Consider the following 57,671-nt stretch of genomic DNA (forward strand, 5'->3'; position numbering starts at 1 on the left):
CCGTTCAAGCTGTAGATGTCGTTTACCTGGCCCGCCGTCCGGACAGCCGTAAGCCGGACAGGTTCATCAGAAGAATCTCAACGCCTTAAGGAAAAGCAAGGTGCGAAAAATGAAAATAAAAGAGTCCTGTATATGCCTGACGCTCACAACGCTATATGCAGCAAACCCCGTCCACGCCGCCGACGATAGAATCCACATCAATGGCTTCGGCAGTATCGTCGCCGCCACGACATTCGATGATGAAAAACCCTATTTTCTCTACGACGACGATCTCAACTTCAAGAATGAGTCCCTGTTGGGATTACAGGTGCGCGGAGATATGGGGGACAATCTCTCCGCCACAGCCCAGATTATCGCCCGGGGATCAGAAGATCATAACGCCGAGTTCGAGTGGGCCTATGTCACCTATGCTATCGATAACACTTGGACAGCCAAGGTGGGACGCTTCAGAACCCCCTTCTTTGAATACAGCGATACTATAGACGTAGGCTACGCTTATCACTGGGTCAGACCTCCGCAGTCGGTATACGTTCCTTTGTTCAATAACCTGGATGGCTTGAACGTCACCTACGCATCACAAATACGCGAGTTCGATTCAACTTTGAACTTCTTCTATGGCTCCGTGCGGGAAGACATTCCTATCGGGCAAGTGGACTTAAAATTCGTCTACGGCGGCTCCTGGCGGATCGGCATAGACTGGATCAGCATGCGTTTCTCCTACTTCCGCTCTAAGCTTTCCATTCCCGCCATTGTTCCGGGCTTGGACACCATCCTTCCTCCTGACGGACCTGGCGCGCCGCCTCCCGGCCCCACTGTCTCCGAGGAAGCAGCTGACGCCATCCGCGCCAATGACGACCGTGGAACCTTCGGTAGCGTTTCATTGAAAGTTGAATACGACAACTTCTTCGCGGTAGCGGAAGTGACCAAATCGGAAATTGAAGACAGCATCTTTCCTGACCCGCTCGGCTATTACCTCTCAGTCGGGTACACCATTGACAAATTCACTCCACACATCACTTACGAAGTTTTCGACACCAGCCCCAAAAGAGAGATTCTTGACGAGGTTCCAGAGTCCGATCCCGTTTATACCACGCTGGAAGGTATGATAGAGAGCACCCATCAGGACAATAAAGTCATCACCGTCGGCGTGCGCTATGACTTCCATCACAGTGCCTCCTTAAAGTTCGACTTCAGCAAACTAAACTATGACGAGGACGGCCCTAATCGTATCAACACCAAAATATTCAGCACTGCGATCAGTTTCGTCTTTTAAGGAGCGCCGGCATGTTAAGAATCATCACTATCGTGTTTGCTCTCATCTACCCATTGCTGCAGGCGCAGGCGGTTGAGGCTGAAGTCGCCATCATTGTAAATCCCAAGGCGAATCTTGATTTGAGCAACGAAGACATTCAAAAGCTTTTCCTGGCGAAGCAGGCTTTTTTACCCAACGGAGAGAAAGCGACTATTGTAGCCATAGACAGCTCCTCTGAACTGTTTGAAGAATTTTGCGCCAAAGTCGTCAACAAGGGGTCACGCCAATTCCTCTCCTATTGGTCAAGGCTGGTCTTTACTGGCAAAGCCGCGCCCATGGTGACGGCCCCCAGTAATCAGGACATCAAAGAACTCGTCGCGAAGAATTCCAATTACATCGGATTTATATCCGCTGCTGAGTTGGATGATACGGTGAAGGCTGTGAAAACATACTAAGGCCTGTAAAAATAGACCTTCCTCATAAGAAGGTGAACCCTACTATTAATCAGGCAGACAAATAGCTTCCTTCTATTTGTCTGCCTGATTAATAGTCCATCTCTAGAAGTGCGCGACCCTGTAAATAGTTTTGTTTTGGGGACCCCTTCTCAATTTATCAGTATACCGTTCCTTTTAATTTCTTCTTTGACTTGGCGGTCTTCCAGCTCAGGAAGGTATGTCTCCAAAGGGCGGTCAAAATCTCTATCGCCCCCAACTTCTATAGCTTCTTCATCTGGACCAAGATAAGAAGTCGTGTCGAACAGCTCAGATCCAGTCAGCTCACAAACTGCCCCTGCGGGAGAGGAGCTTCTAAAACGCTCAACAAGTAAATGCATATACTTCATTGGCAAGTAATATCTGTTATCGCCAATGAAGCAGACTGGGCCGGTATATTCGGAGCCATCTTCGCCGGTTTTCTTCCCAAGACAAATGCACTCTTTCGTTATTTGGTTAAACAGGTAATACAGTTCACTCATATCAACTACCTTTTCCCATCCGGATTGAAGATCGGCTGTCGAGGCAATAATTCGTTTCCTTTGTCGTCATAAATAACAATATCGGTATTCTTATATACCTCCAGTTTTTGAACATTTTCTGGTGTGGGGTCATTAAGAATAGTCTGCCTATTTCCCCAAAATTTTCCCATCCAGCGACCAGCATCTGTGCCTTCAGGAACCTGAACAAATACCAAGCATCCCTCAGCTTGATTCTGTGCGGCATGAGAAATTTCCTTGTCAAAACCACGTGCAGAGGCAGTGCATTTATTCTCGATTTTAAAAATCTGCCCATCTGGACCTTTCGTGACCAAATCAGCTCCTTTGCCTCCGGGCCCTGCGACAGCTTCTGGAACAAAGCCTTCTGGCACAAACCTATCCAATATTATCCTGGCGTTTGTTTCAGTTAACGGAAACTTTTTATTACTGTCCTCAATTAAACCGCTAATGACCTGACTATAGCCGCTTTCATTTGAAACACTTCCAGAGCCTGCGTTATGAGCTTCAACACTTCTTGTTTCACTATGCTGGCTCGTCCTCAGCGCATCTCCTGAAGCGCCGGCTGCTTGGGAGTTGACGACAGGAGCTTCGGGTGCAACGGATTTTGGGCTTGATCCAGCCAGGGGAGAAGTCCTTCCAGAGACAGATTTATTAACATCCTGGCGCTCATAGGCTGAGATCTGATGCCCTCGATTAGCATTGATTTCCATGACCAGGCAAACCTACACATTCATATATATTTGCATAGGCGGGGCCTCACGCGACCGGCTCAGGCCACCTTCTCCGGCACCGGTTTGGCCGCGCTTAACTGTTTGGATACGCTCTCTCGCCAACGCTGCATCCGCCAGAAACTGGTTAAGCAGTTCCTCCAGCTTGATCGCATGCAGGTTTTCAATTTCATGCCGGTAGTGAAGGTATACAAATCGGCCGCCAGGTTTTATCGAGACGCTTCCCAAGAGGCACTCAGGTCCCGGAAAGTTCAGGGTCTGGCAAAGTTCGTATAAAGCAAGTAAATCATCGTTCCGCTCCGGCGCCTCGTCCAACTCCGCCAGGAACAGCAACCAGGGACTGGCCTGAGGCCACTCTATCCGCCATTTAATTCCGGCCTGAGTCTGGGCGCCACAGACACCCTGGGCGTCCAGTTGCAGCCAGCTAAGGCCATTGCGCTCCCCGACATAGCGAAGCTTTTCATTGATATCTTCAAGCATGCGCACCCTCCCGCACAGTGTCCCCATGATGAACGCGGGATGGCTGATGCGAGCCATCCCTGCGCCAATCTCATGAGTAACCCGCGCCGGACAATAGTTTCAATCCGGGTCAGCGTGCTGCTTGCGATACTTAAGGGGGGATTCGTTAAAGTATTTGGCGAAGACCTCGTAAAAGCGCGTGACGGAGGAGAATCCACTGGCGAAAGCGATTTCAATCACCTGATCCTGAGAGTACAGCAACAACCGGCGGGCATGATTCACCCGCAAATCAGTCAGATACTCCAGTACGGACATTCCCACTGCTTTCTTAAACACGCTCATGGCGAAATTTTTGTGCAGTCCGACTCCGTCCGCCACATCAGCGATCGTTATAGGCGTTCGATAGTTGCCGTTAATAAAATCCACCATGCAATGCGCGTGGTGCAAATGCCGGCTACGGTATTCTCCACAGCCTGCGCCCTGCCCGGATTTACATGGGTTGCGCATGATCATACGACGTAGAAACAGAGTGATCTCATCCAGCACCAAGTCCTGTAATGGTCCATCCATGCAGCGCAGTTCCTGCGCCCAACGTTCTACTGTATCGAGGGACAGCAAACCTGTTGCGTTGGAACGATAGGGCGTACCGCGAATCAACAAATGTTTGAACATTTCATTCGCGCACATGTCCGTGAGCAGGAATAAAGGCAAACGCAACTGCAGCGCCACTGCGCTCTCATCCGCCGAAACCACCTGATGTCGGTGTAGTGCGGAGAAACAGATGACGTCACCGCTTTCCAGCTCGTACAACTGATCAAGGTAGCTCAGTCTCAAGGCGCCGGAGAGCAGAATATTGATTTCAAGGTGACAGTGTTGATGTGAGCCTTCCATGATCTCGGGCTCACCAAAGTGAAAGCTGACCACCCCAGAGGCGTCAGTATGGGTATTGGCGTCATGCCTATCGTGAATAGAAGGACTTTTCATTGCTTTCCCCGTGTTATTTTTATTCAGGAATAAGCGAGATTACTCAGCAGTGTCAGATGAATAGCAAATATATTCCATTAAGTTAACAATTGGAATAAATTTTCCAAAAAATCGAATCTCACCCAACTATTTTTATCTACCTGAATATCTCTTACTTACGGCGTTCCAGCTTGGGGGCATTTTTAGCTTTTGTTGTTTTTTTACTTCATTTTTGCAACTCCACATTCTAACGCCAGCATGAACAAAAAAACAACAAAGCATCTTATTTTTAACCAATATCTGGCTTAACGCTTTAAGAAAAACACAAAAAAGCCGCTTATCTCAGTTCGAGAGAAAGCGGCCTTGGTAGTGAAAAAAATCAAAAAAGAAAGAAAAACTACTTAAATTTCTGACCGCCTCGTCAGATTGACGAGGCTCGCAGCACGCGCAATGTTTCCAGGCAGGCGTTCAATGAGTGGTAGTCACACTTTGCGCCAGCCTCACTCTTCTTATCAGTGACTTTAGAGTTATCCGCATTGAGGATTCGATACCAGGCGCCATGGTCATGGTCGACAAAATGCGCCCAGGAATATTCCCAAAGACGTTCATACCAGCGCCAGTAGCCTTCGTCTCCTGTCGTCTCGCCCAGCAACGCCGCCGCCGCGAAACTCTCCGCTTGCACCCAGAAATATTTATCGTCATCGCAAATACTCTGGTCTGGAGCAAAACCGTAAAACAATCCGCCGTGACGATCATCCCAGGCGGCTTCCATCGCCCGATCAAACAGCTCCCGCGCCTTGCCGATCAGCCAGGGTAAATCGGTGTGACGGGCGAGCATCAGCAACAGTTTGGTCCATTCCGTTTGATGACCAGGCTGGAATCCCCAGGGCTTATAGAGGTTCTTTGGGTCGTCTTTGTTGTAGTCCCAATCGATATCCAGGTCCTGGGTAAAGTGTTCCCACACCAACCCGTCAGACTTTCCTCCAAGCTCCAACACGACCTTTTCCGCAAGCGCTAGGGCGCGCGACAGAAAACGTGAGTCCAATGTGGCTTCATAAGCGGCGATCATCGCTTCGCAGGCATGCATATTGGCGTTCTGCCCGCGATAGTCCGACACCTGACTCCAGTCCGCGCTGATTTCATCCGCATAGAGCCCTTGTTGCGGCTGCCAGAAGTGCTTCTCCATAAGCTCCCAGGCCGCATACAGGTCCTCGCGCGCAGACTCTTCTCCGGCGCTGACCGCCGAAGCGAACGCCAGAATCAGAAAGGCGTAACCATAACAATATTGCCGCTGGTCTGCGGGTTGGTAATCATTGAAAGTCCACACATAACCGGGCGCATCCGTTCGCTTGTGCGCATCACGCAGATAGGCCAGTCCGCGCCCGGCCCATTCCAGCCATTGCGCCCGCTCTTCTTCGTTGCGAGCCTGCAAAAACTGGTGCGCCTGATAAAAGTTGAACGTCATCCGGCAACTGCTGACCAGATGCTTGTCTCCCGCCGCAAACACGCGTCCGTCGTCATAATAGTTTTGAAAATAGCCGCCCCGTTCGTCACGGCCTGCACGTAAATAGAAGTCCAGTATCTCGCGACTATGCGCCGTTAAAAAATCCCTGTTCTTAAAGTTCATTCACCCAGCTCCCAAAAACGACCGACTTCAGACCAGTCAGGCAACGCAGGAAAAGCCCCTTGTCGACTCACGGTTAATGCGCCGCACTGAGAAGCGAAACGCACCAGTGCTGCGACCTGGGATTGTGAATTGAGCAACGCCGTCTGGTCACCGTATTTCGATAACCCAAACAGTATGGCGCCCATAAACGAATCCCCCGCCGCCGTGGTGTCCACCGCCTTCACAGGCGGCGTCGCTTCTTCTCCAGAAAACGCGAGGGAAATATAACGTATAGGCTTACCGCCGTCCGTCACCAGAATCAGTTTCACGCCTTGCTGCAGCCATTGCTGACAAAGGGTATCAGAGTCGCCGTCGGCGGCGAGATACTCCAATTCATCCAGAGACAGCTTCAACAAATGCGATGCGGCCGCGAGGCGGGTGATCACTTCTTTATCCGCTTTTCCCGTCGCCCACAGGTTATGGCGCAGATTCACGTCAAAGCTGATGACGCAGCCGGCGTCTTTAGCCCGGCTTAGCGCCGTCTCGGTTACGGCGGCTATAGCCGGCGTCGTGAGCGTGTTAGAACAGTAATGAAAGACAGAAGCGCCCGCGAACCAGGCCGGAGCGACCTGCTCCGCCAGCAAAACCATATCCGCGGAGCCATCGCGGTAAAAAGAAAATGTACGCTCACCCGAATCGTCCAGCATCACGAACGCCAGGGCGGTTTTCGCCGTGGGGTGAAACAGCAGCTGGCTGGTGTCCACGCCATACGCCTGCAGGGCATGAGCCTGGAAACGCCCGAACTCGTCATCGCCTACCTGCCCCGCAAACCGGGCGTCGCCTCCCAGCTTGGCGATAGCCACCGCCACATTGGCTGGGGCGCCGCCTGGAAACTGCTTGAACTTGCGCAGACGCAGAGGGGCTTCCTCATCCTGCCCAATATTCAGAAAATCAATGAGGGCTTCACCAAAACAAACGACAGTGCTCATATTTTTTAGTCCGCTTACTTAATCCGGGGCCAATTATTATAGGTCGAAGTCGGCGCTACGTTTATCGCCGAAAAGCCCTGGTTATACACATCTTCGTTTCAGTCGTCTCCTACCAAAGCGCAACTTTTCCGATACTTTTGCGGCGACTCGCCAAAGTATTTCGCGAACACTTCGTAAAACCGCGTCACGGAGGAAAATCCACTGGCGTAGGCGATCTGAGTCACCTGCTCCCCCGTGTATTGCAACATACGTCGCGCATGATGCACCCGCAGCGCGGTCAGATACTCAAGAATCGACATTCCCAGGGTTTTCTTGAACAGCGTCATAGCGAAGTTCTTGTGCAATCCCACGTGATCCGCCACATCGCATACGCTGATAGACGCATGATAATTGTCATTGATGAATTGCAGCATCACAGGAATATGCTGACTGACTTTGAGCCCCGAGACGCCTGGAATCTGTTGATCAGGCGGAGTAAAACAAGCGTCCTTGAACAAGCGCCGCAACAGAAGAGTGATTTCATCCAGAATCAGGTCGTCCAGAGCGGGATCGCGCAACCGCAGCTCCGCCACCCATCGCGCCAACATAGTATCGTCCACCAATCCCGCACAACGCGCGCGACAGGGAGCGCCGTGAAACAATTGTTGCTTCACGCCACAGGAAAGTTGCAGGTTGAACAAGGCGAAAAGAGGCAGTCTGAAGCTGTACGCCACGGCGTCATCGCTAACAGCGCCAAACTGATGGAAATGCAACGCGGAATAACACAAAAGTTCTCCGGCGGACAAAATCATCGTCTGTTGACCATACAGCATTTCAACCTTGCCGCGGGTCAGAATAAGAATCTCCAAATGGCAGTGCTGATGCGCAGTCGCCATGGCTTCCGGCTGGTGGCGCTCGCCTTCCAGCTCAAATCCGTACGGATGGCTTTCTCGGCCATAGGATTGACCAATCATCGCTTCACCCCCTAATTATTTTTATTCAGGTAAAGGCATGCCCGGGACGCAGTCGCTAAGGCAAAGCCTCAGCGAGCGCCAGGAGCTTGATATTTTATTAGTGAACGCAAAAACGCCCGGGGCTGATTCCCAGCAGAAACTCCGGGCTATAAGCTCTAGCCGATGCGGGCCTGACTCTCGATATCGAAGAAAACAGCTTTGGACAGATCGAGCATGAGGTTCATCTTTTCACCCAGCTTGCCCGCGCTGTCAGGCGCCACACGACAGCTCACTTCCGTGCCGTTCAGATGAATGTGCATGACGGTGTCCGGTCCGGTAGGCTCGACCATATCGATCTCAGCTTCCAGCACCATGACATCGGCTCTCTCTACTTCATGCGGATTCACCTGAGTCACCCTTTCAGGACGCAGACCCAGAGTCACCTGCTTGCCGACGTAGTTAGTCAGGCTGGCGCCACGCTCGCCCAGGGGCAGGCTGTAGGTACGGCCATCGCGGGTAGTGACTTTCGCCACCAGGCCGCCGCCTTCATTTTGGATCTGCACTGGAATGAAGTTCATCGCCGGTGAGCCCATGAAACCAGCCACGAAGATGTTGGCGGGTTCGTCATAAATCTCCTGCGGCGTGCCGAACTGCTGCACGATACCGTCTTTCATGACCGCGATGCGATCCGCCAAGGTCATCGCTTCGATCTGATCGTGGGTCACGTAAACAATGGTGGTGCCCAGATTCTGGTGCAGCTTCTTAATTTCCGTCCGCATTTCCACCCGCAACTTGGCGTCCAGGTTACTCAACGGCTCGTCGAACAGGTAAATTTTGGGTTTGCGCGCCAGCGCCCGGCCCATCGCCACACGCTGACGCTGACCACCGGAAAGCTGGGAAGGCTTCCGATCCAGCAAGTGCTCGATCTGCAGCATCTTCGCTACCCGCTCGACTTCCTGCATACGTTCTTCTTTAGGCACCTTACGCATTTCCAGACCGAAGGCGATGTTGTCGCGCACGTTCATGCTCGGGTACAACGCATAGCTTTGGAATACCATGGCGATGTCGCGATCTTTCGGGCTGCGCCCGGAAACATCTTCGCCGCCGATGCAAATTGCGCCGTCAGTAATTTCCTCCAGCCCCGCAATACTATTCATCAGGGTGGATTTACCGCAGCCGGATGGACCAACCAGGATCAAAAACTCACCGTTTTCTATGCTGATGTTAATGCCTTTCAGGACTTCCGTTTTTCCGCCGTAGGTCTTACGAACGTTTTGAATTTCTAATGCAGCCATTTAAGTTAACCTCGAAACTGTCTGTGTTCTTGTGTGAAAGGCGGCGGCGCGCCTAGCCTTTCACAGACCCGGCGGTCAGTCCTCTGACGAAGTATTTGCCGGCCAGTACATAAACCAATAGTGTGGGCAGACCCGCGATAATCGCCGCAGCCATGTGCACGTTGTACTCCTTCACACCGGTAGAGGTGTTGACCAGATTATTCAACGCGACAGTAATCGGCTGAGTATCGCCGCTGCCGTAGACAACGCCGAACAGGAAGTCGTTCCAGATTTGCGTGGTCTGCCAAATGATCGTCACAACGATTATCGGGCCGGAGATAGGCAACAAAATACGCCAGAAGATCGTAAAGAAACCTGCGCCATCCAGTTGCGCGGCTTTCACCAGCTCCCCTGGAATATTTATGTAGAAGTTGCGGAAAAACAGGGTTGTAAACGCCATGCCGTAGACGATATGGACGAAAACCAAGCCGGTCGTAGAGTTCGCGAGACCAAGCAATCCCAACGTCTGCGCCATGGGCAGCAGCACAACCTGAAAGGGAATAAAGCATCCGAACAGCAACAGACCGAACAGCAGTTCACTGCCACGAAACTTCCACTTGGTGAAAACATAGCCGTTCAACGCACCAAGAAAAGTGGAGATCAACACCGCCGGTACGACGATCTGAACCGAGTTCCAGAAGTAGCTTTCCACCCCTTCGCAGCGGATGCCGGTACATGCTCCGCTCCAGGCTTTGGACCATGCGTCGAGGACAAACTCCTTCGGCAGAGAAATCAGGTTGCCGCTGCGGATATCGTCCATGGTCTTGAACGAAGTCAGCACCATGACCAGCAGAGGCAACAGGTAGAACAACGCTGCGGTAAGCAGCAGCGCATAGATCACGCCGCGATGAATACGGCTCCAATTAAAGGAGGATGGCGCAGTTTGACTAGCCATTGCGGGACCCTCTCAATTCGGAATACAGGTAAGGAATCAGGATGGCCAATACGCCGCCCAACATCAGCATCGCACTCGCGGACCCCAAGCCAATCTGGCTGCGAGTGAAGGAATGCGCATACATAAAGGTCGCCGGCAAGTCGGTGGAATAGCCGGGGCCGCCGCCAGTCATGGCCGCAACCAGATCGAAACTCTTGATAGCGATGTGGGACAAAATGATGAACGCACTGAAAAATACCGGACGCAGACTCGGCAGAATAATACGGCGATATATCTTCGGCATGCTTGCGCCATCAATCTGCGCCGCCTGAATAATCGAGCTGTCGATACCACGCAAACCCGCCAGGAACATCGCCATAACGAAACCTGAGGACTGCCATACGGCGGCGATCACCAAGGTGTAGATCGCCATATCCGGGTCCACGATCCAGTCAAAGGTGAAGCTTTCAAAGCCCATGTCGCGCACCACCTTCTCCAGCCCCAACCCGGGGTTCAGCATCCATTTCCAGGCGGTGCCGGTAACGATGAAAGACAAGGCCATGGGATACAGGTAGATGGTTCTGATAGCGCCTTCCTGACGGATCTTCTGATCCAGCAGTATCGCTAAAAACACACCTAAAGCGAGGCAGACCAGGATGAACAATCCGCCAAACACCCCCAGATTGGTGCAAGCCACCAACCAGCGGTCGTTCTCAAACAGCTTTTCGTATTGAAGCAGCCCGACAAAATCATACGATGGCAGGAAGCGCGAATTGGTCATAGACAGGACCGCCGTCCAGATGATGTAGCCGTAAATAAAGACCAGCATCATGACGAACGTCGGAGCCAGCACCATTTTTGGCAGCCAGCGCTCCAACCAGGCCAGACCGCCTTTCGCTTTTGCAGTTGCTTCGGGACGATCGTGTGCGCCCATGGATATCGCCCTCATGGTTCCCCTCGTTAAAGGCAAGTTTAGGATAGAGATAGGGGTTGCGCGCGCAAACAGGTTAGTTCACGCGCGCCAAGCCGATTACATTGCTGCTTTTACAGCCTGAGCCAGCTTGTTGACCGCCTCTTTAGCGGACTGACTGTCGTCATTGAAGAAGTTGGTGACGACGTCATAGATAGCGCCCTGGATATAGGACGTGGTGGACATGCCATGCGCCATACTGGGCACTAGATCGCCAGTGGAAGCGGCGGCGTTGAAGGCGTCCATAGAAGCCTCCGCACAGCTGTCGAACTTGTCGCGAGCCATGCCGCTGCGTACAGGGATAGAGCCTTTGTTCAGGTTAAAGGTTTCCTGAAAGGTCGGCTCCATGATCAGACGCGCCATCGCATCCTGCGCTTTGACATTGGCGTCACTGTTCAGTTTGAACATAGCGAAGCTGTCGATGTTAAAAGTGAACTGGCCGGAAGTGCCGGGAGCAGGCAAACACATGTAATCTACGCCAGGCTTCTTGCCTGCTGCAGTAAACTCGCCTTTGGCCCAGTCGCCCATCACCTGCATCGCGGCTTTGCCGTTGATGACCATGGAGGTGGCGATGTTCCAGTCGCGACCGGCTGCATCTTTGTCGATGTATTTACGCATGCTCTTGAAGGTTTCGAAGATCTTAACCATCTTCTCGCTCTTCAAGGTATCTGCATCGTGCTTAACAAAGGCTTTGTTGTAGAACTCACTGCCGCCCATGCCCAAAGCAATGGCTTCGAACAGAGTGGCGTCCTGCCATGCCTGACCGCCGTGCGCCAGCGGAATGAAGCCCGCTTTTTGGATAGCGTCAGCCGCTGCAGGGAATTCTTCCCAAGTGGTTGGGATGCCTACGCCCGCTTTACGGAAAACGTCTGGGTTGGCCCACAGCCAGTTCACCCTGTGCACGTTAACCGGAACAGCAACGTAGTGGTTTTCGTATTTCATGACGTTGGAGACGACTTCTGGGAGCAGTTTGTCCCAGTTACCGGTCTTGGCGACGGAGTCCAGGTTCGCCAGCAGGCCGAGGTTCGCCCACTCCTGAATGTCCAGACCTTTGATCTGGGCTGCTGCAGGTGGGTTTCCAGATACGGCTCGTGATTTCAGAACGGTCATGGCGCTTTCCCCGCCACCCCCGGCAACCGCAAAGTCTTTCCAGGTGTGCCCTTCTTTCTCCAACAATCCTTTCAATACTGCGACAGACGCCGCTTCACCGCCGGAGGTCCACCAGTGGAGAACCTCAACTTCGCCCGCCTGTGCTGAAGTTGCCGCTGCGATGCCAGAAAGAACGATAGGAGCAAGAGCTTTTTTAATTCGTTTCATGACCAAACCTACTGTTTATTGTTGTTTAAATAAAAGGTTCGCCATTCCCGATTGAACAATCCCGATGGGATAATTAGGAAGGCTGAAAACCTCTGATTACGCTCAAAGGTTCACTGAGTATAGGGGGGGAAATACTGGAGCGGGGTAAGATAGAGCAACCTAATGTAACAAAACCTTAAAAACCTTGCAGCTTCCCAACAGCCACAATTAAGCAGTGCTTGGCAGGCAACGGGCCAGACTCAGACTTCCTGATACTGCCTTGGCAGCCAGACTTCCACGACAAAGCCGCCCTGCTCATGGTTTCTGACCTTCAACCTGCCGCCATGGGCATGGATAATATTGCGGGCGATGCTCAGACCAAGACCTGATCCGCCGGTGTTACGATTGCGGGACTTTTCTAACCTTACGTAAGGTTCGAAGATGCGATCCTGCTCCATTTCAGGCACACCCGGACCGAAATCCCGCACTGCGACATGTACGCCTTCCTGCACATCTTCCAGAAACACTTCCGCCTGATGCCCATAAAACAGCGCATTATCAATGATGTTGCTGAAGGCTCGCTTGAGCGCCAGCGGCTTGCCCCAGAACGGCTGCTCCAGCAAGCCGGACAACGTTACTTTCTTGCGCTGCAGATCAGCGCCTTCACAGATTTGCTGTAGTAAATAGTGGAGATCAATATTAACGGGGTTCTCATGCACCGTAGTGTCTTTGACGCACTGCAATGCGCCGTGCACCATGTGATCCAGGTCTTCCAGATCCTGTATGAATTTGCCCCGTTGGGCGTCGTCATCCAGCATTTCCGCGCGCAAACGCAGACGGGTGATCGGCGTTTTCAGATCGTGGGAGATAGCGGAAAACAGCGTTTCCCGATCCTGAATATAACGTTGAATGCGCTCCTGCATGGAGTTGAAGGTGCGCGCCGCCGCTACCACTTCTGTACTGCCCTCTTCCGGCAGCGGGGGACGCTCGATGTCCTTGCCCAACTCATCCGCAGCCCGCGACAGCAATTTCAACGGACGGGTCAGCCAACGCACCACCACAAACAGCGACAACACCACCAGAATCACCGTGATGCCCATGAACCATAGGCGCTCAGCAGGAAGATAGTCGCCTTCGATAAGACCATCCGGGGTAGGCAGCAATGTCGCCAGATACAACCATTCATCTTTTTCCAAACCTATCTGCACCACTAAGATCGGCGTTTTCTGGGGGTGCAACAGCAGACTGTGATGTCCCCATCCCGGCGGTAGATCCAGCAGCCGGATGTCGTTGTTAAAAACACGCAGCGACTCAGCGAAAGAAAACTCGGAAATGATCTCCACCTGACGGCCCAGCTCCCGCTGCAGCACGGAGTCCACCTCCTCCAGCACCCAGCGCTTCAAGTCAGTATCCGGCGTCGGACTGATATTGATGAGTTCGCTGTTAAAGGTGACGAAAAAGCGCGAGCCGCCCATGCGCCGCAACTGATCCAGTACGATATGACGGTATTCCACCGGTAAGGATTTAAAGAAGCGAACAGTAGAGGCGATACTGAACGCCAGGTGATTGGACATGCTCAGCACGTTTTCCTGATTACGGGTTTTAATCTGCGCCACCCAGATCAGGCTGGACAGGGCTTGCGCCGCCAGTACGGCGATAACCAGGACAATCACCATGCGCGATAATAAAGACCTTGGGACCAGACGCGTCAGCCCCCGACGGGCGCCTCGCTTAATCCCCATATTCGCGCTCAACCGGAACCGCTAAGACATAGCCGGAGCCGCGCACGGTTTTGATCAAGGTGGGATTCTTGGCGTCGTCGCCCAAACGCTGGCGTAATCGACTCATATGTACGTCGATGCTACGGTCCAGCGGAGAACATTCGCGCCCGTGCAACACGTCGGATATTTCATCCCGGCTTAACACTTCATTGCCCTTTTCCAGAAACAGACACAATAAAGTGTAGTCGGCGCCGCTAATGGCGCTCTTATCGCCGTTAGGCTGCACCAGCATGCGGGACGTGGTGTCCAGAACCAGATTGCCGAAACGATAGATCTTAGGTTGCCCGGAAGGCGCGCTCTGTTTGGGCTGCACCCGGCGCAGAATCGCCTTCATCCGCGCCAGTAACTCGCGAGGATTGAAGGGTTTGGCGATATAATCGTCAGCCCCCATTTCCAGACCGACGATACGATCCGTGTCATCCGCATTCGCGGTCAACATAATGATGGGAACAGTGGACGACTTGCGCAGACGCTGGCAGATAGTGAAACCATCGTCGCCAGGCAGCATGATGTCCAGAATAATCAGATCCGGCGTCACACCCTCCAGCAGTTTGAACAGCGTTTCGCCATCCTCAGCCGGAGATACGTCAAAACCATTTTTGGAAAGATACTGGCTCAGCAATTGCCGAATTTCCAAATCGTCGTCCACAACGACTATATGCTTGTTTTTGTGGGTCATCGCTGCTTAAAACTTAACCTCGTAAACTGTGCGCGATCATAACACAAAATTATCTCCGTCCCAGTTGTGATTGTACTTCTGTCGCATGCTTCGGTTGCGGACAGTCATTACTCACTTTTTGGCCATAATCTGTATAATTCGCGCACTTTTCGTCAAACCAGCCCTTTGCGGAGCTTCCATGTACGTGTTTCTGGATTTCTTTGGTATTGCTGTATTCGCCATCTCCGGCGCGCTTGTCGCCGGACATAAGAAACTGGACGTTTTCGGCGTGCTTGTGGTCGCCCTGGTAACCTGTCTCGGCGGCGGCACCCTGCGCGATCTGGTGTTGAACGCTCACCCCGTCGTGTGGATAGCCAACACCACCTATCTGGGCGTGGGCATTATCTCCGCCCTCGCCACTTTCGTGCTGGTCCGGCTCAAACGCACCCCCTTGCACATGTTGGAAGTCTGCGACGCCATAGGTCTGGCCTTTTTTACTATCGCCGGTACGCAAAAAGCGCAGGCGCTGGGCCACAGCTTTGAGATTTGTTTGCTGATGGGCATCATGACCGGGGTCGCCGGCGGCGTCCTACGGGATATTATATGCAATGAGATCCCACTGATTTTTCATCGCGAGATTTACGCGACCCCGGCGATCGCCGGATCTTTTCTATATCTGACACTGAGTTATTTCAATATTGATACAGACGTCGCCGCCTTGTCAGGCATGGCGGTCACTCTGGCGTCCCGTCTTGCAGGGGTGTACTTCAATATCAGTTTGCCCGCATTTCTCTTTTCTGAAGATGGAAAGGAAAGTCCCAAGCCGGACTAGATGGGCCGCTTTAGCTGTGAGAAAGGCTTGAATCCGCCGCTTCAGCGTACGATTATGCCTTTCTGACCGCCAGCGCATTAACTATCCAAGGAGTATGCCCATGCATGAGTACTGGACCGAGTTTCTTACAGTCGCCCTCGCCCACCTTCTCGCCGTCGCCAGCCCCGGACCGGATTTCGCCGTGGTAATGCGCCAGAGTCTGTGCCGCGGACTGAAGCCCGCGTTGTGGACCAGTACAGGCATTGGAGCAGGCATACTTCTGCACATCACCTATTCATTATTAGGTATTGGACTACTGATATCGCAGTCCGTCGTCGCATTCAACGTATTAAAGTGGATCGGGGCCGCCTATCTAATCTGGGTAGGATTTCAGTGCCTGCGCGCCAAACCCCAGCCTCTTTCTGACGAGCCTCTGCAACAAACGTTGCCTAAAGAGACCGCCTGGCAGGCGTTTCGTCTGGGCTTTCTGACCAATGTGCTTAACCCCAAAGCCACTCTGTTCTTTGTCGCCCTGTTCTCGGTCCTGATCAGCCCTGAAACGCCCAAATGGATACAAGGCGTCTACGGCGGCTGGATGTTCATAGCGACCACTCTGTGGTTCTGCGGATTCAGCTTTTTCCTCTCGGGAGAGCGCGTACGCCGCGTTTTCCAACGTTTCTCACATTGGATCGAGCGGGTAATGGGAGTAGTGTTATTCGGCTTGGCCGCCCGGCTGTTCGCGGCGACACGAGATTAAGAAGTTCGGCTAAACAATACAGGGGCCGCAGTGAAGGAATGTGAGAGGCGAGCGGGATATCTCGCCCCTCTCGTTTCAGCTCTCGCATTGAGAGCCGAATCGAACACAGAATTTTCCGGCTATTACTTCGCAGGCAGCTGTTCGTACAAATCGGACAACAAACGCTCCGTTTCCCCCCAGCCTATGCATCCATCAGTAATCGAAACGCCGTATTGCAACGGTCTGTCTGGATGCACCTTCTGATTGCCTTCCTGCAGATAACTTTCCAGCATGACGCCCATGATCGTGGAGCTGCCTGTTTTAAGCTGACGCACCACTTCATTCAGCACTTTGGATTGATTGCGGAAGTCCTTTCGGCTGTTATCGTGGCTGCAGTCGACCATCAGGCGCACTGGCAGGCCGTGTTTTTCCAGCGCTTCGCTGTATTCTCTAACGCTGCCTTCATCGTAATTGGGGTTGCCTCTACCACCGCGTAGCACTAAGTGAACGTGAGGGTTGCCGAGGGTTTTGCGCATTTGGGGACGTCCGCAGGTGGACAAGGTGGGGTAACAGTGAGGGGAGCGGCTGGACTGCATGGCTTGTATCGCCACTTCCACTCCGCCGTCCGTCCCGTTCTTGAATCCGACTGCGGAGGTCAGGCCGCTGGCCATCTCTCTGTGCAATTGACTCTCTGTGGTGCGAGCGCCAATCGCCGTCCAGGACACCAAGTCCTGCAGGTAGTCCGAGACTATAGGACTCAACGCTTCCGTCGCCAGGGGCAGGCCAAGATGAGCCAACTCGACCATCAGCCTTCTGGCCTTGTCCAAACCGTAGGCCATGTGGTGAGAGCCATCTAATAGAGGGTCGTACACCAAACCTTTCCAGCCAACGGTAGTACGGGGCTTTTCTACGTATGCGCGCATAACGATTTGCATGCGGTCATCCAATTGCGGCTTCAGTTCCGCCAAGCGACGACCGTACTCCAACACGCCATCGGTGTCGTGTACGGAGCAAGGGCCGACAACGACCAACAAACGCGGATCATCGCCGTGCACAATATTGTTGATGGCTGTGCGCGCATTCTCCAGCTGAGTAGCCAGATACGCGTTAACGGGGTAGCGGTGCCGAAGTTGATTGGCGGAGGGCAGGATATCGCCCATCGGCTGTATTGGTGGCTCCATATGTTTCAATGTCTCGTCGATAACTGCTCTTGCCTTGATTCCCATCGACTTTACGCCGGATTCTTTGACTGTCGCTGCCTGGTTCATTGGTTCTCTCCCGATATTACTCTGTGTCTGCATTCGATTCGTAAGTTAGTGATTCAGTTTAAAATCAATAACTAAATCGAGACTGACACCACCATCTAGGCAGAAAGCGACCGCACACATCACTATGTTGAAGCGCCGGCGCCGGTTCCCTGTCCTCATTAGTATACGACTGATTACCCATCATGACCTTACCCTGTTGATTACCTGTTTGCTTCAATTCAACTGCCAACGACACCTTGTTGATTCGCAGCTTCCGGTCTCGCGAGGGTATAAAAAAAGCCCCGGAGACATTTGCCTTCGGAGCTTCTTTGAGAGTTCTTCCGGAAGGCAGTTTCGTTAAACGCGCCTTCCTGTAAACCTATGTATGCGGGGGCTCGTTAACGATGGTTATAAAAATAAAACCAAAAATGCCAACCGCTAAAATACGCACGAACGCCAGCAATCGCTGCATTGCTGGAGAAAGATTTGAAAATGTTGAGAGTGTTGTGCGTATTCATGGATTAGATACTAACCTGCGGTTTTAACAAAAAGCAACTGCAAACGGGAAAAAAATTCGGCTGCCTCAGGCATGCTTCATTTTCTATGCCTTACACCACCTGTCCCAGCTGTCTCAACTTTTTCTTCAATGCGTCGTTTTCTTCCTGCAGCGCCTCCAAGCGCACCTCCAAATCCGTTATTTTCGCCTTGTAGGCGGAGATGCTGCCGGAGTCAGAAGGGGCCGCCGTCTCGACTGGTTCTATGTCGCTGCTGAACATATGCATATAGCGCGACTCTCTCTTGCCCGGCTCGCGCGGCAGCATTACGACCAATGGTCCCAGCTTGTGTTCGAGCAGCCGCTTCAGCGTCGACTCCGTCGCCTGGACATCAGAGAACTCAGCCATTCTGCTCGCGCGTGAGCGCAGCTCTCCCGGCGTTTGCGGACCCCGTAGCAGTAGCTCGCATACAACGGCCACTTGCTGCGCATCCAGCTTTAGTTCGCCAAACTCCGTGTTGCAAAAGCGATGGTGATACTTCTCCACCCTGCTTCCATAACTACTGCCTTTAACCAGATCCTTACGTTGCAGCGCTTCCAGGGTTTGACGGACAGTCGCCTCATCCAGCTCCAGTACCGGATGGCGATTGCTTTTCTGGTTACAGGCGTTCACCAACGCATTCAATGACAACGGATATTGATCCGGCGTCGTGATTTCTTTCTCCAGCAACACCCCGACTACACGGGTTTCATAAAGCGTCAGATCTTTTTTCATTTTCCCCACTCCTTACCCGTTACCGACTACTGATTTCATATTATTGGTATCCCTGGCTGCGTAGATGGTCCAGTAGAATGCGTTTGGCTTCGTTGATTTTCGCCGCCAGATAATTACTGCCGCCGCGATCGGGATGAAACTTTTGCATCAGACGGCGATGCGCCTCCACGACCTCGTCTTCATTCAAGTCCCGATCCGTCAGGCCAAGCACATCTTTGGCGTCAGCCAGCGTCATGGCCTCGTCATGCGCCGCTACGTTATCCACATCGTCCACAGAGAATTGGGTGCGCCAGTGCACGCCATACTCGCGCTCAAAATAGGTTTCCAATAGCTCAATAGAGTCTTGATAGTCCCTCACTGCAGATCGATAAAGGCTAGCCAGGCTGGCGACATCCATCGCCTGTAGATTTTGCCCGGAATAACCTCCCGCCAGCACCTCGCCATCCATCTTGCCGCTGCGATGATCCAAGGTCATTCTCAATAAACTGGTTTCAATACTGGATTGTCCTCCCCCTCCGATGGCGGCCTCACGGCCTGCATTGAACAGTTTGCGCAGTAGCGGCAGCCACTGCAGAAGAGCAGGGAGTCGTTTAAACAGCAGCAGAAACGCGGCGAACAAGGCTGCGATGATATTGAGCCTGCCGGTCACCACCAGCAACAGGACAACAGCGCCGCCAACGCCCAAGGCGAGATAGGTCAGATTTTTCTTTCTTTTTTCCGGTGGAGCCTGAAATACATGCTGCAGCAACCAGAAAAAAATTAACGCCAGCAAGAACCCCAATATCAGTTGCACTTCTCTTTCCTTATTGTCGCCGCCATGTCAGGGCGTTTTGGTATTTATCTTCGGCCCGGGAAGTTGTCGTCTTAACTCCAGCAAACGAGGGCCGCCTCGACGACTGTATGCCTCCAGCGCAGGCAGACCGCCGCGCGCATACTCAGCAACCGCCCCGAGCAGTTCCTTTAGCTGTTCGGCGCTGCCTTCGTCAAATTGACACCACGCGCCGCCGGAGAGTCTTGCGATGTCTTTGTATACAGCCTCCACGCCCGCATCATAACCTTCCTGGAACATAAAGACCGGCGCGCCGATAATGCCAAGCTCCCCTGCCTGTCTCAATAAAGCAGAGGCGTCTTCTTCCAGCGCATCGCCGACGAATACCAGCGCCTGAACTTTATGTTTCAAGGATTCTGACTTAGCGTGCGTCAGCACCCGACCTATCTGTGTTTGGCCCGCCATACAATATACGGAGGCCATCGCCCGCACCAAGGCATTTGCGTCAGTCACCCAGTCCGAGCAGTTAAATTCCCGAAAGCCGCGATAATAAACAAACTGTACCTGCAGCCCTTTCACATCGCCTGCGCTCAGAAACATCTCCGCCTGCAGTTGGCTCGCCTGATCCCAAAGCCGCTGACGGCTCATCGTGGCGTCAACGGCGAATATAAGGCGGCCGCCACCGGAAGAGGACGCCAAAGGCGTTGTTTTGACCTTTTGTAAAAAGTGCTGGATAGCTTGTTTGCTAGCCGGCGGCGCATTCGGTCTCGCTGGCGTTTTATTCATATCATTGCCTCCGCAAACCGATTCTCTGTTAAATATACTAAAAAATATTGTAGGTTAAGCGCTTAAGCGACGACGCCAACGGCAAAATTAATGTTATCGCGGACTACTCCCCCCACAAACTATTAGAAAACTGGGCGGGAAGTCCTTAGAGTACATGCTTTTCTTTTTCCAAACGTCAACGCTCCCGGCGACGCTTAAAGCCTGACGCCAGAGTCAGTTCAGGCACGCGGCGTCCTGCTTTTCGTCCGGCTCATACTGATATGGCAATGATATTGGAATGTTAATATCAGGCGCATGGATGCGCCTGCGCGGCGGCTAGCCGCGGGAGACAGGGCCTGACATGTGCAGGCCCTGTCGTTGCAGACAAATAGAAGGAAGCTGTTTGTCTGCCTGATTAATAGTTACGAGGTTCAAGGTGATTGTCTATCAAGGTCATGAGGGCGCTTACTCCCATCTGGCGTGCAAGCATGTTTTTCCCGATCGTGAAGCCAGAGCGTGCAGCTCGTTTCGCGCCGCGATGGAAGAGGTGGAGCAAGGCAAAGCTGATCTGGCGATGATTCCTCTGGAGAATTCCACCGCCGGCCGAGTGGAGGAGATTTACCGCTTGATTCCGCAAATGAGCCTGCATATTCAGGAAGAGCACTTTGAAGCGGTGAATCACTGCCTTATGGCGCTTCCCGGCGCTCGTTTGGAGGACCTGCGCGTCGTCGGCTCACACCCGCAGGCGTTGGCGCAATGCGCCGACCACATTCGTGAACTGGGCCTGGACCCCGTCGCCACCCTGGACACCGCCGGCGCAGCCCTGGAAGTCAGCCAAAGCGGCGATAAAACCAAAGCCGCTATCGCGTCCAGTCTGGCGGCGGAGCTGTATGGACTGGAGGTTCTGAAAGAGAATTTTCAGGACAAAACCGGCAACACCACCCGTTTCATCATCCTTTCCCATGAAAGCAAATTGCCGCCGCTGGAGCCGGGAGTGAAATATATCACCTCCCTGCTGTTCCGGGTGCGCAATATACCCGCCGCTTTGTACAAGGCGCTGGGTGGGTTCGCCACCAATGGCGTAAACCTGGTGAAACTGGAAAGTTATATGCCGGGCGGCACCTTGAACGCCAGTCAATTCCACGTGGACATTGAGGGTCATATCGACTCGCCGAATATGAAGCTTGCCCTGGAAGAGCTGACGTTCTTCGCCGAGGACATTCGCATGTTGGGCACTTATCGAGCGCATCCAACGCGCGCCAGCCGCAGCTTTCACGACTGAAGCTACAGGTCCGATCGACTCTCTGGCGGATCGGACCTTCTGTATCACTGACCGAGGTTGATAGAACAAATGACACATTCCCTTCATGACATTTCAACGTTTGCTGTAGACCTGGGGTTGCAAGCCGGTGAACTAATGGAGAAAGAACAACGCAATGCGCAATACGAGACGAGCTTCAAAAACCACCAGGAGCTGGTCACGTCCGTTGACCTGAAAGTCGATGAGCTGATTCATAAGCGCATTCGCGCCAACTATCCGGACCACGCCATCCTGTCAGAAGAGAATATGTCCGACATAAGCAAAGTCGGCGACCTCAACGGTCCATTGTGGGTCATCGATCCCATCGACGGCACCGTCAATTTCGCCCATGGTCATTATCAGGTGGCGGTGTCTATCGCTTACTTCGAAGATGGCGAAGCTAAAATAGGCGTCGTGCACTGTCCATTTCAGAAAGAAACCTTTCACGCCATGCGCGGCCAATATTCGCTACGCAACCACAAGCCCATCCAGATCAGCGGCGAAACCAACCTGCGGCAGGCGCTGGTCGCCACCGGCTTTCCCTATGATAAAAGCAGACTGCCAGAGCTGATTCAGCGCCTGCAGGCGGTGATGATGGAATGCCAGGATATCCGTCGCATCGGATCAGCGGCGCTGGATATTTGCTGGGTCGCGATGGGAAGACTGGACGCCTACTATGAAACCGTCAGTCCCTGGGATTGTGCGGCGGCGCGCCTGATCGCCCAGGAAGCGGGAGCACGCTGTGGTAACTTGACGGCGGCGCCGGACGACATGCCAGCGGAGCTGTATAGTAAGGATTTGCTGATCGCCAGCCCGGCGCTATACCAGCCCTTGGCCGACATCCTGCTGAAAACCCTGTAGCCCGCTTATTTCAATGTTCTTTGCCCGCTGGCGGCGTCGCCGTAGCGGGCTTCTCGTAAGCCCCGTCGCGCATGCCCCGCATATACCGCTCCCAGACGCCCTGTCGCTTTAACAGACTCAACTGCTCATTGAAGACTCGCAATAGTTCTGGGCTGGATGGATTATCGCGAGGAAAAATGAGATGCAGGGTTTTGGAGTGAATTGGCTTAGGGTGATGGGTCAGCAGCTCTTTTTGATGGGGATACATGTGACGAACGGTGCTGTAGCCGACTTCTTTATCCTGAGGAAACAGCTTGATACGTCCCATCATCAGCAATTGCATGTTTTTCTCGTCACTGGCGATGCGTTTCACCATCAGCTCGCCGCTGGACTCCGCCTTTTCAAAAGTTTCTCCGTAGTAGTACCCCAGCGTGGCGCCGATAGAATACCCTTTCAAATCAGACAGCTTCTCCCACTGAACTGGCACTTCCTTCAGGTGAAAGAATACCTGCTCGCCGCTGACCAGGGGGTTGCTGCAATAGAATTCCTGTTCGCGATCCGAAGAGCAATAATAAGGCATGGTGGCGTCCCAAACGCCATCTTTGACCAGTTGATATCCCCTCGCCCAGGGAAAATTCTGAAACTTCACCTGATAACCCGCGCGGTTAAAGGCGGTAGTGATGATGTGTCCCAACGCGCCCCAGTGCGGCTGCGCCTCACTCACGTAAGGCAGCCATTCTCCGGTGGCGATGCGGACCGTTTTGCCTTCCTCAGCAGGCGTTTCCGCTCCCAAAGCTGGTACGGCGAATCCCAACCACAAAGCAAACACGCTGCATAATGCAGCGTGCAATCGATAAAAACCCGTCACTGGCGATTTCCAAAAACCTGTATTTGGTTGTACTTATGGCGGGAGAGTGTACCACGCAGCCCATTACATTCTTGTACAATAGTCTCAGTCCAGCCCAAAGTAATCCATAACCCGTTTGTACTACAAACGAACAATAGGAGCGCTCTGGACTCACTTTAACATAGTTAAAAGAATAGCTGCTTTCAAACAAACAGGTGTTGGGAGATAAAACCCCAGTGCTCATCCCACCCCTGCAACGGGTCGATGCGGAAGCCAGAGCGGATAAAACGGTGCATATTCCCTTCGATAAGGCTTAGAAAGAGTTGCGCGCTGTCTAACTGAGTCAACTGGGTGCGCTGGCCATGCAGCACATCTCCGTCCCGCAGCATACTGCGAAACTCTGTTTCCAAACGTTCGAAAAAAGAGGCCGCGCGAGCGCGCAACTTATCTTTTTCGCCCTGCAACGCATCACCGAGCAACAGGCGGCACATGCCGGGGTTTCGCTGGGCGAAGGTCAGACACAACAGAACGGATTTATTGATTTTCTGGGCGGTGCTGATCTCCTCAGAGCGGATCAGCTTGATGCGGGAAAAAATGCTTTCTTCAATAAACTCAAACAACCCTTCGAACATCCTCCCTTTGCTTGGGAAGTGCCGATACAAAGCGGCTTCCGAGACGCCAACGGTCTTCGCCAGCTTGGCCGTGGTAATACGCTCCCCCGGCTCGTCCTGCAGCATTTGCGCAAGACACTGCAGAATTTGTTCTTTACGATTGTTCCGATCTTTACTCATTTTTCCCAGGTTCTCCTTGGTTAAATACAACACAACCAAACTACGGATCTAGATAGTGCGGTGCGTTGATTCCCTTATAACGCCCGCTTACGCCCGCCCCATTTCAGGCGCATCGCTTCAGCCCCCCAAATCAACCACCCCAGGATGAAAGCCATGCCTCCGGTGGGTATGAATCCATTGGGAAAACTGAATTGCAACAAAGTCTTGGCGTACAATCCGCCACAGAACAAAACAAGCCCCGCAGCGAAAAAGGCCGCCACAATACCATAAGCCTTACGCGACCAAAATCCCCGCGTCAGCGCCAGAATGATAAGTCCCAAAGCATGAAGCGAGTGGTAGCGTACAGCGGTTTCAAAACTGCTCATCGCCTCGGGGCGATAATGCGCCACCAAGTGCGCGCCGACGGCTCCCATGGCCACCGACAACCCCATGAGAATCAGGCCGGCCGCCAATATGCCCGAGCCGCCATGTTTATCTTCCTCACGCATGCGCCACCTCTGTCATTTCCATGGTGTCCAGATTGACGGCGCGCAGGGTTCCTCCCCACACACACCCTGTGTCCAGCGCCACAAAGCGGGCTTGCCCTGTATGTCCTTGCAGAGCCGCCCAATGGCCAAACAGGATCGTCGTATCGTCTTGCCTTGGGTAGCTGAACCAGGGGGCAAATCCCGGCGGCGCAGTTTCAATCTTTTCCTTGTGCTTGAACTCAAGACCGCCTTCTGCGTCCAGGAAACGCATGCGCGTGAAATAGTTGGTAATGCAACGCAAACGCTCCAGCCCTGTCAGGTCTTCACGCCAGCGGGCCGGTTCATTCCCGTACATACTTTGAAAGTAGGTCTTGGCGTCAGGGCCACGCAACGCCTGCTGCAACTCCATCGCCAACGTTAACGCCTGGGCGACGCTCCATTGCGGCGGCAAGCCGGCATGGCTCATAAAGATATTGCGGTCTGCGTCATAGTAAGCGAGTGGATGGCGCAGCAGCCATTGCATCAGTTCCTCGCAATCCGGCGCCTGCAAAATGCTCTGGAAGGTGTCCTTACGTTTGATTTTCTCGCCGCCGTAATACACCGCTAAAGCGTGCAAATCATGATTGCCGAGCACACTGATCGCTCTGTCGCCCAGACTTTTGATGAAGCGAAGGCATTCCAGGGACTGCGGTCCCCGGTTAATTAAGTCACCCGCAAACCAGAGCGAGTCTACTGCGGGGTCGAACCCCAACTTGTCCAGTAAGCGTTGTAAGGGCTCAAAACAACCCTGTATGTCTCCGATTGCATAGGTCGCCATAACCAGGAGTCACATCTATGTCGTTACATTTAAGGATGTCCTTCGAACGGCGCAAGAGCGCCTAATGCAGGACGCGGGGCGCAGCGAGTATAAAGCGGGGAATCTCCGCGTTGAACAGATGGCCATCGTCAGCCAGCATCTCGTAATGTCCTTCCATCGCGCCAACTTCCGTATCCAGCACACAGCCGCTGGAATATTCATAGCTTGCGCCTGGTTGAATGACCGGCTGTTGTCCCACCACGCCATCGCCGGTGACTTCCTGCTCCTTGTTGTCGCCGTCAATGATCAGCCAGCGCCGCCGTAACAGCTGCGCCGCACGCGCGCCCTCATTCAGGATGGTGATGTGATAGGCGAACACGAAGCGGTTATTGTCCGGGTCCGATTGTGACGCAATGAACTGCGTGCGCACACTTACCCGAATATCGTACAAAGACGTCTCACTCATCTGCCAGGTCCCTTATGCTCAGCGGATTACACGCTGGCGCTGATACTCTTATGATTCGTTTTCCAGCGGGTGATCATATACATAGTCCGCGATTCTCACAAACTCAGGCAGACCGAGTCGTTCCGGCCGGATTTGCGGATCAATGTCCAGTGACTGCAGCGCGTCTACGGTAATCAACTGCTTGAGGGTATTGCGTAAGGTCTTGCGGCGCATTGCGAACGCCTGACGCACCACCGTGGTTAGCGTCGCAACATCTTTGCAGGCCAGCGGCGGCTCCGTGTAAGGCGTCAACCGGACAATAGCCGACCAGACCTTGGGCGCGGGCTGAAAGGCGCCCGGACCGACATTAAACAGAGACTCCACTTTGCAGTAATACTGGGCCATGACGCCCAGACGCCCGTATGCGTCCTCACCAGGCTTCGCAGCCAGTCGATCCACCACTTCCTTCTGCAGCATGAAATACATGTCCTGCACCAGTCCACGGAAAGTCAGCAGATGAAAAATCAGCGGCGTGGAAATGTTGTACGGCAGATTGCCGATCAGACGCATTGGCCGCTCCGGCGTGGCCAGCTGCGTGAAGTCGAATTTCAGCGCATCGGCCTCAATGACATTGAACTGGGGATAATTAAAAAACTTCGTACGCAGAATAGGCGTCAGGTCCCGATCCAGCTCCACCGCCGTCACAGATCCGCCGCTCTTCAGCAGTTCTTCCGTCAACGCGCCCAGTCCTGGTCCGATTTCCACCAGATTCTGGTCGGACTTGGGGTTGATGGACCGCACGATACGGTCAATGACGCCCTGATCATGCAGGAAGTTCTGCCCAAAACGCTTGCGCGCCTGATGCCCGATGTTCTCGTTATGCCTTCCCATGAATGCTTCCCCGACTGCGCTCAACCATATTAATTGCGTATTCCAAAGCAGTTTCCAGACTGCCGCCATCCGCCTTTCCCGTACCAGCAAGATCCAGCGCGGCGCCATGATCAACGGAAGTTCGGATAAAGGGCAGTCCCAATGTAATGTTCGCGGCGCGCCCAAAGCCCTGATACTTCAGCACCGGCAACCCCTGATCGTGGTACATGGCTAAAACAGCGTCGCCCGTTTCCAAGACTTTTGGGGTAAACAGGGTATCCGCCGGCAACGGGCCAATGAGATTTATCCCCTGACCGCGCAAGCGTTCCAGCGCCGGCTGGATAATGTCGATTTCCTCGCGCCCCATATGGCCGCCCTCACCCGCATGGGGATTAAGGCCCGCCACAATGATGCGAGGATCAGCGATGCCGAATTTGTATCGCAGATCTTTATGCAGAACGGTAATCACCCTCTCCAGACGCTCATCCGTAATGCTGCGGGCGACTTGCGACAAAGGCAGATGGGTTGTGACCAGCGCCACCTTCATTGCATCCGACGCCAGCATCATCACGACTTGCGACGAGTTGCTGAGCTGCTGCAAGTACTCCGTATGCCCGGAAAAAGCAACGCCTGCGTCATTGATTACGCCCTTATGCACTGGCGCCGTCACCATGGCGTCAAACTCCCGTTGCAGGCAGCCTGTAATGGCGCGACGCAGGGTATTCAACACGTATTGGGAGTTGGCGGGGTTCAGCTCGCCAGGAGTCACTGGCGCGCCGCAAGATACGGGCAACACCAACGCCGATCCCGGCTGACGCGTATGAGGCGGACTATCATCCCCTGGCGAATAAATTTCCACTTTCAGCAGAATCCCCAGGCTTTCCGCCCGCTTGAGCAGCACTTCCGGGTCGCAAACAAACACCAAATCGGCCGGCCAGCTCTTTTGCGCCAGAGCGACGCAAATATCCGGCCCGATGCCCGCAGGTTCTCCCGGTGTGATCGCTATTTTCAACGTCTGGCTCCTGTCCGTCGCCGTCAGTAGCGCCTCCCCATTGTGAGAAAGCGCAAGGTCAATATGCTATAGCTTGAGCTGAACGAACGCTTCGTCGCGGATTTCGCTCAACCAGTTCTGCAACTCTTCTTCATACTTACGGCGATGCAGTACCTGTCTGGCCTGGCTGGCCATCAGCCGGTCGCCGATATCCGCCTCGCGGCGATCCTGCACCTGCAGGATGTGCCAACCGAAAGTACTCTGGAACGGCTTACTGACCGCGCCGACAGGAGTTTCCCGCATCATTTGATCGAACTCAGGCACCATATCGCCCGGGTTCACCCAGTCCAGGCTACCGCCTGCGGCTGCGCTGACAGCATCGTCGGAATAGGCCTTGGCCAATTCAGCGAAATCCTCGCCAGCCTGCACTTTGCCATAGATTTCTTCGATCAGTTTTTTCGCTGCGATTTCGTCGCGCAATTCATTTTGCTGAACCAGGATATGTCTGACCTTTGATTGCTCAACCACCTTGCTGACGCCGCCGCGCTTTTCCAACATGGCCACGAAGTGCACGCCGCTGCTGTTGCGAATGGGCTCTGAAGTCTGGCCCGGCGCCAACTTGGGCGCAACGTCCGCAAACAGGGACGGTACCTGGTCAGGCTTACGCCAGCCCAGGTCTCCGCCTTGCGTGGCGGTAGATGCGTCTGAATAAGTAATCGCCAGCTGTTTAAAGTCCACGCCCTGATCAAGCTGACTACGGATCTTCTCAACCTTGCTCTCCGCCTCTTTGCGCTGCGCGTCAGAGGGATTTTCCGGCAAGGCGATCAGGATATGGGCCAAGTGATATTCCTCCGCACGCTGCTCTTTGGCTGACGCGGATTTAAGAAAGTCGTTCACCTCTTTCTCCGTCACGCGCACCCGACTGTCAACGCTGCGTTGCTGAACGCGGGAGATAATCATTTCACGACGGATCTGCTCGCGGGCGCTCTGGTAAGTCACGCCCTCCTCGCTCAATGCCTGCTGGAATTGGTCCAGGGTCATACCGTTCTGCTTGGCGATATTCTGCATGGTCTGGTTCAGCTGTGAGTCGCTGACCCGGATGCCTCCTCTGTCCGCCATCTGCATCTGGATGCTTTCCAGCACCAGTTGATCCAGTACTTTCTCGTGCAGCACAGCCTCTGGCGGTAAAGGCGTTTTTTGTTGGCGCAGCTTGTCTTTGATGCGGCTGGCGCGATCCTGCAGCTCGGAGTACAGCACGATGTCGTCGTTAACCACCGCCACTACGCGATCAAGCTCCTGCACCTGCGCGTGAGCCAGGCATCCCTGTAGCAGTAACAGCGCGCCCAGCGCTTTGAGAATGGCGGATCTGAAATTAAGTCTTAGCGTTTTCATGAAACCCTGTATATCTGAATAAAACTGTACTTTGATCAACTCTGTTCATCGCCGGCCGTCAACGTGGCGAGAGACGGGCCCACAATGCGGTCTTACCATTGATAGCGCTCCGCGCGGTAGGTTTCGCGCTCGTTAAAGTTGCGCATTTCCTTAGCCATCACGTCTTCAAAGCGACTGCCTATATTACCCAGGCCGCGCAATTGGAAACGCAGAAAGACGCCGTGATCCAGCTCGCTGTTCTCGGTATCGTCCGCATCTTTCAGGAAGCTTCTGGCGATAACCTGAAAGCGCCAGCAGCAGTCGTTGTATTCTACACCGGCCATAGTACCGATGGTACGGTGATTGACCAGATCAAAAAACCAGCGGCCCAACACGCTGACGGAATCCGTCACGGGGAAAAGCACGGACACATCCGTCTGTTCCAGGTCGTTATGGGTATAACGATGGCTCAGGTTGAGCAATTTGCGATATTCCGGATCGTGGAACGCCAACGTGGTGGCGCCTTTTTCAGTTTGGCGCTCCTGCCAATCCCACAGCCCTTCCACTTTGAAGTCGAATCTGTCGTTAGGACGCCAGACCAGCTCTCCCGCCCAGGGCGATTCGCTTTCATCGCTGAGGCCTTCCGTCCCCAGACCGACCTGTTGATCTTCATAGTAGAAGATCTGGCCGACGCTGGCGCGGAGGCGCTCTGCGCCGGTGGCGCGGTCGTTAAAACGCGAGGTCACGCCCAGTGTGAGACGGTTGTTATCGCCAACGCGGTCGCCGCCGACAAAGCGGTCTTCTTTATAGAGCTGAGAATAACTGAATGTCGCAACGGAAGTGTCGAAGTCAGGAATATCGTCCTGATCCTGCTCCGGGGAATAAACGTAAAACAAGCGCGGCTCGAGGCTCTGATTGTATTCATCGCCAAATAAGCTCAGCGTGCGATCAAAATACATGCCCGCGTCCAGACTGTAGAAAGGCACTGTGCGACTGATGGACTCATCCAGCCCCGTCACGCGCTGCTCCAGTTGATAATCAGTATGATCAAGACGCAGTTTCGGCGTCAGGTAACCCCAGGTCGTGGACAGCGGCAGCGTCAGGCTCGGCTGCGTACGCCAGCGAGCGCCCACTACCTGTTGGTCCCTGGCCGGATCGAGATTCTCATCGTCACGCCAGAAATAGGTAAACTCCGACTCCAGTCCGAAAGCCACCGGGTCGAAATCACGCTCCCATCCAAAGCTCAGCTGCGGCAGCAGCATATAAGGCCGGTCGTTATCCACGATATCGTCGTCGACAGTCTGGTAGCCCTGCACATGGCTCTTGAAACTGAAACCGCCGCCCAGATAGGCCACGTCCCAAGAACGCTTGATGTGCGTTTCCTGCTGGATTTCCAGGGTACGGTTAAGATCGTTGAGATAGTCCTTGTCACTGACTACGTTGTAATCAATGGTGGAGCGCCAGTTTTCACTCACGTCATAACGATTGGTGAAGTCCAACGCCCAACGGCGGCCGCTTTCGTCAGGGTTCTCTTTGCTGAACTCACTATCGTGAGCGATGTAGCCGAGGCGCACTTCGCTATATGTGTCCTCGGTCAGCCAGCGCCCTTCCAACTCAGACAGCAGGCCGCGGCCATGCATGTACAACGGCGAATAGGTCGCGTCATAGTTGGGGGCCAGGTTGAAATAGTAAGGTATGCCGAAAGACATGCCCCGGCCGGTGTTGGACGTTCCGATAGTCGGATATAAAAAGCCGCTCTTGCGACGGTCGTCAATAGGAAAGCGCAAGTAGGGGAAATACATCACAGGGACATCTTTGATCCGCAGCGTCATGTGTTTAGCCGCGCCCTCGCCCTGCTCACGATCCAGAATGATCTCACTGGCGGCGATGGACCAGTCATTATGCGTCGGGTCACAGGTGGTGTAGCTGCCGTCTTCGATGCGCACCAACTGGGCGTCGGCGCTGCTTATCCGTTCAGCGTCGCCACGGGCGTGTCGTTGGTGTATCAGGTAACTGGCGTCGGACAGGCTGAAATCCTTGGTGTCCAGGTTATAACGAGCCGTGTCGCCGTGTAGAAGCAGTCCCGGGGCCCTGGCGGCCTTTAGCCCTTGCAGATCCACCACATTTGTCTGGCGATCCAGCTCAACCTGGTCCGCTTCCAGCCACCAGGCGCCTTGCTGCGCTTTGACATTGCCTTGCAGGCGCATGGCGGATTCACTGGGAGAAACCAACGTGTCGGAACGAGCCCGTAGCGCCTCGTTATCAGGAGTTGAGGTAGTAGAAGGAGCATTGACGAAGCCATATTCCGGCTCGACATAGGTTCCTCTGCATTGAGGCTCCAATGTCGTCATTTGCTGCGGGGTCAGGAATTCGCGCATTCGCCAGTCCAGCATGGCGGCGGACTGTGGCTCGGAATCCGCACGCGAGGACCCTGTCGAAGCCACACCGACCACTCCGGCGAGCATGTAACAATAGCCGGCGCGCAGACGCTTCCGCCCTTCCTTCATAAAACCCCTTGATTCATTTTTAGAAATGCCCGCCACCCAACGAACTCCCCCGATGACGGCAGCTGTAATTTGGAACCGGACATGATAGCGGCGCAGACAACGTCAGTACAGCCGCAATATTCGGAGAACCGGCGAGGACCGCGGCGTCCGGCAAAACCTTAAAGATAGCATCCGGATGCATTGTGTTATGCTAATTTCTAAGCAACAGACAAAAACAAACAACCATACGTTCAGGGGGCGCTGTGTCTCAAACTTCCCAAACCGCAGGATTAGTGTTAACCGGCGGTGGAGCGCGAGCAGCTTATCAGGTAGGGGTATTGAAAGCCATTTCCGATCAGTTACCGGATCTTCATTATCCGTTTCCGATCATTTGCGGCGCCTCCGCCGGCGGTATTAACGCAGTCGGCCTGGCCAGTAGCGGCGATATTTTCCGACATAGCGTCGAACGCCTGGACAGCCTGTGGAGCGAACTGCGTACTGAACAGGTATATCGCTCCGACTTCTGGGGCATGGCCAAACGCATGGGTCACTTCGTAAAGTCGTTTCTAAGCGGCGATGATAAAGAAATCCCCGCCTCCATGCTGGATAACGCCCCATTACGAGACTTCCTGGTCACGCATACTGATTTCACCCGCCTGCGGGAAGCTATCGCCAGTCCGGAAGGCATTCGCGCCGTTTGCCTCACCGCCTGCGGCTATCGCAGCGGCCAAAGCGTCAGCTTTTTCGAGGCTTCGCCTGACGTTCAGGGGTGGCACTTGGGGCAGCGGGTCGGCGTGCGTTGTGAGCTGGAAGTCGATCACCTGCTGGCGTCAGCGGCCATCCCGACGATTTTTCCTCCCGTACGAATCAACCGGGAGTATTTCGGCGACGGCGTTGTCCGCAATATGGCGCCGCTCAGTCCGGCCGTGCATCTCGGGTGCGACCGCATACTGGTCATTGGCGTCAGCGCTAATCGGGTCTGCGCCCCTGTGCGCCGCACAAGCGGCAAGTACCCCTCTTTGGCGCAGATCATGGAACATATGCTGAACGGCGCATTCATTGACACCATGGAGAATGACATCGACCGCGCCCTTATTATTAATCAGCTGTTGAAACTGGTCCCGGAGGAAAGCTTACGCGAGGCTGGCATCAGCATGCGTCCTTTGGAGATGCTGGTGATTTCCCCGAGCCAGCCCATTGATGAGATCGCCGCTCGTCATGCAGGGGAGCTACCCAAAGCCGTAAGGCAGTTTCTGGGTCAAGGCAAGCCCAATCAGGAAGGCGGCGCCAGTCTGGCCAGTTATCTGCTGTTTGAAGGCCCCTTTATGCGGGACCTGATAAAATTGGGCTATCAGGACGCCCAGGCTCATGCACGACAGATTGAGAATTTTTTCAGCCAGTAGGCGCAGCCAGTTGCAGCCGGTCGGAAAAGCGGCATAATCAGGGGCCTTTGGCCTGCATGCCCGGTAGCAGTTGTACATCTTTAGAGCTCAAGAGATTCCATGACCCAACGTCCTGATTTAATCCGCCACTGGCTCGCCGCGTATTTCGGCGATGACCAGTTCGACGTCAGCTTTTTATCCGGCGACGCCAGTTTCAGACGTTATTTTCGCGTCACCCGCGAACAACGCGTGTTTGTATTGATGGACGCCCCTCCGGCTCAGGAAGATTGCCGTCCTTTTATCGCCATCGCCCGCAGTTGGCGCGCAAGAGGCATCCGGGTTCCTGAAATTTATGCAGAAAACCTCGAAGACGGCTTTCTATTATTAGAGGATTTTGGCGATCGCCTGTTCGGGAACGCCATCGCCAACGCGCCGGAGTTACAGGTGGACACACTGTATCGGCAGGCGATTGACGCGTTGCTTCCCATTCAGAAAGCCGCGGACATACAGGGCTACGCGCTGCCTTCTTATGATGAAACCATGCTGCGCTTTGAGATGAGCATCTTCCGCGAGTGGCTGCTGGAGAAAAAGCTGGGCTTCAACCTTGACGCTACCGAAACGGAATACCTGGACCACTGCATGAACCGCCTGGTGGAAAGCGCCCTGGAGCAGCCGCGGGTGGTCACTCACCGCGACTACCACTCCCGCAACCTGCTCATTCCTGACCAAGGCGATCTGGGCGTCATCGATTTTCAGGGCGCGGTCAAAGGGCCACTGGCCTATGACTTGGCATCACTGCTGAGAGACTGCTACGTAAAATGGCCCTGTGAAAAAGTGGAAGCCTGGAGCCGTTACTATTATGAACAGGTAGATCCCGTCCTCTTAAACGGAGCGGACTTCGCCACATTCACCCGTTGGTTCGACTGGATCGGCGTACAGCGTCACCTGAAAGCCGCCGGTTTATTCGCGCGCCTGTCGCTTCGGGACGGAAAACACGGCTATCTGGCCGATATCCCGCGCACGCTCAACTACATTATTGAAGTAGCGAGCAAATACGATGAGTTCACCGAAATAAACGAATGGATACAGGAACGTCTGGTTCCCGCTGTCAGACTACTGGAAAGCAACCCGGAGGTTGTCCTATGCGCGCAATGATTCTAGCCGCAGGTCTCGGAACGCGCATGCGGCCATTGACCGAAAATCTACCTAAGCCGCTTTTACAGGCGGGAGATAAGTCCCTGATCGAACATATTATCGATGCGCTGAAGCGCGCCGGCGTCACCGAGCTGGTTATCAATCACGCTTGGCACGGAGATAAACTTGAGCAGTTTCTGGGTGACGGATCGGGATTTGGGGTAAGCATTCACTACTCCCCGGAAGGCTCGCCATTGGAGACCGCCGGCGGTATAAAGAAAGCCTTGCCGCTATTGGACGATGGCGCGGACAGTCCATTCGTGGTGGTGAATGGCGACATTTGGAGCAACTACAATTTCTCCGGCTTGGTTAATCGCCCACTTTCAAGCGAAGACCTTGCCCATCTGGTGCTGGTGGATAACCCCTCCCACAACCAAACCGGCGACTTCCAGCTGGGCGATGGCGAGCGAGTTCTTCCCCGCGGACCAAGCAAACTGACCTTTTCAGGCATAGGCGTATACCGCCCCAGCCTGTTCACCGGCGTACCCAATGGCGTTTATCCATTGGCTCCCGTTCTGCGGGCGGCGATCACCAAAGGCAAAGTCAGCGGCGAGCGTTTCAATGGACTATGGTTTGATATCGGCACGCCGGATCGTTTGCAGTGGCTGGATGAACAGTTGACGAAAGCCGCCTTTTGATCGCATTCTGCACAAGCACTTTTTAAGAGTTCATTCAGGCGCAGCTGTAAACGCCATGGCCGCAATCACGCACAGGAGCGCACGATGTGGTGGGGTAAGTTTTTCGGCAGTGTAATGGGATTCATGTCCGGCGGTCCTTTCGGCGCCGCCTTCGGCATCTGGCTGGGCGACAAATTTGACCAGACCATGCAACCTTTCACCCCGGGATGGCGCTTCAGTTTCAATCATCACGACAGCGCCCGCACCCTGAACAGCCTGTTCCGCATACTGGGGGGAATCAGCCGCTCGATGGAAGCGCATAAAGACGACGCGCAAACTGTTCTGGCAGCCCGCGCCATGAGTCTCGCCCACTTTCTTGACCTGGACGCAACGCGTCAAAAACGCAGCCGCGAAGCTTTTTTCAGAGGCGCCGCCAGAGATTTCGATTTGGCGACGGAAGCTCGCGCGTTTCGCCAGGCGAATCGCTTCCATCCCTATAACATCGCCTTGCTGCTGAACCTGTCCATTCAAGTGGCGATCTCGGAGGGCGATCCGGGCCCGGCCACACGCAACGCTCTGGAAACGCTGCGACAGGGTCTGGGAATCAGCCACAGTGAGTTCGAGTTCATCTTTCAGGAAATCCTCAAGGCGCGTCATCAGCAAGGCCATTCACAAAAGCATAGCCTCAGCGATGCTTATCGCATTCTTGGAATCAGCGAAAACGCCAACGCACAGCAGATCAAACAAGCCTATCGCCGCCTGATGAATCAGTTCCATCCCGATAAACTCACGGCGCGCGGGGCGCCGATTAATGAAGTGGAACGCGCCAAAGTAACGGCGCAACAGATTCAGCAGGCCTACGCCCAAATCAAAAGCGCGCTCAAAGCCGTTTAGTCTGCTTCTTCATGCCTGGCGCATGAAAAGTCAGCCAACTTTCCACCTTTCGCGTCACCTGTCCATTCTCAGACGAGGGAATCAGGCTCAGCCCACTCATTCCCTCGACTCGATAGCCTTCCATGCCGTTGCGGCGTGCGAAATCCCGTCGCTGCATGGCGTTCCGGCTTTGCAGGTCCAGAGCGGAGTCATACAGATCAAGCACTTGCAACGAGAAAAAGCCCTGCGCTTTTTCTTTAATTTCGTCCAGCAGCCCCTCACTGACCTCCGCATTGATCCATACCATGGATAGTCCTGAAGCCATGCTTTGCGGATTCGCCAGAACATAGCGCAGCATAGCGTCAACACCGCTGCCAACGCCGAGCAGCACCTTGTTTTCCTGCCCGAACGCACTCAGCTGCTGCATGCCCAACTCGATCCTTTCAGTATTTCCAACAGTCGCTTCCACAGGCTTCTCTGCAGTCTCTTCGACCGTATCCCCTTCCCCGCTGACATCAATATCCACACCTTCAACCGCCTGCTGCTGTTCGAGCTGTTCGGTCGCTTCATTGGTCTCCGCCAGTTGCTCCGGCGTTAACGTTTCCAACTGGCGTGTACTGCTTTTCTCCGGGGCGTTATCTGCCGCAGGCTTCTTCGGCGCATAGGGAAACTCTTTATCGCTCGCTGACAGCAAAACGCGCTTTGGCGTTTTAGCCTCTGCCGGAGGAGTAAGCGCAATAGACAGCGTGTGCCAGCCTTCATCCGGCAACTCATTTCGCAGCGAGTGGATAAACTGCGGCCAGTCAGGATGCTGTCCGCGATCATGCAGCAACATAACCGCACCTTGTTGCTCCGCCACATTCGCAGGTCGGTATAAGGCCAGCATGGCGCTGGCGTCGCCCTGTTTGCCGTTGAGCCATAACACTTGACTGCCCGGAAGACTCTTCGCCAGGGAAAGCAGCATATTTACCTGTGGATTCGGCGCCGAGTCTCTCTGGTTCGTTACAGGCGCAGATTTCTTTTCCGCACCAGCCTTTTCCTCCGCATACGCGGGAACATGGCCAAAGACCAAACACCCCAAAATAATTCCGGCGAGCATTTTCGTCATAAAACAGCGCCCATACGCTTGCTGCACATTTCGACCAGCGCTTTGCGCCGACCTGTGTTTTGAAAGCATAGCACGATACAATACCCCGCATTTCAAGCGACCGCGACCGGACGCCAATGCGGCGACGGCGCCTCAATCTTACCGGAGACTTTTCCCATGGCTGATCCATTGATCGCTCCTTCGATTTTGTCCGCAGACTTCGCCAGATTAGGCGAGGAAGTTGTCAACGTGCTGGAAGCGGGAGCGGACATCGTGCATTTCGATGTCATGGACAATCACTATGTGCCGAATCTCACCATTGGCCCAATGGTGTGTTCAGCCTTGAGGAAACATGGCGTGACAGCCCCTATCGACGTGCATCTGATGGTCAAGCCGGTTGACGCGATGATCGCTTCCTTCATTGAAGCCGGCGCGACCTATATTACCTTTCATCCGGAAGCCTCCGAACACATTGACCGCTCCCTGCAACTGATTCGTGATGGCGGCTGTAAAGCCGGCCTGGTGTTCAACCCCGCCTCGCCCTTGCATTATATGGATTATGTAATGGATAAGTTGGATATGGTGCTATTAATGTCCGTCAACCCCGGCTTCGGCGGACAGGCTTTCATCCCCGCGACCCTGAACAAATTGCGTGAGGCGCGCGCAAAAATCGACGCCAGCGGCTTACCAATTCGCCTGGAAATCGATGGCGGCGTGAAAGTGGACAACATCCGCGAAATCGCGGCCGCTGGGGCAGATACCTTTGTCGCTGGCTCCGCCATCTTCAATACCGACGACTACGCCGCGACCATCGCCAAAATGCGCGACCAGATTGCTTTGGCGCAGTCCGTTTAAACCAGTAGCGACAAGGAAATAACGGAAGCATGCCAGACCTTTTGATCCCCAGTTATGAAAACGGCCTGCCACAATTGGCGTTATTCGATCTGGACGGCACGCTGATTGACTCAGCGCCTGATTTGGCGGATGCGGTAGATTTCATGTTGCTGGAATCCGGTTTCAGCGCAGCGGGAGAAGCGTTAGTGCGGGAATGGGTGGGCAATGGTGCGCCGATGCTGATCAAACGGGCATTGGCGCACGCATTGGAGCTGGAAGAGCCACAACAGGTTGCAGAGGCGCAATTCCAGAGTGCGGCGTCGATCTTCTATGATCGCTATGACGAATACTGCTGCGTGCGCACCCGCATTTATCCTGGCGCGGAAGAGTTGTTGCAACATTGGCGCGATCAAGGCGTTGCGATGGGGATTGTCACCAACAAGCCCGCCCGCTTCACTCAACCGATACTGCAGGCCCTCAAACTGGAGCAGTACTTCGCCATCAGTTTGTCCGGCGACTCCCTGCCCGTCAAAAAGCCAGACCCAACCCCACTCTTGCATGCATGCGAAGCCTTACAGGCGCAGCCAGGCTCTACGTTGATGATTGGCGACTCCATCAATGATGTACTGGCCGCCCGTCACGCGAATATGAAAATCGCCTGCGTCACTTACGGCTACAACCACGGCGAAGACATCCGCGACGCCAATCCGGATTGGGTCATGGACTCGCTCATTGAGTTGAAGTAACTCAAACCAAGATTCATCAGAAAAACAAAGGCCGTCCCTGCAGCAATAGCAGAAGACGGCCTTTTTTATTTGCAGTTAGCAGAGAGAAACAGGCGCTAAGACGCCTGCTTCAAACGAGATAGATCAGGAAGGTTGCCAAGCCGCAGCTATCGCCGCGTTCACCTGACTGCGCTCTTCGTCAGTCAACGTAATCTCTCCACCTGATGGCGCGCCGAAAGCGGCCATGGCGTTGACTAGCGCCTCCACTTTGGAGTGGTCAAGCATGGCGTCCTGGGTGTGGATTTCTTCGATTTGGTAATAGCTATTTGCGTACCAATTATTGATACGAACGCTATCACCGGAAGAGCCGAGTAGTTGAATATCAAGGGCATTACCATTGCGAGTGAGCCAAAGGTTTTCAGCTTCGATTCCCTCTCCAAGGTTAAGACGGTTTGTCAAACTGTGATCGTCATCGTAGTTATGGATCTGATCCTGGCCGTCGCCCAGGTTGAACTCAAAGACGTCCGCGCCACGCTCTCCATTCAGCACGTCATTGCCTGCGCCGCCGTGCAGAATGTCCGCGCCCATGCCGCCCACCAGCACGTCATCGCCCGCGCCGCCCAGCAACACGTCGTCGCCCTCTTTTCCTTCCAAACGGTCGTTTCCTTCCCCGCCTTCCAGACGGTCGTCACCCAAGCCGCCATTCAGCGTGTCGTCGCCCGCGCCGCCCAGCAGCTCGTCATCTCCGCCTTCGCCTATCAGGATGTCGTTCCCGCCCAACCCTTCCATGCGATTACGCTCGTTCGTCCCATACGCCACGTCATTCCCTTCCGTCAGACCCGCGATCTTCACTTCGCTCTGCTCTTTCAACAGGTCCTGCAGCAGCATCGCCGTTCCTTCGATCTCGATCTCTTCAACCTGATACTCAACTCGACGGGAGTAGTGGTTCTTCATCGTCACCTGCTCGCCGCCGGTTCCTATCGTGATCACCAGGTCCTCGCCATGACGCGTAAAGCTCAGGTCCTCTTTCTTGATCCCCGCGCCTAACTTCAGGCGGTTCACCAGACTGTGATCGTCGTCATAGTTGTGGATCAGGTCCTGACCGTCGCCCAGGTTGAACTCAAAGACGTCCGCGCCCCGCTCTCCGTTCAGCACGTCATTGCCTGCGCCGCCGTGCAACACGTCCGCGCCCATGCCGCCCACCAGCACGTCATCGCCCGCGCCGCCCAGCAATACGTCGTCGCCCTCTTTTCCTTCCAAACGGTCGTTTCCTTCCCCGCCTTCCAGACGGTCGTCACCCAAGCCGCCATTCAGCGTGTCGTCGCCCGCGCCGCCCAGCAGCTCGTCATCTCCGCCTTCGCCTATCAGGATGTCGTTCCCGCCCAACCCTTCCATGCGATTACGCTCGTTCGTCCCATACGCCACGTCATTCCCTTCCGTCAGACCCGCAATCTTCACTTCGCTCTGCTCTTTCAACAGATCCTGCAGCAGCATCGCCGTTCCTGCGATCTCGATCTCTTCAACCTGATACTCAACTCGACGGGAGTAGTGGCTCTTCATCGTCACCTGCTCGCCGCCGGTTCCGATCGTTATCACCAGATCCTCGCCATGGCGCGCAAAGCTCAGGTCCTCTTTCTTGATCCCCGCGCCTAACTTCAGGCGATTCACCAAACTATGGTCATCGTCATAGTTGTGAATCAGGTCCTGGCCATCGCCCAAGTTGAACTCAAAGACGTCCGCGCCACGCTCTCCGTTCAGCACGTCATTGCCTGCGCCGCCGTGCAACACGTCCGCGCCCATGCCGCCCACCAGCACGTCATCGCCCGCGCCGCCCAACAGCACGTCATCGCCGTTGCCGCCTTCCAAGCGGTCGTTTCCTTCTCCGCCTTCCAGACGGTCGTCGCCCAACTCGCCTTTCAGCGTGTCGTCGCCCGCGCCCCCTAGCAGCTCGTCATCACCGCCCTGGGCCATCAGGATGTCATTCCCGCCCAAGCCTTCCATGCGATTGCGCTCGTGCGTTCCATACACCGTGTCATTCCCTTCCGTCAGGCCCGCAATCTTCACTTCGCTCTGTTCTTTCAACAGATCCTGCAGCAGCATCGCCGTTCCTGCGATCTCGATCTCTTCAACCTGATACTCAACCCGACTGGAGTAGTGGTTCTTCATCCTCACCTGCTCGCCGCCGGTTCCTATCGTGATCACCAGGTCCTCGCCATGACGCGTAAAGCTCAGGTCCTCTTTCTTGATCCCCGCGCCTAACTTCAGGCGGTTCACCAGACTGTGATCATCGTCATAGTTGTGGATCAGGTCCTGACCGTCGCCCAGGTTGAACTCAAAGACGTCCGCGCCCCGCTCTCCGTTCAGCACGTCATTGCCTGCGCCGCCGTGCAACACGTCCGCGCCCAAGCCGCCCACCAGCATGTCGTCGCCGTCGCCGCCCAACAGCACGTCATCGCCGTTGCCGCCTTCCAAGCGGTCATTGCCAGCTAAGCCGATTAAAATGTTAAAACCAGAATCGCCTTTTTCTGTGGTATCTGCATCGGATAAGTTGGAGATATCGCCGCTAAATCTATTGATATGCTGAACTAGTTCATCAAACGCCGCATCGCCATTAAGGCTCCGCAAGCGCTCAAGTTGAGATTCAAGTATGGCGACGCCATTGCGCCATCCAGCTTTAAAAAGCCTTTCTCCATTAAAGTGAAATAATTCAGCAACGTCATAAGTAGTGTTTAATAAATCAACACCTTCTTTCTGCTTTATAAATTCTTCTAGGCCACTAAAGTCTACACCTAGTTCACCATGCTCATTGATGTTAAGTTGCAATTTATCCAGATAAGGCTTAAGGCGAGTCTGATTAGCCAATGAGGAATATATCGAAGATGATAAAAGCTGATATGATTTATCTATAAAGCCTATTTGCTGTTCACTAAAACCAAAGGCTTTTTGCGTAATAATAACAGGCCCAAAAGCCAGGCCCATTTTATATCGGCGTCCAGTACTTCCAACACTAAGTTGCACATCAGAGATTCCTTTCTTTTGATCTTCTTCAAATCCGAATTCGAAAAAGTTTTCACCATTAAATACTTCCAGAACTCGAATCTTAGCCAGAGTGTTTAGCTGAGCATCAGCTGCATAGTCTCCGACTTTTAAGCCATATCCGGGGACTGTATCGAGGTAATTAGGCCGATCCGATGCGCCTCCAGAGCTGCTATTGCTATCCTTATCAACAATCCATACATCTGCAGTAATTGTCGACTCAGGACTCGATATTCTAAACTCAACATCCCGAATTCCCATCTTGGCGTCAGCGATGCGCTCCAACCAGTCATCGAAGTCGGCGCTATCCGCCCATACATCAATCAGCTTATCCAGCAGCCCGAGTTGCGCATCTCTAGTCGATGCATTTGCATATTCAGTTAACACTTCCGCCAGGTCTGAATTTAATGTCGCAGCCTCAATCAGGTCGCGCACGGCGCCTGATCCCGCCATATCAGGCAACCCTTGAAGGGCTTCAGGGATCGCAATCGTGTCCGTGAATTCTCTATAAAAATTATTCGATGACAAGTTTAAGCTTTCCGCCGCTCCCGTTTCCCCAGTTGTTCCGTCAGACTTCGTAAATTGACCTTGCGCTATTGACTGGTTGCCATTTCCAACATTAATGGTCCCTTCCTTATGGGATGTACCAATTGCAGTGATACCCAAATCTGACAGTTTGAAAAGTTCATTGACCTGACTTTCGCCGTCCTGATTCAAATCTCTCCATACACGAAGATCCCCAAACTGGGCGTCACTTGCATTAACAACACCGTCACCGTTGCTATCCATATCAGCCAACGCCTCAAAGCCGTTCTTGGCTTTATCTCCATTAGCCTTGATGGTGTTACCTCCAAACAACTCGGAGCCATTATCCACAACGCCATTGCCGTTACGATCAAGAACTAATATGCCATCATCGGACTTAATCCAGCCTGACGCATTCTTAATGCCATCGCCATCATGATCGAAAAGGACAGAGCCATCCGCTGGAGTTGTTTCTATACCATCGCCGTCTAAATCCAATATCAAGGGATCTTTTCGTGGTACCCAATTTAAAGCGTCTTGGAAAAATTCGCCTACTGCATCAGCCACACTTCCAGTTAATTCAGCAAAGAAATTATTTAGCGCTTCATTATCTACCAACACATCCCAGGCGGCTTCAACTCCCTTTGATATCAGATAACCAGCAACCACACCAGCCAGTACTCCTGCTATTACAACTCCACCAGTTGCTGCACCACCCAATAGCCAAACCGCAGTAGCACCACCTAATTCACCGCCGAGTATTCCTGCAACAGCTCCAAACGTAGTTCTGAGCCCTTCAGCAGTCCCTCCTGTTGCTGAAGCCACAAAAATATCAGCAAGAGCAGCTCCTCCTCCAACAATATTACCTACTATACGTGCTGTCTTGTTCCAAAACTCAGCAGAACTTCTCTCTGTTTTATAGTAAGTAGATAGATCGTTAGTCATTGAGCTTAATCTTTCCATTGTTGCCAGCTTATGCTGGTCTATAACACTGGATGGATCCATCTTTTGAGCAAAATCACTAGCTCTTTTTAATCAGTCTTGTGCCGCCTGAGCATAATTTTCAGGTTTAGTGCCCAACTCCTTGAGATAATTAGCTGTATGGTCTACTAATTCGCCAAGAGCCTCGCATGTTACATAAGCCTCCAACCCATAATAATCCCATTCATCAGGGTTCGCAGCCAACTCGAGCGCTCTATTTAAGTACTCATTTACTTTATCAGCATATATTTCCGACACCAACCATTACTCCTTTCTCAAAAACGTATATATCAGCACTACAATAAAGCTTAAAAAAAGTGTTAAGGTTACCCACACACTTCCTAAAACCATCAGAAATCCAAACATAGAAGTGTTTGCACAATGCCTTCTACAACTAGCTGGATCAACGCCTAAAAACTGAGTTGCTAGCACCAATAAAATTGTCATTACAACTATAACAGGTATAAATTTACGCCCCTCGCTAGACTTCGCCATTTCCAAAACCCTTTTTCTTTGCCATATATTTCCCCAAAAAAAACATACAAAAGCTACTGGAGACCATACATATAAGAGCAAATAAAACCCACTAACAGAACCATCAAAATTTTTACTCGCTTCGAACAGCTTAAGCATTGGCATTAATTCATAAAAAAAAGAGTTTATAACTTTAAAAAAATAATAATCAGAAACATCAACCCCTCCTTTTAACAGAAAGTATCCAAAAGCCAATGGAGATATAAACAACCACCCTAAAATCCTTGAAAAAAAGTTTGCTTTGCCATTCTCAACGCTCATATAAAAAACCCAAAACTATATAGCCACACTAAAACATAAATGAATACAAACAGCCAAACCTAAAATCCATGCCTCAACTATGAGATAAAAATTATCTTTCATTTTTATTAACCTCTTACACAGACAGTTGTCTTTTTGAACCATCACCCACGCCTTCATTAATTTTTAGGGAAACTACCCAAACTTAGGCTTTACTCTTCTACAGGAGCTAGTATTTACGAAATTAATAAACTCTCACCTCTCCCCCAAACTCTCCTGCTTATACCGCAGCAATGGCGACAGGAAGTATTCAATTAATCGTCTTTGACCGGTTTTTATTTCACTGGTGACGGACATGCCGGGGCTTAGCCGGACGTATTTGTTTTCCACCGTCAGTCCATCTTGTTTGAGTTTGAGTCTGGCTTTGTAAACCAAGCCGAGGTTTTCGTCCTGAATGGCGTCGTCGGACAGGTCGACGAGTTCCGCGTCGATGATTCCATACTTGGTGAAGTTGAAGGTATCTACCTTCACTTCTGCGAAGTGTCCTTCCTGAACGAAGCCGATGTCTTTGTTGAGCACCAGCGCTTCCACTTCCATTTCGCTGTGTTCTGGAACGATCAGCATCAGCTCCTGTGCAGGAGTAACGACGCCGCCGACGGTGTGCACCGCCAATTGCTGAACTGTTCCGTCGATGGGGGCGGTCAGGCGGGTTTGGCGGCTGCGTTGGTCCGCTTTGATACGCTCTTCCTGCAACGAGGCGGCGCGGGTGTCCGCTTCCCGCCATTGCGCCAGTGTATTTTTATACTGTTCATGCAACAGGGTTTCTTGCTGAGCTTCATTGGCGGCGAGAGATGCTCCAAGCTGCTTCAAACGCGCTTGTTGCACCGCCAGATCCTGTTCGACTTCAATCAGCTCCTGCTTGAGCTCCAGATACTGAACACGGGAGCCAAGCTTGCGATTTTGCATGACGTCCAGCGCATTCACCCGCTCTCGCAATACTTCCATGATCCGGCTTTGCTTGGTGATTTCAGCAACGGTCATCTCATGCTCCGCATTGAGACGCGCCGCTTCACGCTTCAACGCGTTCAATCGAGCGGTGAATTCTGCTGCCTCCTGCTGCAACAGGTTGCGATGTTGTTGCTGCAGACTGGCCGGGAGCGCATCATTCTCCGGCATGACCGGAGAGCCTGCACGCTCTTGCTGCAGCCAGTCAGCCATGGCTTTATAGCGTTGCGATTGCGCGGCGCTTTCCCGCCACTCTCCGTCCAATCGACGCAAGTCCGCTTCCGCCTGCGCGCCGTCCAAGGTAATCAACAAATCGCCCGCTTTCACTTGCTGACCATCGCTGACATGAATTTTAGAGATGACGGCAGTTTCCAGCGGCTGAATAGTTTTGACCCTTTCGCTGGGAATGACCTTACCCTGAGTAACGGCGACGATGTCTATCTTGCCAAAACAAGCCCATATCACTGCAATAGTGAACAACAATACGATCGCCCAGAGAATGGCTCTACCCAGCGGGGACGCGGGTGTTTGCTCAATTTCGATTGCTGCCGGCAGAAACTCCAGAATCTCTTGCTGGGATAAAACTTCTTTTTTCTTTGGTTGCGGTTGCGCCTGACTCATTGCGCGCCTCCCTTCTCAGCGTTGCCGATTACCGCATCCGCCGGAGCAGTCGTCTCCACTTTGCGTATTGCAGGGGTATGATTCTGATAGCTGTAGAGCTTGGTGTAGTAACCGCCCTGCTGCAGCAATTGATCGTGATTGCCGCTTTCCACGATTTCGCCCTTATCCACCACAATAATGCGATCCGCCTGACGAACGGTGGAAAGCCGGTGCGCAATAATGAACACCGTGCGCCCACGACACATATGCCGCATGTTCTCCTGAATAACCCGCTCGGATTCATAATCTAGGGCGCTGGTGGCTTCATCAAAAATCAGAATGCGCGGATTGCAGATCAACGCCCGAGCAATGGCGATGCGCTGACGCTGGCCTCCAGACAGAGACGCGCCCTGCTCGCCCACGATCGTGTCGTAACCTTGCGGCAGCTGCACGATAAATTCATGAGCGCCAGCCAGTTTCGCGGCCTGGATAACGCGCTCCATGGGTAAACTTGGGTCAACCAGGGCAATGTTGTCTTTCACCGACCGGTTAAACAGGCGGTTTTCCTGTAACACGACACCGACCTGACGGCGCAGCCAGGCGGGCTCCATTTGCGCCAGGTCCACGCCGTCCACCAGCACTCTGCCGGCTTCAGGCACATAGAGACGTTGGACCAGTTTGGTTAGCGTACTCTTCCCTGAGCCGGAGCGGCCGACAATGCCGATCACCTCTCCCGGTTTCACATCCAGGGACAGGTTACGGAGAATATGAGGCTGATCCGGGCTGTAGCGGAATGATACGTTCTCCAAGCTGACCTGCCCCTGAATCTGCTGGAGCGTCGTGCGATTCGGGTTATGTCCTGGCTCGGTCGGCGTATTGAGAATATCACCCAACCTTGCAATAGAGATTCCCGCCTGCTGGAAGTCCTGCCAGAGTTGCACGAGTTTCAGAATGGGACCGCTGACGCGCCCCGCGATCATGTTAAATGCGATGAGCTGGCCGATGCTCAACTCGTTTTGCATCACCAACGTCGCTCCAATCCACAGAATTAATACCGTTACGATTTTATTAATCAACTGCGCCGACTGGCTGGCGATATTGCCAAGGTTATTGGCCTTAAAAGAAGCCGCGACATACGCCGCCAGATTTTCTTCCCAGCGACGCTGCATCTGCGGCTCCACCGCCATGGCTTTAACGGTTTCCATGCCAGAAACGGATTCGGTGAGAAACGCTTGATTCTCAGCGCCGCGCTTGAACTTCTCGTCCAGACGATTGCGCAGGATTGGGGTGATATAGACGGACAGCGCCACATAGAAAGGTATCGAGCCCAGCACCACCCAGGTCAGTGTCGGGCTGTAAAAGTACATCACCACAAAAAAGACAATGGTGAAGAACAGGTCGATCACCAAGGTTAACGCCGAGCTGGTGATAAAGTTGCGGATCGTATCCAGTTCCCGCACTCGGGCTACGGTATTGCCTACCTGGCGCATCAGGAAGTAGGAAATCGGCAGATGAATCAGGTGGTGATACAGCTTAGAGCCAAGCGTCACATCGACCCGGTTGGTGGTATGACTGAACACATAGTTCCGCAGACCGTTCAACACCACATCAAATATAGAGAGGACAATCAGACCAAAAGCAAGCACATCCAGTGTGGTTAAGCCCTTATGCACCAATACTTTATCGATGATCACCTGGAAAAACAGCGGCGTAATCAATGCGAAAAGCTGAATGAAAAACGAGGCGATGATGACATCCCGCAACAGGGATTTATATTTGAGAATAGCGGGAATAAACCAACTGATATCGAACTTCCCGCTCATGCCCGGCAACACTGAACGTTTTGTAATGAGAATCAGGCGACCTGACCAGCGTTCCATAAACTCTTCTTTGGATAAAGTCTGCGGTCCCTGACCCGCCGGGTCCTGAATCAGAACTTTGTCTTCCGCTGCGCGCGCGAGCACAACATAGTGTCCGTCTTGCGTCGCAGCTATCGCAGGCAAAGCGATATGCGCCAGTTTCTCCCAGGAAGAAGTAAAGGCTTTGGCTTTCAGTTTGAGATGTCGGGAAGCACGGATAAGCGCCTGTTCAGTAAAGGCGTTTTCGTGAGTACCGAAGTGGTGTTGAATCTGGGCGGGATCGGCGGCGACCTGGTGAAACCGGGCCAACATCACCAACGCAGCGAGGCCGGTATCCAACCTCCCTGTGGAATTTGTTTCAGACATCCTGACTACCATGAAAACTAACGGTGGGTGAGCGGGGGGCGGATTATATTTTGATCACCCGCCTCTATCAACTAGAAAAATAACAAACTGCAACGACGTTCCCGTCGCCGGTGTCCGTGCTACAAGGCGAAGAAATTATGTCAAAGTAAAACGACAGGTGTTGACGAAATAAAAGAAAGGCATGCTCAAAAAAGCCTGACGGAAGCAGGCGCGGTTAATGCACCGCGCTGTGGTTTTCTTCTTTTTCGCCGCCAAGATCAAGGTCCCAAGGCAGCCTCACCCAATAGCTGTCGGGACTGACTGTCTGGCGTCGCAGCAAATTGAAAAACTTTGTCATATGCTCATCGCTGGCGTCGGATTGCCAGTACATACGACCAACAACGTAACCCAGGCCCATTTGGCGCCAGCTATGATACATACCCTGCACCGCTCGCGCCGCATGCAGGATGCGCTCCCAGGCTTCCTCTTCGGTCAGCATACCCACCAGATACCCCCAACGGCACAGGGAGATGTAACGCCCGATATCCCAGGAGGCGATACCGGGTTCTCCCAGCGCGTTGGAATAGCGACGAATGATTTTCATATTGGCGCGCAACTCTTCATCTTCATTCGCTTCCCAGGCCGCCTGATACTGCTCTGAGTCCAGTTGCATGACCTGCTCGCGCAGCTTGTTAAACCCTGCCCGGTGTCCACCTTCCAATAACCAATCCAGAGTTTCCAGCAAACTCTCCCTGTCCGTCACCGACCACCAGTCTTTAAGTCCTTCTTTCCAGGACTGAATACTCTCCGGCGTAGTAACTTCGCTACCTAACAGGTCATGCCGGGCGCGATTAAACTCAGTGAGAATAGCGGGAACCGCCAACGCCCACAGCTGGCTATCCGACAAAGGCTTTGGTTTACGAGTGGAAACCGCCAATTCAGCAGGACTGCAAGGAGATGGGTTGGTGAAAGCGCGCCAGCTTCCATCTTTCTGGTGAGCCCAAAGCGATTCAATAGGCCCCAGAAAACGCTCCACGCCTTGAGGCGTCAGCCCCGCCAAGGTCCAGGCCCATTGTTGCATATCCGTTGACGGCCATTCCTCTTCACCTGCGTCGCGGCGGGTTCGAAGGTGTTCCGCCACAGTTTCAATATCGCAGTGCGTCCACAGGATGCAGCCCATGAGGGCGTCGTTACCGAGCCACTCCTGAAACAGAGCGCCGTCCACTCGCAGAGGCAACAAGTAGTACTGTCCTTTTTCCAGATTGTACTGCCAGCGAATCGTGTGCAGGCCCAGCGATATTTGCCCCACACGGTGATAGGGAACCTCTTCCGCCGGGCTCACCAGCCAGTAGGGCTGCCACACTGGATCGTCCACGACACGCTGGATGACGGCTTCACTGATTTCGTTACGACTAATCATTGCAGCGTTCCTTTGTACTGTTGCGACATCGCCCGCCAGGTATCGTCGGAGAGGGCTTCAAACATCTGGTTAAGGTTAAACTCATAGACTTGACCACGCTCCCGCGCCTGATGAAATTCGGCTAATTGCAGCATGTAGGGGTAGCGAAAAGGACTGCCCTCCGCCAGTTGTTGAAACAGGGTCAGCGCCTGATAAAAAATCGTCATGCCTTCGTCTTCCGGCAAATCGCCGGCATGGGCCACCAACCGGGTTAATTGAGCGAACAGCGTATTCGCCACACCCGGAAAGTTCGTTACAGTCTGCTTCAGTTCGCCAACCTGGCCGTGCATGCTACCAAGCAATACAGGCAGGGCTTCATCCTCTGGCGCGAACAAGCGCTCTACGGCTTCCGTCAGCCAGGTTTCCGAGGCATCGCAACGGGCGGCGAGCTCAATTAATGTAGCAGGAGCGTCCTCCTGCATTTCTTCCTCACAGACCGTCTCTTCATTCGAATCTACAACGGACGCTTCGACCGGCGTTGCTTGCGTCTCTTCTGGCTGAGAAGCCACCCATGTCTCTCCCCACTCCGCCCAGAAGTCCTTGAGCACATAAAGCAGACTGGAATTAACCGCCGGATGCTCCATTAAAGCCTGGGTCATGTTGGCGCAGGTTTGCGGATTTTGTTCCGCAAGCCAGCGCAGCGAGCGGGCCAACATATTTTCTATGTAGTAATGCATGTCCGAAGTGATATCCGGCAAAGTCGACAGGCGCCAGATAAGTTCTTCCGAGACATAACTTTCATCAAACGCTTTTTGCGTGGCGCGACTGAGGTAATTGCGCCAATGTGAGTTGTCTTCATCCAGATCTTTGAAACGCAGCAGATTCAGCGCTGCGCACATGAAGTAGATAGCGGCGTTGGGTCGCTCCGCAAGCAATGTCGCCAGGTAGTTATCCTCATCTTCACGCACCACTTTCTCCACAAACCATGCTGCGGAGATAGAGGGCTGCGGTGCGTAAAACAGATTGATCAGACTTTGCAGAAAGTAACCCTCATCGTGGAACATGTCCGTGATCCACTGAGCGCTGAGTTTACATGGCCGCTCTTCGCCATCCGGCGTGATCCGGTAGCGGTGCAGCGCCAGAGAGAGGTTGCGCGCCCATCGCGCAGCGCGACGGGTTAAAGTTGTAGATTCGTAGGTCAACGCCATCGTCAACAAGGTGCGTAACCCATGATAAGCACCAACTCCGCGACGATAAGCCTGGTATTCGAAGAACTGCGCCATCTTGCGATCAGTCTCATCATCTTCTTGCGTAATGGCGAATTCCACGATTTTTTCCACCAGCTTAGCGGAGTACTCGCCGCAATCCTCCCCGTCCAGAATCACCTCCAGGTTATCGGCGTTGATACTGACCGTCTCCAGAGCTTTTACCAGCGGTGAAATCGTTCCAGCCGGGGCTTGAAACATAAATCTGGCGATTTTTCTGCGATCATAGTCGCCATGACCTGATCGAGTAACCAGTTGCAATGCAAGTCGCTCCAGCAACATGTGTCTGGCGGGCGTTATCTGCATCCAGATACTGTCTTGAACACCGCCAAAGTTGGTGCGATCCAACCGCTCCAGCACCCAGTTCCACACCAGCATATCGTCCGCCCGGGAAATGAGTTCACAAAAGAGTGTGGCGAATAGATCCGCAGAGCCAAAGAAATGGCGCGCGAACTCTGGCCCCATCTCCAACTCAATCATGGAGCCGTTTTCTGGCGAACGATAGGTCATGCGCGTTCCCGCTGAGTCGCGCAATAGCTCGAAACAGGCGTTTGCATACAGTGGCGCTTTGGCGTTAAAACTCTGCTGCAAAATAAAGCGCAAACACAGAAAACCTTCATGGCCGTCCAGATTAATCTGCCCGCAAAGAATCTGTCCCAGGGCTTTACTATGTTGATCCAGCGTTCCGGCGCCAATCGCCTCCAGTATAAATTTACGCCAGGCCTCAATCATATTCAGCGGCATAGGCGTGCGGGAGGCGGCGTAAGCGATGGCCTCCAGATACTGCGGCAGTATCGGATACTCTCCCATCGCCTCCAGGGCGCAACGCTGAGCGCCTGCGTCGCCAACAGCCAGCATCGTGTACAGCCCATCCAACATCTGACTGCGCTGACAAATCGCCGCTATACGCGAGTCATCCCGCTTTTCCTGTGGCAGCGCCAGGAGTATCTGAATCGCGTATCGACGCGAGCGTTCCCCTACAGTCTCGTCTTCCAGTAGCCCCCAAAGGGATAGCGTTAGCGCCGCCGGCAAAGCCGAAAGTCTTTCCTCTATCAAACGCCACAACAGAAACTCACAGTGATCGCCGCGGCGGGACACATAAGCAGCCAGCGAGGCTGAGCCTTGGCGCGCCAATACGACAATTGCTTTGCATACAAGGGAGGACAGCGGCGAATTGAGGCATTCGGCAAGCACCGCCTCGTCCTCCAGCAACAAAGCGGCCGAGCAACGAAGGTCAGCCTCCGCAGACGTCAAGGCCTCGTTGACCAGGGAAATAACGCCTTCCTGCTCAGCTTGAGGCAGATTCAACTCGCAGAGTCTGGAAAGATGCAAAAGTGCGCAGGCCAGCCAGGGGCTTCCAGCGTCTGACTGCGACTTCCATAATCTGAACATAGCCTGCAGACATTCTTGTGCGCGCTCAGGTTGCTTTAGCGGCCCGGACTCAGCCAGACGTCCCTGCGCCCGCCAGTGACCAAGGACATTAAACGCCTCCGCCGCAATGACGCCGCCGACCTGCATAGCCGCCAACACTGCGTCAAACCAATGGCTTTCCAACTCTTCATTGATTTCAATTGTCGGGCAGCGCACCCACGCGATGAAAGCGAGAATTCGGGTAGAGGACAAGGGACTTGCAGCGGCGATTTCGGGAAGTCGTTCAATCTGATTTTCGAAAGGACCTTGCGGCCCCGACTTCATCAAGGCGGCCTGCTGATCATTCCAGGGCAAATGGCCAATCAGCTCATTTTCCAGATTGAAAACATGTTCCTTCAGCGTCAGATAACGCTGGCATAAGCGCAACTCGTCAATGCGATTCAGAGCCAGGGTGAGGTGCTGATTGTACAGGCTGTTGTAATGGTCGACACGATCCTGCGGCAGGCTCAGCAAACGCTCCCTTAATTGCAATTGATCCACTCCGGCCTGCTTCAACATACGAGCGACGCCGTAGTGCTCCGCATCTGTCATTTCAAAGCCGCATTGCCGACAGAACTTGCCCGGCGCCGTCAGCTTCGCGCACCAGCCGCAGCGCACATCGAAGCGCACAACTCCACCGCACTCCACACAACTGTCGCCAGCGCGCCAATCATTAGGCTGCTTCGCGTGGCATTGCTCGCAATACATTACATCCATTGGAAACACCTTACTGAATCATGACGCAACCCGTCTCACGTCAATCGATGATGCAAATAGATACGCAGCGCGCCGGCGCTGCGCAGAAAGCGGAATAGCCAGCGCTTAAGAGTGACCGCGCAGACTACGAATGCGCCCCCACAGGGTGTCTTTTTCATCTGCGGACAGATCACGCACCCGTTGCGCGATTTGGTCTTTGGCGACGCCTTCTCGCTTGAGCAATACCGCGATTTCAAAGTCCGCCACCGGTACGAACTCCGCGCCGCAGGAACGGCAGAAATTACCGGGACCGGACGCCGCACACCAATGGCAGGTGGCGAAACGTTCAACCTGACGTCCGCAGGAGACGCAAAGGTCGCCGCTTTTGTAGTCTTTAGGCTGGCGATGCTGACAATGGGCGCACTTCACGATGTCCGCGCTTTCAACAACAACGGAAGGATTTAAAACAGATGCGGAAGAAGTTGAAGAAGACGAGGTCGTAGAAGCCGCTTGAGGGCCAATCGCCCAAACCATGACTTCGGCGGCGACACTTTGTTCAAGGCCGGACAGTGCGGCCAGCGTGCCGGCGTCGCCAACGGTCTGGAAGTCCTGTTTGCTTTCTATCCCTGCGTCCACTAACGCCTGAATGTTGTCTTCGCTGAGGCCTTTCGCTTTCAGTATGTTCTGTTCAAGTTTGGAAAACGCCATAACTTCTCATCCGTTGTTCAAGGTAAAGGAGGGAATGTTTAGAAAGAGCATGTCTAAACTTAGCAGAGCCCAATCGTCAAACATAGGCTCTGTTTTTCATGTCGATACGCCCTGCGCATTTTTAGGCGATAGCACAGCCAAACCAAGCGGCGTTTTTACCCATAACCCGTCATCCGCCAGCGCGTTCCTGGGTCCCCGCCTCTTCCCATCGCCTTAGACACAATCCTTGCAGACAGGCCAAAGGCCCTTCCATGGCGCGCTTTTTCGGATACGCCAGACCAATTTCCAGCTCTAACTTAACATCGACCAGAGGGCGCAATACGATGTCCTTACGTTCGCGGGTTTCCGGCCAGTCCGGAGCCAGCGCGGCGCCCACTCCGGCGCTGACCAGGCCCAACGCATACTCGATTGTGCGGATATTCGCCCGTGTCAGAAAGCTGATTTTGCGATGTCGCAATTCCTGCTGCAGACTTTCCAGGGCGTCACATGGACTGCGATGAATAAAGGGCAGATTATCCAGCTCTTCCAATGACACTTGCTCCTGCAAGCTAAGCGAATGCCCCGCCGGCAACGCCAGCAGATAGCGGTCGAGCCAGATCGGCTGAAAGCGTTCGTCTTCCCGCAGATAAGCTGGCGTAATGATGCGGGCGTCGCAGGGCTCCTCAGGATTCACCAGACTCAGCTCAAGCGACTCCACTGACTGAATAAGCTCTTTCAACAAAAAACTCATGCGCTCCGCCCCCAAAGACCGCATCAGGCCAAGAGAGAAGGGCATCGGCTGGGGCTTGTTGCGAAACAGTTGCGAGATCGCTTGCGCCTCACTGGTGAGCTTCTTCGCCAGTGGATAAAGACGCTGCGCCGAGTCACTGGGATAAACGCCCTTGCTGTGACGGGAAAACAGCAGCGTATCCAGATGGCTTTCCAGATGCTGAATAGCAGCGGAGATAGAAGGCTGCGCCACATAACATCGCCTCGCAGCGGCGGAGATAGAGCCTAGTTCATACACCGCTATGAAGTACCGCAGTTCTCGTAAATCCATGGCTGACACTCAGGGCTTTGGTATAGGACTTAACTATATCACATGCATATAAATAATATTTCTACTTTACCAACAGCGCTCGTATGCTAGACCTAAAATGGCGCGCGTATGGCGCGAACCCAATTCAGGAAAAGGTGATCCAATGAGCGCAAGCAAACCCCAATTCGACTGGAGCGATCCGTTTCTGCTGGAGACCCAGCTGACCGACGACGAGCGCATGATCAGGGACACGGCGCGCAACTATGCGCAGGAAAAACTGATGTCTCGCATTCTTGAAGCCAATCGCAAAGAGATCTTCCACCGGGAAATCATGAATGAGCTGGGCGAATTGGGTCTGCTGGGGAGTACGCTGCCGGAAGAATATGGCTGCGCCGGCGCCAACTATGTCAGTTACGGGCTGGTGGCGCGCGAAGTTGAGCGTGTGGATAGCGGCTATCGTTCCGCCATGAGCGTGCAGTCCTCACTGGTGATGCATCCTATTTACGCTTACGGCAGCGAAGAGCAACGCAAGAAATACCTGCCCAAGCTGGCGTCCGGCGAATGGGTCGGCTGCTTCGGCCTGACTGAGCCCGATTCCGGCTCCGATCCCGGCAGCATGCGCACCCGCGCTGAGCGTGTCGCCGACGGTTACCTGCTGAAAGGAACCAAAATGTGGATCACCAACTCCCCTATCGCAGACGTCATGGTGGTGTGGGCGAAGCTGGATGGCGAGATCCGCGGCTTTATTCTGGAAAAAGGCATGAAAGGCCTGACCGCGCCGAAAATTGAAGGCAAGTTTTCCCTGCGCGCATCGATTACCGGCGAGATCGTAATGGACGACGTCTTCGTCCCTGAAGCCAATATGCTGCCAAACGCCTCCGGTCTGAAAGGTCCTTTCGGCTGCCTTAACAAAGCCCGTTACGGCATCGCCTGGGGCGCATTGGGCGCCGCGGAGTTCTGCTGGACCCAGGCGCGTCAGTACTGCCTCGACCGCAAACAGTTCGGCCGCCCGCTGGCGGCGAACCAACTGGTGCAATTGAAACTCGCCAACATGCAGACGGAAATCAGCATTGGTCTGCAGGGCTGTCTGCAGGCGGGTCGTCTGATGGATGAAGGCCGTTGCGCGCCGGAACTGATCTCACTGATCAAACGCAACTCTTGCGGCAAAGCCCTGGATATCGCCCGCATCGCCCGCGATATGCACGGCGGCAACGGCATCGCAGACGAATTCCACGTCATACGCCACGTATGCAACCTGGAAGCGGTGAACACTTACGAGGGCACCCACGATATCCACGCCCTGATTTTAGGCCGCGCGCAAACCGGCATTCAGGCATTCACCGGCGCTTAAGCGCCGGCTCCACGCCATCAAGATATAAACAGCTTTTCCGACAACTGAATCAGGCTGAGGTAGCTCTTCATGCAAAACCGGGCTGAAGTGGTGGAACAAAACTTTCTTCGTCGCGTCAGCACAGGGGATCTACCCGCCCCGCTGTCCGACACCTCCCCGCAACAGGCTGGCTTGAGTCCAGCGCAGGCGGCGGCGATATTCGAATCCCAGGCGCTGTCGCGCATTCTGGATCTGCACTCGCGCAAACTGCAGGCCCGGGGAGAAAGTTTTTACACCATCGGCAGCTCCGGACATGAAGGCAACGCCGCCATTGCTGCGGCGTTCCGGCACAACGACATGGCCTTTCTGCATTACCGGGACGCCGCCTTTATGATTCAACGCAGCAAACAGGTTCCTGGGCAGACCATCGCCTGGGATTTTTTGCTCAGCTTCGCGGCGTCTTCGGAAGACCCTATCGCCGGCGGTCGTCATAAGGTTTTGGGTTCGAAATCCCTGTTCATTCCGCCGCAGACCAGCACCATCGCCTCGCACTTGCCGAAGGCAGTGGGCGCGGCATACAGCATCGGTCTCAATCGTCGCCTCAGGCTTAATGGCGAAATGCCTGACGACGCAGTGGTTCTGTGCAGCTTTGGCGACGCGTCGCTGAACCACTCAACCGCTCAGGGGGCCATTAACACTTCATGCTGGACCGCTTACCAGCGCGTGCCGCTGCCCTTATTGTGGGTCTGCGAAGACAACGGCATCGGCATTTCCGTACGCACCCCCCAAGGGTGGGTCGAAGCGAATATGAGCCGCCGCCCCGGTTTGCACTATCTGCGTTGCGACGGACTGAATTTTGCGGATGTCTACGCTACGGCCCACCGCGCTGAGAGCATCGTCAGAAAGCGCCGTGAACCTGCATTCCTGCACATGTCCTGCGTGCGGCTAATGGGACATGCCGGCTCCGATGCCCAGCAAGCCTACCTGAGCATGAAAGAAATCGAAGCCCATGAGGCGCAGGACCCCTTACTGCACTCTGCGCGCCTTCTCATTGAACACGGGATATTGAGCGCCCACGACATTATCGAGCTGTATCAAGCCACCACTGAGCGGGTGGTGAAGGTGGCGGAGGAGGCGATCCAGCGCCCCAAATTGCTGACCAGCAAATCCGTGATGGCCAGTCTGACGCCGCCACGCCGCATCGCGGAGCCTCAAAAGGAATACGACGACGCTTACCAGGAAGCGCGCGAGCGTATATTCGCCCGCGAGCGCGTACAAATGGAGTCGCCGCAACACACCGCCCGCCTGATTAACTGGGCGCTCAGCGACTTGATGCTGAGCCATCAGGAAATCATCCTGGCCGGCGAAGACGTCGGTCGCAAAGGCGGTGTATACGGCGTCACCCAGAAGCTACAGGAGAAGTTCGGCTCCCACCGCGTCATCGACACGCTGTTGGACGAACAAAGCATTCTCGGCCTGGGCATCGGCGTCGCCCACAATCGTCTACTGCCCATTGTGGAAATCCAGTTTCTCGCCTACGTGCACAACGCCGAAGATCAGTTACGCGGCGAAGCCGCCACCCTGAGCTTTTTCTCGCAGGGGCAATTCACCAATCCCATGGTGGTGCGCATCGCCGGCCTGGCCTACCAGAAAGGATTTGGCGGCCACTTCCATAACGACAACTCCTTTAACGTGTTTCGCGATATCCCCGGCCTGATTGTGGCTTGCCCCTCCAACGGCTGGGATGCGGTGTCCATGCTGCGAGAATCCGTCCGCCTTGCCCGTGAAGAACAACGCGTGGTGATATTCCTTGAGCCCATCGCCCTGTACATGACCCGCGATTTGCATGAAGAAGGCGACGGACAGTGGACTTACCCCTACTTACCGCCGCAGGAAAATCAACACATCGGATTCGGGCAAGTTGGTCAATGGGGCAAGGGGAAAGATCTGGCGATCATCACCTACGGCAATGGCTACTACCTGAGCCGTCAGGCGGCGAAGGCGCTGGAGCAGGATGGCGTTCGCCTGCGCATCATCGACCTGCGCTGGCTGTTACCGCTGCCCGAGGACGCATTATTGGAAGCCGTAGAAGGCTGTGAGCGGATTTTGGTGGTGGATGAATGTCGACGCACAGGATCTGTCAGCGAAGAAATCATGACCCTGCTCATGGAGTCCGGTTGGGACCGCACGCAAGTCAGCCGTCTGTGCGCGGAAGACTCCTTCATTCCCCTGGGTCGCGCCGCCACCTGTACGTTGCCCGACAGAGACGGCATCGTCGAGGCGGCCAGGGCTCTGCTCGGCCATATCCTACTAGCCAAAGCGGAATAACTGGAAAAAAATCGGAATAACTCGCAGAGACGATTAACAGCGTGCGG

50 protein-coding genes are annotated in these 57,671 nt (G+C 53.9%); 14 read left to right on the forward strand and 36 right to left on the reverse strand.

Going from position 1 to position 57,671, the window contains the following annotated elements; all coding sequences use genetic code 11:
• The first annotated feature begins 109 nt into the window (after positions 1-109).
• On the forward strand, positions 110-1,273 hold the full coding sequence (locus tag HCH_RS27300; protein ID WP_011399777.1) for a hypothetical protein: 1,164 nt from the start codon (positions 110-112) through the stop codon (positions 1,271-1,273).
• A gap of 11 nt (positions 1,274-1,284) precedes the next feature.
• On the forward strand, positions 1,285-1,707 hold the full coding sequence (locus HCH_RS27305) for a hypothetical protein (RefSeq protein WP_011399778.1): 423 nt from the start codon (positions 1,285-1,287) through the stop codon (positions 1,705-1,707).
• A gap of 149 nt (positions 1,708-1,856) precedes the next feature.
• Here HCH_RS27305 and HCH_RS27310 read toward each other — a convergent pair whose 3' ends face one another.
• The 13 genes from HCH_RS27310 to HCH_RS27370 form a co-directional block, all read right to left on the reverse strand.
• Positions 1,857-2,225, reverse strand: coding sequence for a hypothetical protein (locus HCH_RS27310; RefSeq protein ID WP_011399779.1), 369 nt, complete (start codon positions 2,223-2,225; stop codon positions 1,857-1,859).
• 5 nt (positions 2,226-2,230) lie between these two features.
• The gene (locus tag HCH_RS34010) at positions 2,231-2,953 is read right to left on the reverse strand and encodes a hypothetical protein (RefSeq protein WP_011399780.1); all 723 of its coding nucleotides are present in this window, start codon (positions 2,951-2,953) and stop codon (positions 2,231-2,233) included.
• Positions 2,954-2,965: 12 nt separating this feature from the next.
• Entirely contained in the window at positions 2,966-3,451 is a 486-nt protein-coding gene (locus tag HCH_RS27320; RefSeq protein WP_011399781.1) for a CesT family type III secretion system chaperone, read from the reverse strand.
• A 99-nt stretch (positions 3,452-3,550) separates the two neighbouring features.
• Positions 3,551-4,414 carry a helix-turn-helix domain-containing protein gene (locus HCH_RS27325; protein WP_011399782.1) on the reverse strand — a complete coding sequence of 288 codons (864 nt, stop codon included), beginning with the start codon at positions 4,412-4,414 and terminating at the stop codon, positions 3,551-3,553.
• Between the two features lie 400 nt (positions 4,415-4,814).
• Complete coding sequence (locus HCH_RS27330) at positions 4,815-6,020, reverse strand: AGE family epimerase/isomerase (RefSeq protein WP_011399783.1); 1,206 nt, start codon at positions 6,018-6,020, stop codon at positions 4,815-4,817.
• Complete coding sequence (locus tag HCH_RS27335) at positions 6,017-6,988, reverse strand: carbohydrate kinase family protein (RefSeq protein WP_011399784.1); 972 nt, start codon at positions 6,986-6,988, stop codon at positions 6,017-6,019. Before HCH_RS27335 ends, HCH_RS27330 begins: the two co-directional genes overlap by 4 nt.
• Positions 6,989-7,086: 98 nt before the next feature.
• Positions 7,087-7,941, reverse strand: coding sequence for a helix-turn-helix domain-containing protein (locus HCH_RS27340; protein WP_011399785.1), 855 nt, complete (start codon positions 7,939-7,941; stop codon positions 7,087-7,089).
• Between the two features lie 155 nt (positions 7,942-8,096).
• Positions 8,097-9,215, reverse strand: coding sequence for an ABC transporter ATP-binding protein (locus tag HCH_RS27345; RefSeq protein WP_011399786.1), 1,119 nt, complete (start codon positions 9,213-9,215; stop codon positions 8,097-8,099).
• 52 nt (positions 9,216-9,267) lie between these two features.
• Positions 9,268-10,149 (reverse strand): carbohydrate ABC transporter permease, encoded by an 882-nt coding sequence (locus HCH_RS27350; protein WP_011399787.1) that lies wholly within the window; start codon positions 10,147-10,149, stop codon positions 9,268-9,270.
• Positions 10,142-11,077 (reverse strand): carbohydrate ABC transporter permease, encoded by a 936-nt coding sequence (locus tag HCH_RS27355; protein ID WP_011399788.1) that lies wholly within the window; start codon positions 11,075-11,077, stop codon positions 10,142-10,144. The genes HCH_RS27350 and HCH_RS27355 overlap by 8 nt, the downstream gene beginning before the upstream one ends.
• Before the next feature lie 81 nt (positions 11,078-11,158).
• Positions 11,159-12,415, reverse strand: a complete 1,257-nt coding sequence (locus HCH_RS27360) for an ABC transporter substrate-binding protein (protein ID WP_011399789.1) — start codon at positions 12,413-12,415, stop codon at positions 11,159-11,161.
• Between the two features lie 239 nt (positions 12,416-12,654).
• The gene (locus HCH_RS27365; RefSeq protein WP_011399790.1) at positions 12,655-14,136 is read right to left on the reverse strand and encodes an ATP-binding protein; all 1,482 of its coding nucleotides are present in this window, start codon (positions 14,134-14,136) and stop codon (positions 12,655-12,657) included.
• A complete protein-coding gene (locus tag HCH_RS27370; protein WP_011399791.1) occupies positions 14,126-14,854 on the reverse strand; it encodes a response regulator in 729 nt (242 codons plus the stop codon). The genes HCH_RS27365 and HCH_RS27370 overlap by 11 nt, the downstream gene beginning before the upstream one ends.
• A 178-nt stretch (positions 14,855-15,032) precedes the next feature.
• On the opposite strand from HCH_RS27370, the gene HCH_RS27375 reads away from it, so the two are divergent.
• Positions 15,033-15,665, forward strand: a complete 633-nt coding sequence (locus HCH_RS27375) for a trimeric intracellular cation channel family protein (RefSeq protein ID WP_011399792.1) — start codon at positions 15,033-15,035, stop codon at positions 15,663-15,665.
• A gap of 100 nt (positions 15,666-15,765) precedes the next feature.
• Entirely contained in the window at positions 15,766-16,401 is a 636-nt protein-coding gene (locus tag HCH_RS27380) for a LysE family translocator (RefSeq protein ID WP_011399793.1), read from the forward strand.
• 122 nt (positions 16,402-16,523) lie between these two features.
• Here HCH_RS27380 and HCH_RS27385 read toward each other — a convergent pair whose 3' ends face one another.
• The 4 genes from HCH_RS27385 to HCH_RS27400 form a co-directional block, all read right to left on the reverse strand.
• Positions 16,524-17,648 (reverse strand): 3-deoxy-7-phosphoheptulonate synthase, encoded by a 1,125-nt coding sequence (locus tag HCH_RS27385; RefSeq protein ID WP_011399794.1) that lies wholly within the window; start codon positions 17,646-17,648, stop codon positions 16,524-16,526.
• 587 nt (positions 17,649-18,235) lie between these two features.
• Positions 18,236-18,895 (reverse strand): YceH family protein, encoded by a 660-nt coding sequence (locus HCH_RS27390; protein ID WP_011399797.1) that lies wholly within the window; start codon positions 18,893-18,895, stop codon positions 18,236-18,238.
• 40 nt (positions 18,896-18,935) lie between these two features.
• A complete protein-coding gene (locus tag HCH_RS27395; RefSeq protein WP_011399798.1) occupies positions 18,936-19,688 on the reverse strand; it encodes a molecular chaperone DnaJ in 753 nt (250 codons plus the stop codon).
• 27 nt (positions 19,689-19,715) lie between these two features.
• A complete protein-coding gene (locus tag HCH_RS27400) occupies positions 19,716-20,450 on the reverse strand; it encodes a hypothetical protein (RefSeq protein WP_011399799.1) in 735 nt (244 codons plus the stop codon).
• Positions 20,451-20,865: 415 nt separating this feature from the next.
• Here HCH_RS27400 and HCH_RS27405 point away from each other — a divergent pair, with 415 nt between their 5' ends.
• Positions 20,866-21,711 carry a prephenate dehydratase gene (locus tag HCH_RS27405; protein WP_011399801.1) on the forward strand — a complete coding sequence of 282 codons (846 nt, stop codon included), beginning with the start codon at positions 20,866-20,868 and terminating at the stop codon, positions 21,709-21,711.
• Between the two features lie 69 nt (positions 21,712-21,780).
• Positions 21,781-22,590 (forward strand): inositol monophosphatase family protein, encoded by an 810-nt coding sequence (locus HCH_RS27410; RefSeq protein ID WP_011399802.1) that lies wholly within the window; start codon positions 21,781-21,783, stop codon positions 22,588-22,590.
• A gap of 10 nt (positions 22,591-22,600) precedes the next feature.
• Here HCH_RS27410 and HCH_RS27415 read toward each other — a convergent pair whose 3' ends face one another.
• The 9 genes from HCH_RS27415 to HCH_RS27455 all read right to left on the reverse strand — a co-directional run bounded on the left by HCH_RS27415 (position 22,601) and on the right by HCH_RS27455 (position 31,654).
• Complete coding sequence (locus HCH_RS27415; RefSeq protein WP_148212671.1) at positions 22,601-23,437, reverse strand: substrate-binding periplasmic protein; 837 nt, start codon at positions 23,435-23,437, stop codon at positions 22,601-22,603.
• 182 nt (positions 23,438-23,619) lie between these two features.
• Positions 23,620-24,207: a nucleoid occlusion factor SlmA gene (gene slmA / locus HCH_RS27420; RefSeq protein WP_011399804.1), complete on the reverse strand. Its 588-nt coding sequence runs from the start codon at positions 24,205-24,207 to the stop codon at positions 23,620-23,622.
• 74 nt (positions 24,208-24,281) lie between these two features.
• Positions 24,282-24,695 carry a DUF423 domain-containing protein gene (locus HCH_RS27425; protein WP_011399806.1) on the reverse strand — a complete coding sequence of 138 codons (414 nt, stop codon included), beginning with the start codon at positions 24,693-24,695 and terminating at the stop codon, positions 24,282-24,284.
• Positions 24,688-25,491: a symmetrical bis(5'-nucleosyl)-tetraphosphatase gene (locus HCH_RS27430; RefSeq protein WP_011399807.1), complete on the reverse strand. Its 804-nt coding sequence runs from the start codon at positions 25,489-25,491 to the stop codon at positions 24,688-24,690. Before HCH_RS27430 ends, HCH_RS27425 begins: the two co-directional genes overlap by 8 nt.
• Before the next feature lie 61 nt (positions 25,492-25,552).
• A complete protein-coding gene (apaG, locus tag HCH_RS27435) occupies positions 25,553-25,936 on the reverse strand; it encodes a Co2+/Mg2+ efflux protein ApaG (protein WP_011399808.1) in 384 nt (127 codons plus the stop codon).
• Positions 25,937-25,984: 48 nt separating this feature from the next.
• Complete coding sequence (gene rsmA, locus HCH_RS27440; protein ID WP_011399809.1) at positions 25,985-26,806, reverse strand: 16S rRNA (adenine(1518)-N(6)/adenine(1519)-N(6))-dimethyltransferase RsmA; 822 nt, start codon at positions 26,804-26,806, stop codon at positions 25,985-25,987.
• Positions 26,793-27,797: a 4-hydroxythreonine-4-phosphate dehydrogenase PdxA gene (gene pdxA, locus HCH_RS27445; RefSeq protein WP_011399810.1), complete on the reverse strand. Its 1,005-nt coding sequence runs from the start codon at positions 27,795-27,797 to the stop codon at positions 26,793-26,795. The genes rsmA and pdxA overlap by 14 nt, the downstream gene beginning before the upstream one ends.
• 66 nt (positions 27,798-27,863) lie before the next feature.
• Positions 27,864-29,168 carry a peptidylprolyl isomerase gene (locus tag HCH_RS27450; protein ID WP_011399811.1) on the reverse strand — a complete coding sequence of 435 codons (1,305 nt, stop codon included), beginning with the start codon at positions 29,166-29,168 and terminating at the stop codon, positions 27,864-27,866.
• A 92-nt stretch (positions 29,169-29,260) separates the two neighbouring features.
• Positions 29,261-31,654 (reverse strand): LPS-assembly protein LptD, encoded by a 2,394-nt coding sequence (locus tag HCH_RS27455; protein WP_011399812.1) that lies wholly within the window; start codon positions 31,652-31,654, stop codon positions 29,261-29,263.
• Between the two features lie 242 nt (positions 31,655-31,896).
• Here HCH_RS27455 and HCH_RS27460 point away from each other — a divergent pair, with 242 nt between their 5' ends.
• From HCH_RS27460 to djlA, 4 genes are all read left to right on the forward strand, one after another.
• Positions 31,897-33,036, forward strand: coding sequence for a patatin-like phospholipase family protein (locus tag HCH_RS27460; protein WP_011399813.1), 1,140 nt, complete (start codon positions 31,897-31,899; stop codon positions 33,034-33,036).
• Between the two features lie 99 nt (positions 33,037-33,135).
• Positions 33,136-34,170 (forward strand): aminoglycoside phosphotransferase family protein, encoded by a 1,035-nt coding sequence (locus HCH_RS27465; RefSeq protein WP_011399814.1) that lies wholly within the window; start codon positions 33,136-33,138, stop codon positions 34,168-34,170.
• Positions 34,158-34,847, forward strand: a complete 690-nt coding sequence (gene murU / locus HCH_RS27470; RefSeq protein ID WP_011399815.1) for an N-acetylmuramate alpha-1-phosphate uridylyltransferase MurU — start codon at positions 34,158-34,160, stop codon at positions 34,845-34,847. Before HCH_RS27465 ends, murU begins: the two co-directional genes overlap by 13 nt.
• 84 nt (positions 34,848-34,931) lie before the next feature.
• Complete coding sequence (djlA, locus tag HCH_RS27475) at positions 34,932-35,720, forward strand: co-chaperone DjlA (protein ID WP_011399816.1); 789 nt, start codon at positions 34,932-34,934, stop codon at positions 35,718-35,720.
• On the opposite strand, the gene HCH_RS27480 is transcribed toward djlA, so the two are convergent.
• Positions 35,707-36,807: a DUF3530 family protein gene (locus tag HCH_RS27480; protein ID WP_041598972.1), complete on the reverse strand. Its 1,101-nt coding sequence runs from the start codon at positions 36,805-36,807 to the stop codon at positions 35,707-35,709. The genes djlA and HCH_RS27480 overlap by 14 nt on opposite strands.
• Positions 36,808-36,963: 156 nt before the next feature.
• On the opposite strand from HCH_RS27480, the gene rpe reads away from it, so the two are divergent.
• Positions 36,964-37,641 carry a ribulose-phosphate 3-epimerase gene (gene rpe, locus HCH_RS27485; RefSeq protein WP_011399818.1) on the forward strand — a complete coding sequence of 226 codons (678 nt, stop codon included), beginning with the start codon at positions 36,964-36,966 and terminating at the stop codon, positions 37,639-37,641.
• Between the two features lie 29 nt (positions 37,642-37,670).
• A complete protein-coding gene (locus HCH_RS27490) occupies positions 37,671-38,366 on the forward strand; it encodes a phosphoglycolate phosphatase (RefSeq protein WP_011399819.1) in 696 nt (231 codons plus the stop codon).
• A 123-nt stretch (positions 38,367-38,489) separates the two neighbouring features.
• On the opposite strand, the gene HCH_RS34910 is transcribed toward HCH_RS27490, so the two are convergent.
• From HCH_RS34910 to HCH_RS27530, 9 genes are all read right to left on the reverse strand, one after another.
• Positions 38,490-42,410, reverse strand: coding sequence for a calcium-binding protein (locus HCH_RS34910; RefSeq protein ID WP_148212673.1), 3,921 nt, complete (start codon positions 42,408-42,410; stop codon positions 38,490-38,492).
• A gap of 531 nt (positions 42,411-42,941) precedes the next feature.
• Positions 42,942-43,145, reverse strand: coding sequence for a hypothetical protein (locus HCH_RS27500; protein WP_148212674.1), 204 nt, complete (start codon positions 43,143-43,145; stop codon positions 42,942-42,944).
• A 6-nt stretch (positions 43,146-43,151) separates the two neighbouring features.
• Positions 43,152-43,682 (reverse strand): hypothetical protein, encoded by a 531-nt coding sequence (locus tag HCH_RS34015; protein WP_148212675.1) that lies wholly within the window; start codon positions 43,680-43,682, stop codon positions 43,152-43,154.
• A 234-nt stretch (positions 43,683-43,916) separates the two neighbouring features.
• Entirely contained in the window at positions 43,917-45,287 is a 1,371-nt protein-coding gene (locus HCH_RS27505) for an HlyD family type I secretion periplasmic adaptor subunit (protein WP_011399822.1), read from the reverse strand.
• Entirely contained in the window at positions 45,284-47,491 is a 2,208-nt protein-coding gene (locus HCH_RS27510; protein ID WP_148212676.1) for a type I secretion system permease/ATPase, read from the reverse strand. Before HCH_RS27510 ends, HCH_RS27505 begins: the two co-directional genes overlap by 4 nt.
• A gap of 214 nt (positions 47,492-47,705) precedes the next feature.
• Positions 47,706-48,890, reverse strand: a complete 1,185-nt coding sequence (locus HCH_RS27515) for a DUF1266 domain-containing protein (RefSeq protein WP_011399824.1) — start codon at positions 48,888-48,890, stop codon at positions 47,706-47,708.
• Positions 48,887-52,261 (reverse strand): zinc ribbon domain-containing protein, encoded by a 3,375-nt coding sequence (locus HCH_RS27520; RefSeq protein ID WP_011399825.1) that lies wholly within the window; start codon positions 52,259-52,261, stop codon positions 48,887-48,889. Before HCH_RS27520 ends, HCH_RS27515 begins: the two co-directional genes overlap by 4 nt.
• Before the next feature lie 105 nt (positions 52,262-52,366).
• Complete coding sequence (locus HCH_RS27525) at positions 52,367-52,948, reverse strand: zinc ribbon domain-containing protein (RefSeq protein ID WP_011399826.1); 582 nt, start codon at positions 52,946-52,948, stop codon at positions 52,367-52,369.
• Between the two features lie 169 nt (positions 52,949-53,117).
• Positions 53,118-53,987 (reverse strand): LysR family transcriptional regulator, encoded by an 870-nt coding sequence (locus tag HCH_RS27530; RefSeq protein ID WP_011399827.1) that lies wholly within the window; start codon positions 53,985-53,987, stop codon positions 53,118-53,120.
• A 142-nt stretch (positions 53,988-54,129) separates the two neighbouring features.
• Between HCH_RS27530 and HCH_RS27535 the strand changes: the two genes are divergently transcribed.
• Both HCH_RS27535 and HCH_RS27540 read left to right on the forward strand, forming a co-directional pair.
• A complete protein-coding gene (locus tag HCH_RS27535) occupies positions 54,130-55,317 on the forward strand; it encodes an acyl-CoA dehydrogenase (protein ID WP_011399828.1) in 1,188 nt (395 codons plus the stop codon).
• Positions 55,318-55,386: 69 nt separating this feature from the next.
• Positions 55,387-57,624: a thiamine pyrophosphate-dependent enzyme gene (locus HCH_RS27540; protein WP_011399829.1), complete on the forward strand. Its 2,238-nt coding sequence runs from the start codon at positions 55,387-55,389 to the stop codon at positions 57,622-57,624.
• The last annotated feature ends 47 nt before the right edge of the window (positions 57,625-57,671 follow it).

The sequence above is a fragment of the Hahella chejuensis KCTC 2396 genome (genome assembly GCF_000012985.1).
Taxonomy (GTDB): domain Bacteria; phylum Pseudomonadota; class Gammaproteobacteria; order Pseudomonadales; family Oleiphilaceae; genus Hahella; species Hahella chejuensis.

Excerpts from the sequence above, each read along its gene's own strand:
- HCH_RS27305 (WP_011399778.1), top strand. The coding sequence starts at position 1,285 with ATGTTAAGAATCATCACTATCGTGTTTGCTCTCATCTACCCATTGCTG.
- rsmA (WP_011399809.1), bottom strand. The coding sequence starts at position 26,806 with ATGGGAAGGCATAACGAGAACATCGGGCATCAGGCGCGCAAGCGTTTT.
- HCH_RS27335 (WP_011399784.1), bottom strand. The coding sequence starts at position 6,988 with ATGAGCACTGTCGTTTGTTTTGGTGAAGCCCTCATTGATTTTCTGAAT.
- HCH_RS27350 (WP_011399787.1), bottom strand. The coding sequence starts at position 10,149 with ATGGCTAGTCAAACTGCGCCATCCTCCTTTAATTGGAGCCGTATTCAT.
- HCH_RS27520 (WP_011399825.1), bottom strand. The coding sequence starts at position 52,261 with ATGGATGTAATGTATTGCGAGCAATGCCACGCGAAGCAGCCTAATGAT.
- HCH_RS27355 (WP_011399788.1), bottom strand. The coding sequence starts at position 11,077 with ATGAGGGCGATATCCATGGGCGCACACGATCGTCCCGAAGCAACTGCA.
- murU (WP_011399815.1), top strand. The coding sequence starts at position 34,158 with ATGCGCGCAATGATTCTAGCCGCAGGTCTCGGAACGCGCATGCGGCCA.
- HCH_RS27535 (WP_011399828.1), top strand. The coding sequence starts at position 54,130 with ATGAGCGCAAGCAAACCCCAATTCGACTGGAGCGATCCGTTTCTGCTG.
- HCH_RS27425 (WP_011399806.1), bottom strand. The coding sequence starts at position 24,695 with ATGCGTGAGGAAGATAAACATGGCGGCTCGGGCATATTGGCGGCCGGC.
- HCH_RS27360 (WP_011399789.1), bottom strand. The coding sequence starts at position 12,415 with ATGAAACGAATTAAAAAAGCTCTTGCTCCTATCGTTCTTTCTGGCATC.
- HCH_RS27380 (WP_011399793.1), top strand. The coding sequence starts at position 15,766 with ATGCATGAGTACTGGACCGAGTTTCTTACAGTCGCCCTCGCCCACCTT.
- HCH_RS27450 (WP_011399811.1), bottom strand. The coding sequence starts at position 29,168 with ATGAAAACGCTAAGACTTAATTTCAGATCCGCCATTCTCAAAGCGCTG.
- HCH_RS27530 (WP_011399827.1), bottom strand. The coding sequence starts at position 53,987 with ATGGATTTACGAGAACTGCGGTACTTCATAGCGGTGTATGAACTAGGC.
- HCH_RS27345 (WP_011399786.1), bottom strand. The coding sequence starts at position 9,215 with ATGGCTGCATTAGAAATTCAAAACGTTCGTAAGACCTACGGCGGAAAA.
- HCH_RS27320 (WP_011399781.1), bottom strand. The coding sequence starts at position 3,451 with ATGCTTGAAGATATCAATGAAAAGCTTCGCTATGTCGGGGAGCGCAAT.
- slmA (WP_011399804.1), bottom strand. The coding sequence starts at position 24,207 with ATGAGTAAAGATCGGAACAATCGTAAAGAACAAATTCTGCAGTGTCTT.
- HCH_RS27390 (WP_011399797.1), bottom strand. The coding sequence starts at position 18,895 with ATGAAAAAAGATCTGACGCTTTATGAAACCCGTGTAGTCGGGGTGTTG.
- HCH_RS27505 (WP_011399822.1), bottom strand. The coding sequence starts at position 45,287 with ATGAGTCAGGCGCAACCGCAACCAAAGAAAAAAGAAGTTTTATCCCAG.
- apaG (WP_011399808.1), bottom strand. The coding sequence starts at position 25,936 with ATGAGTGAGACGTCTTTGTACGATATTCGGGTAAGTGTGCGCACGCAG.
- HCH_RS27465 (WP_011399814.1), top strand. The coding sequence starts at position 33,136 with ATGACCCAACGTCCTGATTTAATCCGCCACTGGCTCGCCGCGTATTTC.
- HCH_RS27375 (WP_011399792.1), top strand. The coding sequence starts at position 15,033 with ATGTACGTGTTTCTGGATTTCTTTGGTATTGCTGTATTCGCCATCTCC.
- HCH_RS27330 (WP_011399783.1), bottom strand. The coding sequence starts at position 6,020 with ATGAACTTTAAGAACAGGGATTTTTTAACGGCGCATAGTCGCGAGATA.
- HCH_RS27515 (WP_011399824.1), bottom strand. The coding sequence starts at position 48,890 with ATGATTAGTCGTAACGAAATCAGTGAAGCCGTCATCCAGCGTGTCGTG.
- HCH_RS27510 (WP_148212676.1), bottom strand. The coding sequence starts at position 47,491 with ATGTCTGAAACAAATTCCACAGGGAGGTTGGATACCGGCCTCGCTGCG.
- HCH_RS27540 (WP_011399829.1), top strand. The coding sequence starts at position 55,387 with ATGCAAAACCGGGCTGAAGTGGTGGAACAAAACTTTCTTCGTCGCGTC.
- HCH_RS27490 (WP_011399819.1), top strand. The coding sequence starts at position 37,671 with ATGCCAGACCTTTTGATCCCCAGTTATGAAAACGGCCTGCCACAATTG.
- HCH_RS27385 (WP_011399794.1), bottom strand. The coding sequence starts at position 17,648 with ATGAACCAGGCAGCGACAGTCAAAGAATCCGGCGTAAAGTCGATGGGA.
- HCH_RS34010 (WP_011399780.1), bottom strand. The coding sequence starts at position 2,953 with ATGGAAATCAATGCTAATCGAGGGCATCAGATCTCAGCCTATGAGCGC.
- HCH_RS27325 (WP_011399782.1), bottom strand. The coding sequence starts at position 4,414 with ATGAAAAGTCCTTCTATTCACGATAGGCATGACGCCAATACCCATACT.
- HCH_RS27310 (WP_011399779.1), bottom strand. The coding sequence starts at position 2,225 with ATGAGTGAACTGTATTACCTGTTTAACCAAATAACGAAAGAGTGCATT.
- HCH_RS27525 (WP_011399826.1), bottom strand. The coding sequence starts at position 52,948 with ATGGCGTTTTCCAAACTTGAACAGAACATACTGAAAGCGAAAGGCCTC.
- djlA (WP_011399816.1), top strand. The coding sequence starts at position 34,932 with ATGTGGTGGGGTAAGTTTTTCGGCAGTGTAATGGGATTCATGTCCGGC.
- HCH_RS27455 (WP_011399812.1), bottom strand. The coding sequence starts at position 31,654 with ATGAAGGAAGGGCGGAAGCGTCTGCGCGCCGGCTATTGTTACATGCTC.
- HCH_RS27370 (WP_011399791.1), bottom strand. The coding sequence starts at position 14,854 with ATGACCCACAAAAACAAGCATATAGTCGTTGTGGACGACGATTTGGAA.
- HCH_RS34015 (WP_148212675.1), bottom strand. The coding sequence starts at position 43,682 with ATGAGCGTTGAGAATGGCAAAGCAAACTTTTTTTCAAGGATTTTAGGG.
- HCH_RS27410 (WP_011399802.1), top strand. The coding sequence starts at position 21,781 with ATGACACATTCCCTTCATGACATTTCAACGTTTGCTGTAGACCTGGGG.
- HCH_RS27400 (WP_011399799.1), bottom strand. The coding sequence starts at position 20,450 with ATGAATAAAACGCCAGCGAGACCGAATGCGCCGCCGGCTAGCAAACAA.
- HCH_RS27430 (WP_011399807.1), bottom strand. The coding sequence starts at position 25,491 with ATGGCGACCTATGCAATCGGAGACATACAGGGTTGTTTTGAGCCCTTA.
- HCH_RS27300 (WP_011399777.1), top strand. The coding sequence starts at position 110 with ATGAAAATAAAAGAGTCCTGTATATGCCTGACGCTCACAACGCTATAT.
- HCH_RS27365 (WP_011399790.1), bottom strand. The coding sequence starts at position 14,136 with ATGGGGATTAAGCGAGGCGCCCGTCGGGGGCTGACGCGTCTGGTCCCA.
- rpe (WP_011399818.1), top strand. The coding sequence starts at position 36,964 with ATGGCTGATCCATTGATCGCTCCTTCGATTTTGTCCGCAGACTTCGCC.
- HCH_RS27480 (WP_041598972.1), bottom strand. The coding sequence starts at position 36,807 with ATGACGAAAATGCTCGCCGGAATTATTTTGGGGTGTTTGGTCTTTGGC.
- HCH_RS27340 (WP_011399785.1), bottom strand. The coding sequence starts at position 7,941 with ATGATTGGTCAATCCTATGGCCGAGAAAGCCATCCGTACGGATTTGAG.